The sequence below is a fragment of the Streptomyces sp. NPDC046716 genome (assembly GCF_040645755.1).
In the GTDB taxonomy this organism is placed as follows: Bacteria; Actinomycetota; Actinomycetes; order Streptomycetales; family Streptomycetaceae; genus Streptomyces.
The window spans coordinates 1-55803 of record NZ_JBEYYU010000039.1 but is presented as its reverse complement, the minus strand read 5'-3'; the positions used below and the strand labels follow the sequence as shown (position 1 = coordinate 55803).

At 67.8% G+C, this 55803-nt stretch carries 54 protein-coding genes and 2 pseudogenes (1 of these 56 only partly in view); 27 read left to right on the top strand and 29 right to left on the bottom strand.

Going from position 1 to position 55803, the window contains the following annotated elements; translation table 11 throughout:
* Positions 1-799, top strand: partial view of a hypothetical protein gene (locus ABZ930_RS26720; protein WP_361552656.1) — the 3' portion only. The gene continues 14 nt to the left of window position 1, outside the view; 799 of the gene's 813 nt are visible here — the last part of the coding sequence; the start codon falls outside the window, past its left edge; its stop codon occupies positions 797-799.
* A gap of 438 nt (positions 800-1237) precedes the next feature.
* Here ABZ930_RS26720 and ABZ930_RS26715 read toward each other — a convergent pair whose 3' ends face one another.
* The gene (locus ABZ930_RS26715) at positions 1238-2176 is read right to left on the bottom strand and encodes a LysR family transcriptional regulator (protein ID WP_361552653.1); all 939 of its coding nucleotides are present in this window, start codon (positions 2174-2176) and stop codon (positions 1238-1240) included.
* 118 nt (positions 2177-2294) lie between these two features.
* On the opposite strand from ABZ930_RS26715, the gene ABZ930_RS26710 reads away from it, so the two are divergent.
* Positions 2295-2969: an NAD(P)H-dependent oxidoreductase gene (locus tag ABZ930_RS26710; RefSeq protein ID WP_361552651.1), complete on the top strand. Its 675-nt coding sequence runs from the start codon at positions 2295-2297 to the stop codon at positions 2967-2969.
* 291 nt (positions 2970-3260) lie between these two features.
* Here the strand turns inward: ABZ930_RS26710 and ABZ930_RS26705 are convergent, their stop codons facing one another.
* The gene (locus ABZ930_RS26705; protein ID WP_361552648.1) at positions 3261-4112 is read right to left on the bottom strand and encodes an MBL fold metallo-hydrolase; all 852 of its coding nucleotides are present in this window, start codon (positions 4110-4112) and stop codon (positions 3261-3263) included.
* Between the two features lie 447 nt (positions 4113-4559).
* Here ABZ930_RS26705 and ABZ930_RS26700 point away from each other — a divergent pair, with 447 nt between their 5' ends.
* Positions 4560-4916 (top strand): transposase, encoded by a 357-nt coding sequence (locus tag ABZ930_RS26700; protein ID WP_361552708.1) that lies wholly within the window; start codon positions 4560-4562, stop codon positions 4914-4916.
* A gap of 184 nt (positions 4917-5100) precedes the next feature.
* On the opposite strand, the gene ABZ930_RS26695 is transcribed toward ABZ930_RS26700, so the two are convergent.
* From ABZ930_RS26695 to ABZ930_RS26670, 6 genes are all read right to left on the bottom strand, one after another.
* Positions 5101-6231 carry a HoxN/HupN/NixA family nickel/cobalt transporter gene (locus ABZ930_RS26695; protein ID WP_361552645.1) on the bottom strand — a complete coding sequence of 377 codons (1131 nt, stop codon included), beginning with the start codon at positions 6229-6231 and terminating at the stop codon, positions 5101-5103.
* Complete coding sequence (locus ABZ930_RS26690; protein WP_361552642.1) at positions 6218-6661, bottom strand: hypothetical protein; 444 nt, start codon at positions 6659-6661, stop codon at positions 6218-6220. Before ABZ930_RS26690 ends, ABZ930_RS26695 begins: the two co-directional genes overlap by 14 nt.
* Before the next feature lie 4 nt (positions 6662-6665).
* On the bottom strand, positions 6666-7460 hold the full coding sequence (locus tag ABZ930_RS26685) for an aquaporin (RefSeq protein WP_361552639.1): 795 nt from the start codon (positions 7458-7460) through the stop codon (positions 6666-6668).
* Between the two features lie 107 nt (positions 7461-7567).
* The gene (gene nthA / locus ABZ930_RS26680; protein WP_361552636.1) at positions 7568-8251 is read right to left on the bottom strand and encodes a nitrile hydratase subunit alpha; all 684 of its coding nucleotides are present in this window, start codon (positions 8249-8251) and stop codon (positions 7568-7570) included.
* A complete protein-coding gene (locus ABZ930_RS26675) occupies positions 8248-8559 on the bottom strand; it encodes an SH3-like domain-containing protein (RefSeq protein WP_361552634.1) in 312 nt (103 codons plus the stop codon). Before ABZ930_RS26675 ends, nthA begins: the two co-directional genes overlap by 4 nt.
* Positions 8556-8891 carry a nitrile hydratase gene (locus ABZ930_RS26670; RefSeq protein ID WP_361552631.1) on the bottom strand — a complete coding sequence of 112 codons (336 nt, stop codon included), beginning with the start codon at positions 8889-8891 and terminating at the stop codon, positions 8556-8558. Before ABZ930_RS26670 ends, ABZ930_RS26675 begins: the two co-directional genes overlap by 4 nt.
* A gap of 883 nt (positions 8892-9774) precedes the next feature.
* Between ABZ930_RS26670 and ABZ930_RS26665 the strand changes: the two genes are divergently transcribed.
* Entirely contained in the window at positions 9775-10119 is a 345-nt protein-coding gene (locus tag ABZ930_RS26665; RefSeq protein ID WP_361552628.1) for a WhiB family transcriptional regulator, read from the top strand.
* Positions 10120-10249: 130 nt separating this feature from the next.
* Here ABZ930_RS26665 and ABZ930_RS26660 read toward each other — a convergent pair whose 3' ends face one another.
* Together ABZ930_RS26660 and ABZ930_RS26655 are read right to left on the bottom strand one after the other, a co-directional pair.
* Positions 10250-11200 carry a beta-ketoacyl-ACP synthase III gene (locus ABZ930_RS26660; RefSeq protein ID WP_361552626.1) on the bottom strand — a complete coding sequence of 317 codons (951 nt, stop codon included), beginning with the start codon at positions 11198-11200 and terminating at the stop codon, positions 10250-10252.
* Positions 11201-11504: 304 nt separating this feature from the next.
* Positions 11505-12530, bottom strand: coding sequence for an NADP-dependent oxidoreductase (locus tag ABZ930_RS26655; protein WP_361552623.1), 1026 nt, complete (start codon positions 12528-12530; stop codon positions 11505-11507).
* Here ABZ930_RS26655 and ABZ930_RS26650 point away from each other — a divergent pair.
* Positions 12529-13554, top strand: a complete 1026-nt coding sequence (locus ABZ930_RS26650) for a helix-turn-helix domain-containing protein (RefSeq protein WP_361552620.1) — start codon at positions 12529-12531, stop codon at positions 13552-13554. The genes ABZ930_RS26655 and ABZ930_RS26650 overlap by 2 nt on opposite strands.
* 31 nt (positions 13555-13585) lie before the next feature.
* Here the strand turns inward: ABZ930_RS26650 and ABZ930_RS26645 are convergent, their stop codons facing one another.
* The 5 genes from ABZ930_RS26645 to ABZ930_RS26625 form a co-directional block, all read right to left on the bottom strand.
* Positions 13586-15037: an FAD-dependent monooxygenase gene (locus ABZ930_RS26645; RefSeq protein WP_361552617.1), complete on the bottom strand. Its 1452-nt coding sequence runs from the start codon at positions 15035-15037 to the stop codon at positions 13586-13588.
* Positions 15038-15116: 79 nt separating this feature from the next.
* Complete coding sequence (locus ABZ930_RS26640; RefSeq protein ID WP_361552615.1) at positions 15117-15836, bottom strand: hypothetical protein; 720 nt, start codon at positions 15834-15836, stop codon at positions 15117-15119.
* 378 nt (positions 15837-16214) lie between these two features.
* Entirely contained in the window at positions 16215-17615 is a 1401-nt protein-coding gene (gene lpdA, locus ABZ930_RS26635; protein WP_361552612.1) for a dihydrolipoyl dehydrogenase, read from the bottom strand.
* A 207-nt stretch (positions 17616-17822) separates the two neighbouring features.
* On the bottom strand, positions 17823-18689 hold the full coding sequence (locus ABZ930_RS26630) for an alpha/beta hydrolase (RefSeq protein ID WP_361552609.1): 867 nt from the start codon (positions 18687-18689) through the stop codon (positions 17823-17825).
* A 603-nt stretch (positions 18690-19292) separates the two neighbouring features.
* On the bottom strand, positions 19293-20120 hold the full coding sequence (locus ABZ930_RS26625) for an enoyl-CoA hydratase/isomerase family protein (protein WP_361552606.1): 828 nt from the start codon (positions 20118-20120) through the stop codon (positions 19293-19295).
* Between the two features lie 453 nt (positions 20121-20573).
* On the opposite strand from ABZ930_RS26625, the gene ABZ930_RS26620 reads away from it, so the two are divergent.
* The 5 genes from ABZ930_RS26620 to ykgO all read left to right on the top strand — a co-directional run bounded on the left by ABZ930_RS26620 (position 20574) and on the right by ykgO (position 24507).
* A complete protein-coding gene (locus ABZ930_RS26620) occupies positions 20574-21920 on the top strand; it encodes an FAD-binding oxidoreductase (RefSeq protein ID WP_361552603.1) in 1347 nt (448 codons plus the stop codon).
* A gap of 70 nt (positions 21921-21990) precedes the next feature.
* Positions 21991-23901, top strand: a complete 1911-nt coding sequence (gene nhaA, locus ABZ930_RS26615; RefSeq protein ID WP_361552600.1) for a Na+/H+ antiporter NhaA — start codon at positions 21991-21993, stop codon at positions 23899-23901.
* 49 nt (positions 23902-23950) lie between these two features.
* On the top strand, positions 23951-24115 hold the full coding sequence (gene rpmG, locus ABZ930_RS26610; protein ID WP_361552597.1) for a 50S ribosomal protein L33: 165 nt from the start codon (positions 23951-23953) through the stop codon (positions 24113-24115).
* 21 nt (positions 24116-24136) lie between these two features.
* Positions 24137-24388 carry a type B 50S ribosomal protein L31 gene (locus tag ABZ930_RS26605; RefSeq protein WP_361552594.1) on the top strand — a complete coding sequence of 84 codons (252 nt, stop codon included), beginning with the start codon at positions 24137-24139 and terminating at the stop codon, positions 24386-24388.
* The gene (gene ykgO / locus ABZ930_RS26600) at positions 24385-24507 is read left to right on the top strand and encodes a type B 50S ribosomal protein L36 (RefSeq protein ID WP_361552591.1); all 123 of its coding nucleotides are present in this window, start codon (positions 24385-24387) and stop codon (positions 24505-24507) included. The genes ABZ930_RS26605 and ykgO overlap by 4 nt, the downstream gene beginning before the upstream one ends.
* A gap of 107 nt (positions 24508-24614) precedes the next feature.
* Here ykgO and ABZ930_RS26595 read toward each other — a convergent pair whose 3' ends face one another.
* On the bottom strand, positions 24615-26102 hold the full coding sequence (locus ABZ930_RS26595) for a long-chain fatty acid--CoA ligase (protein WP_361552588.1): 1488 nt from the start codon (positions 26100-26102) through the stop codon (positions 24615-24617).
* Between the two features lie 430 nt (positions 26103-26532).
* Between ABZ930_RS26595 and ABZ930_RS26590 the strand changes: the two genes are divergently transcribed.
* Positions 26533-27438, top strand: coding sequence for a squalene/phytoene synthase family protein (locus tag ABZ930_RS26590; RefSeq protein ID WP_361552585.1), 906 nt, complete (start codon positions 26533-26535; stop codon positions 27436-27438).
* A 221-nt stretch (positions 27439-27659) separates the two neighbouring features.
* Here the strand turns inward: ABZ930_RS26590 and ABZ930_RS26585 are convergent, their stop codons facing one another.
* Entirely contained in the window at positions 27660-28262 is a 603-nt protein-coding gene (locus ABZ930_RS26585; RefSeq protein ID WP_361552582.1) for a DUF308 domain-containing protein, read from the bottom strand.
* Between the two features lie 416 nt (positions 28263-28678).
* Here ABZ930_RS26585 and ABZ930_RS26580 point away from each other — a divergent pair, with 416 nt between their 5' ends.
* Positions 28679-29515 carry a GNAT family N-acetyltransferase gene (locus ABZ930_RS26580; protein ID WP_361552579.1) on the top strand — a complete coding sequence of 279 codons (837 nt, stop codon included), beginning with the start codon at positions 28679-28681 and terminating at the stop codon, positions 29513-29515.
* Between the two features lie 170 nt (positions 29516-29685).
* Entirely contained in the window at positions 29686-30333 is a 648-nt protein-coding gene (locus ABZ930_RS26575) for a GNAT family N-acetyltransferase (RefSeq protein WP_361552576.1), read from the top strand.
* A 38-nt stretch (positions 30334-30371) separates the two neighbouring features.
* Here the strand turns inward: ABZ930_RS26575 and ABZ930_RS26570 are convergent, their stop codons facing one another.
* The 3 genes from ABZ930_RS26570 to ABZ930_RS26560 form a co-directional block, all read right to left on the bottom strand.
* Positions 30372-30572 carry a hypothetical protein gene (locus ABZ930_RS26570; RefSeq protein ID WP_361552573.1) on the bottom strand — a complete coding sequence of 67 codons (201 nt, stop codon included), beginning with the start codon at positions 30570-30572 and terminating at the stop codon, positions 30372-30374.
* Between the two features lie 356 nt (positions 30573-30928).
* Positions 30929-31654 (bottom strand): SDR family oxidoreductase, encoded by a 726-nt coding sequence (locus ABZ930_RS26565; protein WP_361552570.1) that lies wholly within the window; start codon positions 31652-31654, stop codon positions 30929-30931.
* Between the two features lie 160 nt (positions 31655-31814).
* A complete protein-coding gene (locus ABZ930_RS26560) occupies positions 31815-33026 on the bottom strand; it encodes a cytochrome P450 (protein WP_361552567.1) in 1212 nt (403 codons plus the stop codon).
* Positions 33027-33542: 516 nt separating this feature from the next.
* Between ABZ930_RS26560 and ABZ930_RS26555 the strand changes: the two genes are divergently transcribed.
* The 4 genes from ABZ930_RS26555 (at position 33543) to ABZ930_RS26540 (ending at position 37455) form a co-directional block, all read left to right on the top strand.
* Positions 33543-34379, top strand: coding sequence for an alpha/beta hydrolase (locus ABZ930_RS26555; protein WP_361552564.1), 837 nt, complete (start codon positions 33543-33545; stop codon positions 34377-34379).
* Positions 34380-34497: 118 nt separating this feature from the next.
* Positions 34498-34977, top strand: coding sequence for an SsgA family sporulation/cell division regulator (locus ABZ930_RS26550; RefSeq protein WP_361552561.1), 480 nt, complete (start codon positions 34498-34500; stop codon positions 34975-34977).
* A gap of 406 nt (positions 34978-35383) precedes the next feature.
* Complete coding sequence (locus ABZ930_RS26545) at positions 35384-35992, top strand: response regulator transcription factor (protein WP_361552558.1); 609 nt, start codon at positions 35384-35386, stop codon at positions 35990-35992.
* A 260-nt stretch (positions 35993-36252) separates the two neighbouring features.
* On the top strand, positions 36253-37455 hold the full coding sequence (locus ABZ930_RS26540; protein WP_361552705.1) for an IS110 family transposase: 1203 nt from the start codon (positions 36253-36255) through the stop codon (positions 37453-37455).
* Here the strand turns inward: ABZ930_RS26540 and ABZ930_RS26535 are convergent.
* The gene (locus tag ABZ930_RS26535; protein WP_361552556.1) at positions 37448-37933 is read right to left on the bottom strand and encodes a hypothetical protein; all 486 of its coding nucleotides are present in this window, start codon (positions 37931-37933) and stop codon (positions 37448-37450) included. The genes ABZ930_RS26540 and ABZ930_RS26535 overlap by 8 nt on opposite strands.
* Positions 37934-38485: 552 nt before the next feature.
* On the opposite strand from ABZ930_RS26535, the gene ABZ930_RS26530 reads away from it, so the two are divergent.
* From ABZ930_RS26530 to ABZ930_RS26510, 5 genes are all read left to right on the top strand, one after another.
* Complete coding sequence (locus tag ABZ930_RS26530; protein WP_361552553.1) at positions 38486-40168, top strand: FAD-dependent oxidoreductase; 1683 nt, start codon at positions 38486-38488, stop codon at positions 40166-40168.
* 84 nt (positions 40169-40252) lie between these two features.
* On the top strand, positions 40253-41086 hold the full coding sequence (locus tag ABZ930_RS26525; protein ID WP_361552550.1) for an MBL fold metallo-hydrolase: 834 nt from the start codon (positions 40253-40255) through the stop codon (positions 41084-41086).
* 129 nt (positions 41087-41215) lie between these two features.
* A complete protein-coding gene (locus ABZ930_RS26520) occupies positions 41216-42235 on the top strand; it encodes an alcohol dehydrogenase catalytic domain-containing protein (protein ID WP_361552547.1) in 1020 nt (339 codons plus the stop codon).
* Between the two features lie 140 nt (positions 42236-42375).
* Positions 42376-43212, top strand: coding sequence for an alpha/beta hydrolase (locus tag ABZ930_RS26515; protein WP_361552544.1), 837 nt, complete (start codon positions 42376-42378; stop codon positions 43210-43212).
* 333 nt (positions 43213-43545) lie between these two features.
* Positions 43546-44115, top strand: a complete 570-nt coding sequence (locus tag ABZ930_RS26510; protein ID WP_361552542.1) for a TetR/AcrR family transcriptional regulator — start codon at positions 43546-43548, stop codon at positions 44113-44115.
* A gap of 57 nt (positions 44116-44172) precedes the next feature.
* On the opposite strand, the gene ABZ930_RS26505 is transcribed toward ABZ930_RS26510, so the two are convergent.
* On the bottom strand, positions 44173-44442 hold the full coding sequence (locus tag ABZ930_RS26505; protein WP_361552703.1) for a DUF1269 domain-containing protein: 270 nt from the start codon (positions 44440-44442) through the stop codon (positions 44173-44175).
* Between the two features lie 311 nt (positions 44443-44753).
* Between ABZ930_RS26505 and ABZ930_RS26500 the strand changes: the two genes are divergently transcribed.
* The gene (locus ABZ930_RS26500) at positions 44754-45458 is read left to right on the top strand and encodes an SDR family oxidoreductase (protein WP_361552539.1); all 705 of its coding nucleotides are present in this window, start codon (positions 44754-44756) and stop codon (positions 45456-45458) included.
* Between the two features lie 71 nt (positions 45459-45529).
* Here the strand turns inward: ABZ930_RS26500 and ABZ930_RS26495 are convergent, their stop codons facing one another.
* From ABZ930_RS26495 to ABZ930_RS26465, 7 genes and pseudogenes are all read right to left on the bottom strand, one after another.
* A complete protein-coding gene (locus ABZ930_RS26495) occupies positions 45530-46036 on the bottom strand; it encodes a DUF302 domain-containing protein (RefSeq protein WP_361552536.1) in 507 nt (168 codons plus the stop codon).
* A 164-nt stretch (positions 46037-46200) separates the two neighbouring features.
* Entirely contained in the window at positions 46201-48924 is a 2724-nt protein-coding gene (locus tag ABZ930_RS26490; protein ID WP_361552533.1) for an AAA family ATPase, read from the bottom strand.
* 86 nt (positions 48925-49010) lie between these two features.
* Positions 49011-49880, bottom strand: coding sequence for an alpha/beta hydrolase (locus tag ABZ930_RS26485; RefSeq protein ID WP_361552531.1), 870 nt, complete (start codon positions 49878-49880; stop codon positions 49011-49013).
* A gap of 553 nt (positions 49881-50433) precedes the next feature.
* On the bottom strand, positions 50434-50859 hold the full coding sequence (locus ABZ930_RS26480; protein WP_361552528.1) for an SsgA family sporulation/cell division regulator: 426 nt from the start codon (positions 50857-50859) through the stop codon (positions 50434-50436).
* Between the two features lie 154 nt (positions 50860-51013).
* Positions 51014-51241: pseudogene (locus ABZ930_RS26475) on the bottom strand (WhiB family transcriptional regulator); the annotation flags it as partial.
* A 303-nt stretch (positions 51242-51544) separates the two neighbouring features.
* Positions 51545-51976 (bottom strand): universal stress protein, encoded by a 432-nt coding sequence (locus ABZ930_RS26470; protein WP_361552525.1) that lies wholly within the window; start codon positions 51974-51976, stop codon positions 51545-51547.
* A 294-nt stretch (positions 51977-52270) separates the two neighbouring features.
* Positions 52271-52771, bottom strand: coding sequence for a cupin domain-containing protein (locus tag ABZ930_RS26465; protein ID WP_361552522.1), 501 nt, complete (start codon positions 52769-52771; stop codon positions 52271-52273).
* 152 nt (positions 52772-52923) lie between these two features.
* Between ABZ930_RS26465 and ABZ930_RS26460 the strand changes: the two genes are divergently transcribed.
* The 4 genes and pseudogenes from ABZ930_RS26460 to ABZ930_RS26445 form a co-directional block, all read left to right on the top strand.
* Positions 52924-53916, top strand: a complete 993-nt coding sequence (locus tag ABZ930_RS26460) for a LysR family transcriptional regulator (RefSeq protein ID WP_361552519.1) — start codon at positions 52924-52926, stop codon at positions 53914-53916.
* Between the two features lie 302 nt (positions 53917-54218).
* A complete protein-coding gene (locus tag ABZ930_RS26455; protein WP_361552516.1) occupies positions 54219-54692 on the top strand; it encodes a DNA starvation/stationary phase protection protein in 474 nt (157 codons plus the stop codon).
* Positions 54693-54756: 64 nt separating this feature from the next.
* On the top strand, positions 54757-55005 hold the full coding sequence (locus ABZ930_RS26450) for a DUF2630 family protein (RefSeq protein ID WP_361552513.1): 249 nt from the start codon (positions 54757-54759) through the stop codon (positions 55003-55005).
* 157 nt (positions 55006-55162) lie between these two features.
* A pseudogene (locus ABZ930_RS26445) lies at positions 55163-55803 on the top strand (glucose-6-phosphate dehydrogenase); the annotation flags it as partial.

Genomic DNA, 55803 nt, shown 5'->3' with positions numbered 1-55803 from the left:
CAAGAACCCGGACGCGTTCGCTGCTTTCGTCGCGGCCCTCGCCATTGTCGGCGGCCTCCTTGGGAGCTACATCGGCGCCAAGGTCCAGGCGAGCAGTGGGCGTGTCCAGGCAAAGGCCGCCACCGACGCTGCCCGCATCACCGTCGACCATCAGCACCTAGCCGCGTTCCACGTCGACCGCAGGCTGATCCTCGCGACCTTCCTGCACCGTGCCGAGGCCGTCCGGCTGGCGCTGGTCGAGGTCTGGGACGACGAACACCGGGACGCGGATGCAGAGTGGGCCAACCTGTACGCGACGCAGGCCGAGCTGGAACTCATCGCACCCCACGGGGTCGTGGACGCGGCGCTGGATCTGCGCATCGCACTCGACGTGATCGAGGAGTTCGTCGAGGGACACGGGCCGATGAACCGCTTCCTGAACACCGTCACCGGGGCAGCGCCTGTCTTCCAGAGCCCGGAAGCCCAGACGGCTCACCAGGCCGTGCAGATGGTGGCCAGCATGCGCCGAGGTGTCAGGGAGATACCCGACGCGCTGAACCCGGCCGCGCTGGCACGAGCCCGCAACGAGGCATACGACGCTCTGGAAGCGCTCAACGCCGACATCACCCCCGAGGACATCGTGCGCCTGCTGGACGACGTGGAGGAACGTTCCCAGCTCGACCTGGGGCTACCGGAGGGGACCGCGGACCTTGAACGGGCGCGGGCCGCCCTCGTCCGGGCCGGACGCGCCATGCTGGGATCCGACCTGCCGGCACACGGGCAACCCGACCAGCCTAGTGGCGTGGCTCCCCGCCACTAGAGGCAATGCCGTTGCGTTAGGTGCGATCTTGGAGTGCCACCCAGACAGCGAGGCTGAGCCACCGGCTGGCGCCGGTCTCAGCCGTCGCTGGGGCCGCTCGCGGCACGGTGGGCCATGCCCCGTCGAGGTGCCGCGACCAAGATCGCCCGTAACGCAACGGCATTGCCACTAGAGGGTGTCTGAGATGCCCAAGGCCCCACCGAATGCTCCACGGCACTGCCCCGCCGCGCACCGTCCCCAAACCGATCGCGGACCCGAGCCAGCTCACCCACCTAGCCATCCGCCGCCGTGACCGCCTCGAAGGCATCGTCCACGAATACCACCGCTCAGCGGCCTGACCTGGACGGACAGGGTTATCGGCACACAGGACTGATGGTGGTGTTCTTCACTGGGGGCGCAAACATCGCCCGGTCTGGTTCGCCGGGCGGCATCAGATAGTCATCCGGAGCTTTCGGAGTGGCCAGGGTGCGCCAGGTGCCCAGCCGCCTCACGCAGGGACGACAGCAGCGCGGCGGTTGGAGGGCTATTGAGGACACCCTCCCTGACGACAAGCGTGATACGGCGAGTCAGGCGGTGGCCTCGCAGAGCGAGGCGTACGACAGGGTGGTTTGGCCGGTCGGGGACGAGGTCAGGGACGAGTGCGACACCCCAGCCTAGGGAGACAAGACCGAGGACCGCTTGCAAGTCACCGGTATCGCAGACCACCTCGGGTTGAAACCCGGCACCAGCACACAGGTGTAGGCCCAACCTGCCCAGGTCGGTGGCGCGATCCAGCAGCCACTCGGAGTCAGAGAACTCCTCCACAGTGCGAGACTCCCCACTAGCCGCGAACGGATGCCCCGGTGCAACGGCCAGCCGGATGTCGTCGCTGATCAACTCCTCCTCGTGCAGACCGGTTCGGCGTTCTGTGGGAACGTACGTGTAACGGGCGGCGAGTGCGACGTCGAGCCTGCCAAGTCGGACGTCGTCCCGTCCACCGTCTGAGGTCACGCCGTGCAAGGTGATCCGCAGTTTTGGGTACTCGGTGCGCAGCCGGGTCGCTGCTGGGGCGACGAGGGCCGGCCCTTCGTGCAGCGGAACGCCAACCCGCAGGTCACCGGTCACCTCACCTTCCTGTGAGTGCAACTCAACCTCAGCTGTCTCCAGTTGAGCAATGACGCGCTCGGCGTGCCGGACCAGTAGGTGTCCCGCGGCAGTGAGCCCGGCGCGCTGGCCGTCGCGGGTCAGCAGAGTCCTCCCGGTCTCCTCCTCCAGGACGGACAACTGCTGGGAGACGGCGGAGCGGGTGTAATTGAGGGCCTGCGCGGCGGCGGCGATGGAACCCCGCGCCTCCACCTCACGCAGCAGCAAGAGCCTTCGGACGTTCAGCACCGTCACTTTTCCTAACGTGTCAGCCCAAGTATCGTCACGCCAATTTACGTGAAATGTAGCCCGTGCCGTCATTCAATGGATGCAGAACCGCATTGCCGATCAGCCCACCGGAAAGGCGCCAACTATGCCCAACCTTCTGCATCTTGATTCCAGCCCACGCCCTGACTCGGTTTCCCGACGGCTCTCCGCTGAGTTCGCCGCCGCCTGGCGCAAGGCCAACCCCGAGGGGACGTACGTATACCGCGATCTTGCCGCCGTCCATGTGCCACACATCGACGCCGCACAGATCGCCGTCATGCACCGCCTGGAGACAGAGGGCGTCCGAGATCTGGCCATGGCCCGGGAGTCGGCCCTCACTTCCGAGGAGGCGGCGAGCTGGTCAGTGACCTGGCCGCTGGTTGAGGAACTCCTTGCTGCCGACGCCATCGTGCTCGGCGTGCCGATGTACAACTTCTCTGTCCCGTCAACCTTCAAGGCATGGTTCGACCGGATCCTGATAGCACCATTGATCGTAGACCCGGAAACCGGCCGGGGACCTCTGTCCGGCAAGAAGGTCATCGTGGCCTCCGCGCGCGGGGGTGCCTACGGTCCCGGTACTCCACGTCACGACTCCGATCATCAGGAGCGTTACCTGCGGGCCGCTCTCGGCATGGTGGGTCTGACCGACGACCTGACATTCCTGCACGCGGAGATGACGAAGGCGGTCCACGTGCCCCGGCTCGCACAGTTCAAGGACATGGCGGCCGCCTCGTACGAGGCGGCAATGGACGGCGCCCGCACCCTGGCCACTCGCGACTAGCAAAGCACTCGGCGAGGCTGTTGACATCGCGGCATGACGACGACGTGCACAGTCACCGGCGCCCACCCAACGGTTGGGCGGGCGTCGGTGCCGGATGCCCAACCCGGTCGCGCGGCGCCGGCGGGTGCGTCGCGAACCGCGCAGTGCCGGGTCCGTGGCCAGCAGTGTCGGCGGAGTCCCGCCAGTTGTGCACGGTCGGATCACTGAGGCACTCGCCCCCGCTGCTTCCATCCGTGAAGCCCACCGTCCGCCGGAGGTCCAGACAGATGCGGAAAACAGGGGCCGCGTCCGTCACTCTGACCAGCGGCCCACAGCGGTCAGCCACGCGATGCCCGGGTTCAGCCATGCCGGGAACCTTCGCACCATCGTCTCGAAGTACTCCATCCTGCTGGTGGCGACGGCGAGAGCCTCCGCGGCCGCGTGGAGGTAGTCGCGAGTGTCGCCGATGATGGACGCCGGGTCGCCCCGGTCGGGATTCTTGTGTCCGGCCACGACGGTGGTCGGGCCGACCGCGGCCACGGCGTCGATCGCGTGGAGCCAGCTGTCGATGCCGTGCTCGCCGGCTTCGGACAGATATTGGTGCACCTGGTTGTAGATAACGTCGCCGCTGATGACGAGGTCCAACGACGGCACGTGCAGGAACGTCGTGTGCTCGGTATCGGTATGCCCGGCGGCGTGGGGGACGAGTGACTGCCCGTCGATCTCCAGGCCGTCTTCCGGGACCGCCTCAGCAATGACCGGGGTGTCGCCGATCAGACCGGGAAACGCCGCTGTCCAGAACGGATTCGGCTGACCGCCGGGGGTGGTGCGCTCCATCTCCGCGACCGTCTCGGCTGTCGCCCACACCTGAGCGTCCGGGAACTGTTCGCGTACGGGCGCGGTCGCGTACCAGTGGTCGCCGTGCGCATGCGTGACGTAGATGCCAGTAATCGTACGGTTGAAGCCGGCGGCCCACTTCGCGACGGCGGCCCCCTGCTCCGCTGTCAGCCCCGGGTCGACCAGTATGGCCTCGTGGGAGCCGTAAACGAGCGTCGTGGACAGCGGGGACCACAGCATGGGGCCCCCGTCGGGACGCGGGGGCAGGGCGGCCGACGCCAAAGGCTGCATCGGGCTGACGTGTACGGCATAGGCCAAGGACGTCATCGTGATTCCTCTCAACTGGTCAGATGGGGCGAACGACATACCGCCATGCCCGGGTACGCAGCCCGACATGTGCCGAGTTCCTGCCGTACAGCGGTCATGTGCTGTGGGGTTTGGGACAATGGCCAGCACATCTGCTCGCTCCGTCGCGAGTCGTCCACGACTCGTCCGGCTCATCCTGCCGCCCTACGGCCTGCGCCACAGGCCGCAATGACGGGAACGGACCGTTGGGGCAACTCTGCTGCCCTGTCACCCGACATCTCGGCGCGCAGGAAACCCTGCACGTCAGTCATCTGAGAGATGCGACACAAAACCCCCAAAGAGAACATAAGAGCTCTCAACGTGATCTTGCTTATACGGCCTGGTTGGCCGTGACCGGGATGATGAATCGGACGTTCGATTCGTGTGACAACTCGGCCGTGGATGGTAGAGGACGACTCGTGAGCACGGATCGAACCGCTCCTTCCACCGTGGCCAGAGCGGTCGTCGGGGCCGAAGCCGGTGGATGACCGGCTGTGTCTGCAGGGCATCATGTATGTCCTGCACCAGGACACTGCCTGGCAACTCCTGCCTCTGACCATGGGGTTTGGCTCCGGACGGACCTGTTGGCGCCGTCTGGACAGCTGGCAGAAGGCCAGCATCTCCCAGCAATTGCACCGCATCCTGCTCGCCTTGCCGAACGAGGCCGGCGAACTCGACTGGCCCCGTGCGTGCGTGGACGGCTCTCACATCCGCGTGACACAGAGGGAACCGCAACGGGCCCATCGCCGGTCGACCAGCGGAAGACGGGCAGCAAACACCACCTGATCTGCGACGGGGCATCACACGGGTACGTGTGCTGCCCCGCCCATGGCAAGCCGATCAACCTGGCCGACCTCGCCCGCCCTTACTCGACTCTCCCGCAAAGAAGGCTCCCCCACACCCACGTTCGCGGCCTTCGACTCCGCCCCGACGGTGTTGTCTCCCCCTCCGCCGACGGCCCGGTAGCGCGTCACACCTCCGGGTCGGCCGAAGCGGCCATGGTCCGGCTCGTGTTGAAGACGGAGACGTTGCCCGCCGGAACCGCGTGGGCTCGTGGCCGGGCGACGGTCTTCCAGTGAAGGAAGGAGCTGAGCCAGGTCGTGAGGAAGAGACCACCAATGAGGTAGCCGACGGTGTTGAGGTCGATGTTGAGCAGCCATGGCAGCGCCCTGCCCACTGCCGGCACACTGCCGCTCACCAAGGTCACCAGGTTCACAGCCGCCACCAGCAGGGCCGCGGCTGCCGAGAGGCCTGTGGTGGTGAGGTTGTAGTGGATCCGTCGCAGAGGGTGGACGAAGGCCCATCGGTACGCGGCCGACATGAAGGCACCATCGAGGGTGTCGAACAGCGTCATCCCACAGGTGAAGAGCAACGGCAGAAGCATCAGTGCGTACCACGGGGCGCCGGACGTGGCACCCGCGCCGGACAGGACGAGCAGGGACACCTCGGTGGCCGTATCGAAGCCGAGACCGAAAAGCAGGCCCAGGGGGAACAGGTGCCAGGGGCGCGTCGTCGACGAGGTCAGACGGCGCAAGAGACGAGAGAGCAGACCACGGCCGTCCAGCACTTGGTCCAGTCGCTCCGCGTCGTGGACTCCCCTGCGCGCGGACCGGTACAGGGCCGCGATGCGACGCAGGGCCACCAGATTGAGGACGCCCAGCAGCAACAGGAACGCCGCGGAGACAGACGTACCGAGCACCGCCAGGATCCGGTGGGTGGCGGAGGAGTCGTCGGTCAGCCGAGACGCCAGGCGGGCTCCGAGGGCGGTGAGGAGGCTCAGCAACACGACGACCGAGGAGTGTCCCAGAGCGAACCAGAATCCGAGATGGGCCGACGGCCGCCCCTCGGTCAGGAACCGACGAGTGGTGTTGTCGATGGCGGCGATGTGGTCGGCGTCGAAGGCGTGCCGGACGCCGAGCATGTATGCCGTGAGCCCGAGGCCAGTACCGAAGACTTGGGTGCCGACCGAGATGTGGCGTCCGGACACCGCACCGGCCAGCAGCGTGAAGGCGCCGAGAGTGACGGCCACGACGGCCGAGACCAGAAGGATCGTGCGGCGGTTGGCCCGGAGGAAGCCGCCAGCCGTGTCAGCCCGTGGCATGGGGCCCCCACGGCTGAACCTGAATCGAGTAGGACGCACCCAGCCGTTTGGCCCGGAATCCCAGTGCCCGCACGGTGTCCAGCAGCGCACAGGACATGAGTCCCTCGACTTCGGTGACACTTGGGTCCAGTGGGATGTAGGCCGATTCGTGGGGAGCCCAGCTGAGAAGGAGGGAACCCGGCCCGTAATGGTCGGGGCAGGGGCGGATCTCCACTCCCCCGGTCATGGGTCTGCCGGTCGCGGTGGCGGCCTGTATGCCGAAGCCCGCGCGCAGCAGAGCGTGGACGAGTTCGGACGCCAGTTCCACATCGTGGAGGCCCAGCGTGCCGATGACGGATCGTGCCTTTCGGCGCAGGTTCTCGTCGGCATGGTCCGCCGCGCCCGCCGGAGCGGGTGTGGTCGGCACAACGTCGTACGGGGTGTGAGGCATGTGATCACCGAGGGGAAGAGTGGAGGCGGCGCCGCGAGCGCGGCGAGAGCAAGTGGTAGCGGGGGATGTCGTCAGCGCAGCAGACCCTGTGAGTCCACGCTCTGCGGACACCTAGGAGAGCCAGCGCGCCGGCGGCCACCACGGCCGCGGCCAGGGGCGCCAGCATGTACGCCCAGAACAGGTGGTAATCGCCCGACACGACATGGGGACCGAAGTTGCGGGCCGGGTTGAAGCTCGCTCCGGTCCGGGAGCCGGTGAACGTGATCAGTACCGCGATGACGACGGCGAGTACCCAAGGTGTCGACCGTGGCCGGGGCCGGTTCGTCATGGCGGCCAGGACCCACAGGAGGGCGGCAGTGCTGAGGAGTTCGCCGAGTACGACCACCCCGGGGCTGTCCCAGCCGGCGCCGGGCTGGATCAGCCCGTCGTTCACCACGGTTTCCCGGTCGCCCAACAGCGCTCTGGCGAGCAGGACTCCGAGGACGGAGCCGGCCAGCTGGAAGGCGACATAGGCGATCAGGTCGGTGACGCTGAGTACTCCTCGGAGGGTCATGAAGAGGCTGATCGCCGGGTTGAGGTGGGCGCCTGACTCCTTGCCGGGCGAGGTGAGGGAGAAGATCGCCACGGCGCCGCCGACCGAGGCGCCCACGACGGCCAGGCGCGCGAGGAGCGGCCACGACGACAGATAGACGCCGTCGGCCCGCATCGTGAAGGCGACCGCGGTAAGGGCGGCGAGGACGAGCCAGGCCGCGCCCAGCGCTTCCGCGAGATATGAGGACAGCGGCCGGCCGCGGACCACCCACCGCGCGGTGCCGGCCGACGGCTCGGGCCGTCCGGCGACAGGCGCGATGGGCGGATCCGGTCTCCCTGCCGCCGAGGGGCCGTCCGGCTGTCGGCGGAACCCGGTCACGGCAAGCGAGGCGTGGTCACGCCGATCATGGTGTCCCGGGTGACGAGGGCGGCGAGTTCCGGCTCACTCATGCCGTCGGTTCCGGCGGGACGCATGGGAAGGACCAGATAGCGCATGTTCGCGTTGCTGTCGTGGACGCGGATGGTTACGTCCTGCGGTACCTCGGTGCCGAACTCGGCTAGCAGCGCGCGTGGTTCGCGCACGGCCCGGGCCCGGTAGGGGCGGCTCTTGTACCAGTCCGGCGGGAGTCCCAGTACGGGGCGCGGGTAACACGAGCAGAGTGTGCACACCACGAGGTTGTGCACCTCGGGTGTCTGTTCCAGCACGATCAGCTTGGTGCCGTCGTAGTTGTCGATGCCGAACTCCTCTATGGCGGCCGTACCGTCGGCCAGCAGGCGCTTTTTGAAGTCCGGATTGGTCCAGGCCCGGGCGACCAGCGCCGAACCGAGCGCGGGCCGGTGCGCGTCGAGTGTCTCGACCATGGCGCGCACCTCGTCCGCGGTGATCAGGCCCTTGTCCACGAGGAGTTCGCGGATGGCCTGTTGCAGGACGTCGAAGTAGTCGGGTGCCTCGGTGCCCGTCTCTATGGGGGCATGCGGGTCCGGCGTGCCGGTGCCACCGTGGGTGTGGTCGCCGTGGTCGACGACGGTGTTCTCGCGGGCGTTCGTCACGAACGTCACCGTCCTTCCGTGTCGCTGTGGTCTCCGACCTGTTCCAGCCAGTGCTCGTAGATCTCGAGTTCCAGGACGTCGTCCGCCTGCCCGTCGTAGTCGGGCCAGAGCGCCGACTGCTTGATGCGCACCCGGTACAGGCGGGTCTCACTGCCTTCGTTGACGCCGTAGGCCTCCCGCTCGGGGTCGAGGAAGCGGGGCAGGACGCGCTCGATCCGGCCTTCCTTGCCACGGGCGTAGACCGGGGTTCGGACATGGCCGGGGGCGTCGCGGTCGGCGATGCGGACTTTCTGGTTCAGGACGAAGCGGGTGCTCATACGGCGGCCTCCGTCAGCCGGGCCCGGATCTCGTTCATCTTGGTGCCGAGTTCCTCCGAGGTGATGACACCCTTCTCGATCAGCACCTTGGACGCCGATACGGCCCACCTTTCGTAGTAGGTGAGTTCGCCGATGATCTCCGCTCCGAGGTCCTCCACTCCGCGCCGCTTCTCCTCAGTGTTGACAAGCTTGTGCGCGGCCAGAACATTGAGCAGCGCGTGGCAGCTCTTCTCGAAGGGCGTCATCTCGTGGTCCGACGGGACCACCGGTCCGGCCGGCAGTCCGCCGAGGTCGTGCGCGGGGCGCACGATCATGTCGCGTTTGGTGGCCACTACTCCTCCTGGGCTGAGCTGTTGAGGATTCCGTGCGGGGCACGCGTATTCCGTCGCGTATCCCCGCAAATAGCCTGCGCCAGAGCCTGAAAGAGGGCATCGGTCAAACGACCACCTGTTGCCGCGACGCTGTCTTGAGACACATGCAGGGGAGAAAAGTGCGCTCTCCGACATCCCCTCTCCCGCCCTGCTCTTCGGGCGTGCCAGGCGTCACGAGTCGCCGCTGAGGTGGTGCAGACAACGGCCGTCGGGCCAGTACGTCAGATGACGGATGATCCCGTCACCGCCCCGCGCGGGGTTGACACAGACACCGGCGAACTTCGGCGAATCGGCGACCCATGGCAAGGGATCGGATAACCGACCGGCGCATCGTCGCCGATCTGGAGCGGCTGGCTCTGGACATGTGGCTCGGCCCCGGAGACCGATGATCATCATCACCCTCGAGAGCGGACATCTGGTGGCTAACGGCCGCAGGTGACTGCGGACATAGGCACCGAGGAGATCCGGCGCGCGCGGCGCCCTCATGTCGCCTGCCCGGGCGCCGTCCTCGAGGACTGGCCACGAATGCCCTTCGTGCAGGTGGGCGCAGCGGCCCCGGCGCTGGTTCCTCCAGCTGTGGCTACTGTCCGGCGACCTGGTGAGTGGACCGGGCGACAGGCTCCATGCCGGCGACTGGCAAGACGAGCACGGTGTGGCCCCTCGGCTGCGTCGACGACCACGCGACCACCGCATTGCCGCCACGGATCTCGGCGGGAGCGGAACACCGGGAGGTACCGCAACGTCGTAGGTGGCCACGGTCTTCAGACGGCGAACGGGCCAATGACAGCGACTGCACCAGAAGGCGTGCTTGTCCGCTTCGTCGCGGATGTTGGTCATCTGACTGATGTCTCGCGGAGCAGCCCAAACGGAGCATTACGGCAATGAAGCCCCGCAAGCTCTGAGGTGCGGGGGAGGAAGGAGACGGGAAATGCGTACTCAGCTCAGGCCTTTGTTGAGCGACTGGAGTTGGCAGGAACGAGCCTCGTGCCGCGGTATGAACAGCGCTGCCTTCTACTCCCCGCCCGGGGAGCGGGGCCGCAAGCGACGAGAGCGGGAGGAGGCGGCCCGCTCGATCTGCCGGGGATGCAAGGTCATCGAGCAGTGCGCGGCCATGGCTCTGGGGTGCGAAGACCGTTTCGGCGTGTGGGGTGGCATGTCACCACGCGAACGCATCGCCTCTCGGGACTGAAGGGCTCCGGCACGCAGCAGGGGGACACGCGAACGAAGACACCGATGAAGGTTCCGTGGACGTCGTCCCCTCTCGGTCCCCGCGGATAGGAAAGCGCTCGAAGCCGGGGCCCTGACACTCTCTGCCGCACTCAAGGGCATGTGACGACTTGCCCTGCCCAGGAAAGGCCGCCACCGAAGGCGAAGAGGAGTACCGGTGCGCCGGAGGGCAGTTCGCCGCGCTCGACCAGCTTCGAAAGTGCGAGGGGAACGGATACCGAAGAGGTGTTGCCCGATTCGACGACGTCACGGGCGAGTACGACGTCGTCCCGGAGGTTCAGGTGACGGGCAAGCGACTCGATGATGCGGAGGTTGGCCTGATGGGTGACCACACCGGCGAGATCCGCGGTGGCGATCCCGGCTCGCTCGCAGGCTTGCCGGGCGATGGCGGGCAGTTCGCTGGTGGCCCAGCGGAACACGGTCTGCCCTTCCTGTTCGAACCGGGGCTTCCAGGAGCCCATCAGCCGCACCGCGTTTCCGCGTGACGGGTCGGAGCCCCAGGCCACGGGGCCGATTCCTGCGCCGGCCTCGTCCGTCCGGCTGAGCACGGCGGCGCCGGCCGCGTCACCGAGCAGGATGCAGGTGCTGCGGTCGGTCCAGTCCACGAGGTCCGACATCTTCTCGGCACCGATGACAAGTGCGTGCCGAGCGGCCCCGGCGCGCAAGGTGTGGTCGGCGCAGGCGAGCGCGGTACAGAAACCCGCACAGGCATTGTTGAGGTCGAAACAGACAGGGGACGGCACACCCAGGCCGGCTGCCACCTGGGCCGCGATCGAGGGGCTGCGGTCGATGGCGGAGCAGGTCGCGACGGTGACCATGCCGATATCAGCCGGGTCCACCCCGGAGTCGGCCAGCGCCTTGCGCGCTGCGGCGGTCGCCATGTCGGCGACGGACTCGTCCTCCGCGGCGACGCGCCTGGTGACGATCCCGGTGCGCTGCCGTATCCAGGCATCGCTCGTCTCCACGATGCTTTCGAGTTCGGTGTTGGTCAGCACGCGGGTCGGCTGATAGTGCCCCAGAGCAACAACACGGGATCCATACATGAGCTCTCTCTTCGGTCGGGTCGCGCGACGGTGGACGGCGGGTTGGGCGCCGACGCGGCCATATCTGCCTGAACGGCTCCGTGTTCAGCGACGGCCGTCGCGTCGTGGTGTCGTGGGACAGGTGCGCAGTAGCGCTCAAGAACCGCCTGTTCCCGGCATTTGGTCGGCGCGGTCACAGCGCCTGCGGCCGGCCGACCACCCGTCGGTTCGACCGGCGCGATCACACACCAGTGTGCGCGGGCCGCACCGCCCTCCCGCACTGCGGGGCGGTGCGGGGCGGGTTGGGCTGCGAGCTTGCGCCGGGTCAGGCCACCACGATGACGTTCTTGCCATGTCCAGGCTTGGTCGCATGGGCCTTGGCGACTTCCTCCAGAGGGAACGTGGCATCGACGACGGGGTTCAAGCGACCGTCAGCGGCGAGGGCGGCCAGTTCGTTCATGCTCCAGCGATCGGCCTCGACGAACAGCCCGGCGAGCCGGACTCCGCGCTCGCCCGCCGCGGCCGCGGCGGGCGCGAGGGAAGGCGGCAAGGTGGACACCAGGACACCACGGGGCTTCAGGACCTGGACGGCCTGGACGGGATAGTCACCGCCGATGGTCTCCAGGACGGCGTCCAGGTCTCCCGTGGCTTCGGTGATGCCGGTCGTGGTGTAGTCGATGACTTCGTCCGCACCCAGTTCGCGAACGAAATCAGCGTGGGAGCCCGCGGCCACCGCGACGACGTGTGCGCCTCGAGCCTTGGCGATCTGGATGGCCAGATGACCCACGCCGCCGGCCGCACCGTTGATCAGGACACGGCTGCCCTTGCCGATGCCGGCGGTCTCCACCAGGGCCTGCCAGGCGGTGAGACCGGCCATGGGCAACGCTGCGGCCTGCACGTGGTCGAGCCGCGCCGGCTTACGGACGAACGGGCGGGCAGGCGCGACAACGTACTCGGCGTAGGAGCCATGTCCGTGCGGGAACGGCAGCATGCCGAAAACCTCGTCGCCGGTCTTGTGCACCGTCACGCCCGGGCCGACGGCCTCGACGGTGCCCGACACGTCGTAGCCGAGGACGAACGGCGCCTTGCCGACGAAGACACCCGACGTCCGGTTCATGACGTCGACCGGGTTCACGCTTGTGGCGTGCACGCGTACGAGGATCTCGCCCAGGCCGGGCACGGGGCGGGCGGTGGTGACGGGCTTGAGGACCTCGGGACCGCCGTGAGTGTCCTGACTGACGGCTCGCATGGTCGGGGTGTCCTGCGTGATGTCGTTCATGACCACCATGGTGCTCGCCCGCGCCGAATTCGACCATGGCAGAAAAGCCAATAGGCGATAGAATCGTGCCATGTTTCACCCACAGGATCTTCGGGCCACCTCCACGGCGCCCCATCGGGTCGTGGTCCTCGCCCTCGACGGGGTCTACCCCTTCGAGCTGGGCATCCCCAGCCGTATCCTCGGGGCGGCCGATGATCGCTACGACGTTGTTGTCACCTCTGCGGACGGCCGCCCGGTGCGGACCAACGGCGGATTCACCGTGACGCCGGACCGCGGTCCCGAAGTGCTGGAATCCGCGGGAACGGTGATCGTCGCGCCGGTCGACCCCGGCGGACTGACCCAGCAAGCGCCGCCCGAAGCACTGGCCGCTCTGGCGCGGATCGCCCCGGGCACCCGCATCGCCTCCATCTGCACAGGCGGCTTCGTCCTCGCCGCCGCGGGGCTGCTGGACCACCGTCCGGCCACCACGCACTGGGAGTGCGCTCCCCTGTTCCGGAAGTGGTATCCGCACATCCGTCTCGACGAGAGCGTGCTGTTCGTGGACGACGGCGACGTACTGACATCGGCGGGAGCGGCTTCCGGCATCGATCTGTGTCTGCACCTGATCCGCACCGACCACGGCATCCGCCTGGCCAACAGCGCCGCACGCCGCTGTGTGGTGCCGCCCTTCCGCGAGGGTGGGCAGGCCCAATACATCGAACGCCCGATACCGCAGGCCGACACCACGTCGACCTCCGCCACCCGCCAGTGGGCACTGGAGCGTCTCGGCGAGCCGCTGCCCCTGCCACAGCTGGCCCGACACGCCCACATGAGCATGCGGACCTTCAGCCGCCGGTTCCGGGACGAGACCGGGGTGACACCACGTCAGTGGCTGATCAGACAGCGTCTCGACCGCGCCCTGCACCTACTGGAGACTAGCGAGCTGACCGTCGATCAAATCGCGGCCGAGATCGGTTTCGCCACCGCCGCCAGCCTGCGTCAGCTCATGAACGCCGAGCTGGGCGTCTCTCCGGGCGCGTACCGCCGGACCTTCCAGGCATCACAGTCCTCCGCCCGGATACAGGAGGACGTCGAGGCCCCGTCGGCGGTCGGCTGAGGGGGCGGCCCCGCAGCCATCGGACCGGGTCTCAGTGCGCCTCTCCGAGCGGCCCGTACTCGCGGTCGAACTCCGCGTCCGTGACACCGTTCGCCCGCGCCGCACGTCGTACCAGGCCCGCTTCGAGGAGAGTGGCCGGATGCGTGAGCATGAAGCTCACGTCGCGGAAGGCGGTGGCCACCTCGCGGTCGTGGACCGCGGCCGCCAACACGTTCCGTGTCGCCCACACGATGCGGCGCTGTGCAGGCGTGGCGGCGTGCCCGACCGGGCCCAGGCGCGCCGCGTCTGCGGCCGTCGACGTCTGCCACGCGGCGGCGGTGACCACGTATTGGAGGTCGAAGAAGTGCCGTGCGGGAGTGTCGAGGTCCGGATCGCCGCGCAGGTACTCCGACAGGCACGAGGCGTGCAGCATTGCGGAACTCATGCCCTGGCCGTAGACCGGGTTGAACGACGCCACGGCCTCCCCGGTCACCGCCAGCCGGGCGGGAAGGTTTTCGAGCTCCTCGAGGTGCCGCCACCGGCTCTCGGGGTGCCGGAACGACACAAGCGGGCCCATCGGCCGGCCCCTCACGGCTTCTCGGTAGACAGGCGGCAGCTCCTCGCACCGGGCCCGAAAGGTGTCCGCGTCCCATCCGACCGGGGCGTCACCGTACGACGCCAGCATGACGGCCCACCGCCCGCCCTCGATGGCGTTCACGGCGGCCCCGGCGAACCCCGGCTGCGCGTTGAGGCGCGCGATGCCGCTGAGCGGTCCGTCCCAGTCGGGCGCACGCCGGAAGTAAGCCGTCGTGTAGCGGACGCCCACGGGCAGCCGCTCCAGTGTCGGCCGTGGCCAGCCCCCGGCCCCCAGCCAGTGGGCGATCCGGCTGCCGCGGCCGGTGGCGTCCACGACGAAGTCGGTGGCCTGCGTGGTCTCACCGGCGACGGTCTCGTACCTGACCGCGGTCACGCGTTGACGATCGTAGGTGAGGCCCGTGGCCCGGCCGACAGCCGTCTCCACGTTCGGCAGTCCCAGGGTCCGTTCGCGTATCAGTCCTTCGAGCAGGGGCCGACTGCAGACAAGGGGGTTCACGTTGGGGGTATCGACCTGGCGGATCCCGTCCACGTACGACACGCTTCGCTCCGCTCCCGGCAGCACGGCCCCCCGGGCCTCGGCTTGCCGTGCGGCCCCCGGATACCAGCACTCCAACTGCCGCAAGCCGCCAGGCAGCAGAGTGTGGAGCTGGGCCCCCTGCGGCACGCCGGGACGAGGCGCGCCGGTGATGTCGGCCGTCGCCGCGTCAGAGTCGACCACGACGACGCGTTCGGCGTGGTCGGAGAGGACCCGAGCGGCGAACAGCCCACCGATTCCAGCACCCAGCACGTGTACGGTGCCGAGGATGACCCGGGTGTCGTGGGGCGCCCGCGAAACGCCGAGGCGGCGGAACGCGACTATCGGTGCGGCTGACACTTTTCTCCTGTTTGTCTGGGGTCCGTGAGACATGCGTCACGGAGGGTATGTGGGGGGAACGCATGAGTCACGGACACCCGGACGACCTGTCAGCGCCGGAGGCGGGCCGACATCACTCGAAGCGGTAGTCGGACAGATCCACGGAGACGATCAGCGGCTCCGGGGCAGGGGTGTTGTCGGGTTGGCGCGGGTAGATGCGCAGCTTGGACGGCAGCGTGATCCCCTGGACCTCCACGGGGTCGATGAGGTACCGGGCCGCGGGGTTGCTTCCCTGGATATCCACCTCGTAGTCGTGCCGGACGAGGAGGCCGTCGGCGTTGAAGTAGTAGGTCTGCACCGTGCTGTGCGTGGCGATGGTGTCCGGGAACTCGACGCGCAGACGTCGCCATTCCTCACCGCTCTCCTGCCACGGATCGATCTCCTCGGCCTTCACGCCCGGCTGCTTGAGGATGAACGGCGACGTGAGATAGGTCCACATGGTGTAGCCGGCGAAGTACGCGACCTGCGTGTCGCTCCAGGGCGTCTCCATCTCGTAGCCCTCGAACGACCCCCGAGGAGCGTCCAGTTGCTCGACCACCTCGTCGTCCGGGGTCTCGATCGTGACCCGGTTCGGGGTGAAGACGGAGTGGTTACGGGTCGGAGAGAACGGTCCGTGGGAGACCCACTCGCGCTTGAGGTCGACCCGCACCTCGCAGTCCTCCAAGACAGTGGGCTTGCCCTTGAGGCCCCACAGGACGCCACCCTGGTGGAGCTTGGCGGTCAGGAACGAGTAGCGGTTGAAGCGCTCCAACCCGCCGTGCGCCTCGATCGCCAGCTCGACAAGATCACTCATGGTCGTACTCCTCTTCTTGGTGCGTTGTTCGGGTAGGCGGCGGGATCTTTGCTCTGCACAAGGTGTGAGTCCGGGACACACTCCCCGGACTCCGCCGCCCAGCCATGTGGTTCAGTGTGTGCGCGCTTTGGCTCACGGCCATCTGCCAATCGACCTAGCAAAGCGTGCGGTTTTGTTCCGAGGTGTCGGCGAGGAGGAGTCAGGCTCCTGACCGGACGCTGCATCGTCTGGCGCCGCTCCTGCTGATGTCACCGTCACTCCGCAAACGCGAGGACACCGTGCACGGCGTGCGGGCACGCGGATGCCCACCCCCTGGGGCCGCCCTGTGGCGGCCCCAGCAACCGACTTCGGCCGTCCGCCCCCGGACGACGAGCGGCGTCACATGTTGATCATGTGGCCGACCAGGCCGTGGACGGCTTCCTTGACGGACTCGCCGAGAGTCGGGTGGGCGTGCACGTTGCGGGCCACCTCGTGGACGGTCAGGTCCCACTGCTGGGCAAGCGTCAACTCCGGCAGAAGTTCCGCCACTTCGGCACCGATGAGGTGGGCACCCAGGAGTTCGCCGTGGGTGCCGTCGCTGATGATCTTCACGAAGCCGGTGGAATCGCCGAGCCCCTGGGCCTTGCCGTTCGCGGTGAACGGGAACCTCGCCACTCGGACGTCGAAGCCGCGCTCCCGTGCCTGGGCCTCCGTCCAGCCGAAACTCGCGATCTGGGGCTTGCAGAACGTGACACGCGGAATCATGACGTAGTCGAGTTCCATCGTCTCCGCTCCGCCGATGGTCTCCGCCGCCACGATGCCCATCGACTCGGCGGCGTGCGCCAGCATCAGCTTGGCCGTGACATCGCCGATGGCGAAGATGTGGGGGACGCTGGTCCGCAGACGGCCGTCGACATCGATGGCGCCCCGCTCGGTGAGCCGCACCCCGGTGTTCTCCAGCCCGTAGCCGGTCACGTTCGGCTGGAACCCGAGTGCCTGCAGCACCTTGTCGGTCTCCAGAACCTGCCGCTGCCCGTCACGGATGACACTCACCCGTACCCTGCCGTCCTCCTCGGAGATCGACTCGACCCGGGTCGAGGTCAGCACCTCGATGCCGAGCCGACGGTACCGGCGCGCCAGTTCCGCGGAGACCTCCTCGTCCTCCAGGGGCATCGGCCGGTCCGCGAACTCGACGACGGTCACCTGGACGCCGTAGTTGTGCAGCACGTACGCGAACTCGACACCGATCGCGCCCGCACCCGCGATGACGACGCTGTCCGGCAGTTCCTCGGCGAGAATCTGTTCCTCGAAGGTCACCACCCGCTCACTGAGCCGCGTGCCGGGCAGCAGCCTGGCGGTGGCACCCGTGGCGATGATGCAGTTCTCGAACGTCACCGTCTGCGTGGTGCCGTCCGTGCCCGTCACCGTGAGCGTGTGGGCGTCCGTGAAGTGACCGCGCCCGTCGTACTGCGTGATCTTGTTCTTCCGCATGAGGAAGTTGACGCCCTTGGCCCGGCCGTCGGCGACCCGGCGACTGCGCCGGAATGCCTCGCCGTAGTCGAAACGCACCTCGCCGTCGACCTCGATGCCGAAGGTCTTGGCCTCGTGGGTGAAGGTGTGCACCAGTTCGGCGTTGCGCAGCAGCGCCTTGGCCGGGATGCAGCCCACGTTCAGGCAGATCCCGCCCCAGTACCGCTCCTCGATCACGGCGGCGCGCAGGCCCAGTTGGGCCGCGCGCACGGCGGCCGTGTATCCGCCCGGCCCGGCGCCCAGGACCACGACGTCGTAGTGTCCGCTCACGGTCAGCTGCCCTTCCTGCTCGCGACCGCACGGAGTACGGACGACCCATGGGGTGCTGGCGGAACGGGGCGCACGCCGTCGAGGCGGGCATGAAGCTGAATGTGCATGGGAAATCCCTGCTTCTGATACGTGGAGTTCGGGCGGCAGCGAAACCGGCCCGGCTCCGGGCCTGCCGGCGTGTGGGTACGGGTCGCGAGCCAGGGCCTGTCAGCTGCCGAGGAAAGCGTTCACCTCGTGGCCGAACTGCGCCGGGTACTGGAAGAGGAAGCCGTGTCCGGCATCCGGGTAGATGCTCACCCTGGCGTTCAGCAGGTGCTCGGCGAGCAGATGCGTGTTCTGGGTGGGGACCATCTCGTCGTTGTCACCGTTGGCGACGAGAACGGGCTGCCGGATGGATTCCAGGCGCTGAAGACGGGATTCGTCGCGCACGCCCCACGCCGAGATCGCCGTCAGTTGCGCGTCCCGGACGGCCAGGCCGGTCGGGGTGTCCCGCTCCGCGGTGCGCAGGGCGAGGCGCTTGAGGAACTCCACGCCCTTGGCCTGGCTGGAGGGGGTCTTCTCGAAGAAGAGGGTGAGCAGGTCCGTGGGTGCGGGCTCGTCACCGAAGGCGGTGTCACGGATGGCACCTGCCGTGTAGAGGTGGATGTCCCGCCCGCCCCGGGGGGCGGTGCCGGCCAGGACCAGGCGGCGCACCTGCCAAGGGCGGAAGAGGGCGATCTCCTGGGCGATGAAACCGCCGAGAGAGAAGCCGAGCAGGTCGTAGCGGTCGAGTTCGATGGCGTCGAGGAAGGCGATCGCGTTGTATGCCATCTCCTCCACGGTGTTCGGAGTGGTTCCGGTGGAGCCGCCGACACCGGCGAGGTCCACCAGGACCACCTCGCGCTCGGCTGCGAGGGTGTCCACGAACTCGGGGTCCCAGTTGTCGAGGTTGGCGCGGAAGTGCACCAGGCAGACCAGGGGCAGCCCGCTCTCGGCAGGGCGCCCGAAGCGGCGATAGCGATACGTGACCCCGTCCGCTGCCTCCACGTGGAGGTTGGGCGTCGTGATCTGGCTGTGGATGGACTCAGTGGTCATGGCAGGTACCTGTCGGTCGGGACGAGTGGGTTCGGCGGAAGGGCGGGGGCGCCGTTGCGCACCGCGCCGACGGTCCTCAGCGGGTCACTTCGAGGGTGTGTCACCACGCGGCCCGATAAGGCCGCGGCGTCGGCTGTCGGCTGTCCGCTGTCGGCCCCAGAACCGGCGGGCCGATAAGGACACATGAAGGCGGCGGCCACTGCTGGCCGCTGACGAGCGAGGCTCGGTGCGTAAGTGGCCAGAGCGAGGGCCGTGGCGTCGCGGACCACGGTGATGACGGACGCCGCCGATATGCGCTCTGGGCCCGTGGCTGTGCGCACCGATCCGCCGAGGGCCCTTGAGCCAGCCTGGCCGACGGGTCAGGGCATCCAGGCAACCCGCGGCTCTGTGCCGGGGGCCGCGTCCGCGACGCGATCCACCGGGCGGTCCCGGCAGGCGTCCGCACAGTCCTTCCCCCAGCTTTCGCTCTGAGGCGTCCCCGGCCCCGCGGCGCCCGGAACGCCGGGAGCACACTTCTGCGCGCGGTCCATTTCGTTCGGCTGGAAAACCTCACCGCGCCGCGGGCCCGCCTCCGGGCGGACGACGAGACCTCACGGACGCGACCTAGCTGCGGGCGCCCAGGCGCTCGCCCATGTTGAGCTCAAGGTCGCGAACGGCTTCGGGACTCGCCTTCGCCGACTGGCGCAGACGCGTTTGCACGGACTCCCGCGCAAGCAGCGCGGCGAAGCGCTCGTGGGTGGCCGCCAGCTCTGCGGGAGTGTGCAGGGGGGCCTCCTCGTTGACGATCTCCTTGACCGCGCGGAGGGCCTCGGTGTCGAAGGAGGCGACACGCCGGGCGAAACGGTCGACGACAGCGTCGAGTTCGGCGTCGGGGACGGCCCGGTTGATCCAGCCGTACAGCGCCGCGGTGTCGGCGTCGTAGTCCTCACCGGAGGTGATGATCTCCAGCGCCCGGGACCGTCCGGTGAGCCGCAGCAGACGCTCAATGCCGCCACAGCCGGGAATGATGCCGGTGCCGATCTCCAACTGGCTCAGGACGGCCTTCTCCCTGCTCGCGAAGCGCACGTCCAGGGTGAGCAGGAATTCGTTGCCGATACCGCGGGCGCGACCCCGGAGGGAGCCGACGGTGATGAAACGGGCGGTGGCGAGCCGGCCGACGAGGTCGAACCAGGTCGGCATGCCCTTCCCGAACTCGGCGGCCCTGCCCAGGTTCAGGTGCGCCATGAAGAAGTCCGGGAGGGCGCTGTCGAAGACCACGACCTTGACCTCGGAGTCGTTCTCCAACCGGTCGACGACCTCCGCGAGAGCGGTCTCCACTTCGGGGTCGTAGAGATTGAACGGGGGGTTGTCGAAGGTGACCCGCCAATAGCCGGGGCTTTGCTGTTCGGCGCGCACAAGAGAGTGCGCGCCCGCCGTCGTACTGTTCGACATGAGGAGATTCCTGCTTCGTGAGGACGCAACGGGTGGCGCACCGGACCGTTACGGAATGCCGGTCGCCTTCACTCACACATTACGAGCCGCTTACCTGCATCGCTCGACGGCAGACGAAGACGTGCCCTAAAAGGCACATTCAGACAGCACATCGCTACCGTCCCCACGAAAACGTTCTTCTGGAGGCGTCCGCGTGTTACAAGAGATGGCTTTCGTTTCCGGCGCATTAAGTCATTAATCCAGCGCCCTAAGTCATTCGACCGTACCCTTTCGCCCTGCCTCTGAGCGAGCATACGAAAAGGCATCCCGCGTGCCCGAGCGGGCGCGTGTTTCTCGCGCTCCCAGCACGTGCGCCGGTGTGCCGAGCCCGGACTGCCGCGCCGACGCCGCCGAGCACCGGTCTCCGTCCGCCCTCTCTTCCATACCCTCCGAATCCTCCGAAAGTACGTGCCGATGCCTGCCCTCCCCGGCCCCTCCCCCGCCTCCGAGCACGCTCTTCCGGAACGCCTCGCCGCCCTCGCGATACGGCCGGGCGATCCCGGCTACGGCGCCGTGCGCCACACCTACACCCGTGCGGGCCACCCGGCCGCCGTCCTCCCGGTGCGTGACACGCGGGACATCGCGGCGGCCCTCGCGCACGCGAGGGACGAACACCTGCCGTTCACCGTACGCAGCGGAGGCCACGGCATCAGCGGGCGGTCCACGAACGACGGAGGCCTGGTCGTCGATCTCGCCCGGTTCGCCGCGGTGACCGTACTCGACGCCGACACCGGGCTCGTGCGCGTCGGGGCCGGGGCCCGGTGGGGAGACGTCGCCGCAGCGCTCGCCCCGTACGGGCTGGCGCTGTCCTCCGGTGACACGGGGGACGTCGGCGTCGGCGGGCTGGCCACCGCCGGCGGTATCGGTCTCATGGCGCGGGCGCACGGACTCACGATCGACCGCATGCGGGCGGCCGAGCTGGTCCTCGCCGACGGCTCCACGGTGCGTACGGACGCCGGGCACGACCCGGACCTGTTCTGGGCCGTTCGTGGTGCCGGCGCCAACTTCGGGATCGCCACCGCCTTCGAGTTCCAGGCCTCACGAGTCAACGGGGTCTGCGTCGACATCAGCGTCTTCGACGCCGCGGACACCGTCGGCCTGCTGACTCGCTGGGGGCAGTGGACGGAGTCCTCCCCGCGCACGGTCACCAGTTTCCTGACCCTTGCCGGCGGGCCGGGCAGCCGCCCCCTCGCGCAGGTGATGACGGTGTACGCAGGGGAGGACCTGGACGCCGCTCGCACGGCACTGCGGCCGCTGGCCGCCGTGGGGCCGGTGCTGGGCAACCAGCTTCTCCCGGTCCCCTACCACCAGTTGCTGCCGACCAGTCACCAGCCGCAGCACGCACAGCAGCCGATGAGCGTGTCGCGTTCCGGGTTGCTGCACCACATCGACGACCAGGTGGCCCGTGCCGTCACAGCGGTGGCGACGGCGGCCGGCATCGTCCAGCTGCGGTCGGTCGGCGGAGCGGTCAACGACACTCCGGCCGCGGCCATGGCCTACGCGCACCGGACCCAGAACTTCTCGCTCATGGCGGCGACCGTACCGGCCCTGCGCGACGACCTCGACCGCCAGTGGGACAGGCTCGCTCCCCTCATCGACGGGCTGTACCTGAGCTTCGAGACCCGCACGGGCCCGCGGCAGCTCCAGAACGCCTTCCCGCCACCCGTGCTGGACCGGCTCATCACGCTGAAGAGGCACTACGACCCCGGCCATCTCTTCGACAACAACTTCGCGTTGCCCTCGACCCCCCGTCCGGTCTGAACCGGGATGCGGCACGGAGCGGCAGCGGGGCGGCGGAGCGACACCAGGATGCGCCGGAAGGAGACGCCCTGTGGCCTTCCCACTCGATGACTACACAGGTCGGAGCGGGGGCAGCCGTCGCTCGCCGCTGCGCGACTTCCTGCGTACCGAGACGGGCAGCGCCGCCGTCCTGGTGGCGGCGGCGCTCGCCGCGCTGCTGTGGGCCAACACGGCTCCCGCGGCCTACGCCTCGTTCTGGCGGACCCATCTCTCGGTCGAAGCAGGCACCCGTGGTCTGTCCCTCTCGCTGCGAGAGTGGATCAACAGCGGGCTGATGGCTCTGTTCTTCTTCGTCGTCGGGCTGGAGGCGCGGCGCGAGTTCGACGTGGGCGAGCTGCGCGACCGGCGGCGGCTGGTCCTGCCGCTCGTCGCCGGGCTCAGCGGCATGGTGGTCCCCGTCGTCCTCTTCCTCGCGGTCAACGCGGGACAGCCGTCCGCGTACGGCTGGGGAGCGGCCATGTCCACCGACACGGCTTTCGCGCTGGGCATGCTCGCGGTCGTCGGACGCCGTCTGCCGAGTGGACTGAGAGTGTTCCTCCTGACGATCACCGTGGTCGACGACTTCCTCTCCCTGGGCGTCATCGCGGTCGCCTACAGCGCCGATGTGGACATACCGGCCCTGCTTCTCGCGATCGCTGTGTTCGGCGGGGTCCTTCTGGCCCGCGCGCTCAGGGTGCGCCGCGGCGCGGTCTACGCGCTGTTGGCCGTCGTCGTATGGGGTGCGCTGGTGAAGTCGGGCGTCGATCCTGTGGTCGTCGGCCTGGCCATGGGACTGCTCACCTACGCCCACCCGGCGGCCCGCGAGGACCTTGAGCACGCCACCGGCCTGTTCCGGATGTTCCGTGAGCAGCCGACACCCGAACGGGAACGCTCGGCGCGGGCCGGCCTTGCCTACGCCCTTTCACCGAACGACCGCCTGCAGGGCCTGTTCCACCCGTGGACGAGCTATCTCGTCGTCCCGCTCTTCGCCCTGGCCAACACCGGGATTCCGCTCGACGCCGCGGGGTTGGGACGCGCGTTCACCTCGCCGGTCACCATCGGCATCCTGCTCGCGTTCGTCGTCGGCAAGCCGTTGGGCATCCTCGGGGCGTCCGTACTGACGTACAGGCTCAGCAGCGGAAGAATCCGCCCGCCGGTCGGCTGGGGCGCCGTCGCCGCGGGCGGCACTCTGGCGGGCACCGGTTTCACCGTCTCCCTGCTCATCGCGACCCTGGCCTTCGACGGAACACAGCTGCAGGACGCCAAGATCGGCATCCTCAGCGCCCTGGTCGCTTCCTTTCTCACCAGCCAGCTCGTGACGGCGGCGATCAGCACGCTGCCGAACGGGCCGCGGCAGCGGTTGCTGTTCGGCCGAGCGGAGACGATCACCGACCTGGTGGTTCCGGTCGACCCCGACCGGGACCACGTCCGAGGGCCCGAGGACGCGACGGTGACCGTCGTGGAGTACGGCGATTACGAGTGCCCGTACTGCGGGCAGGCGGAAGGCGTCGTCAGGGAGCTGCTCGGAGACTTCGACGACGTGCGGTACGTGTGGCGCCATCTGCCCCTTACTGATGTTCACACGCACGCACAACCGGCCGCCGAGGCCGCCGAGGCGGCGGCCTCGCAGGGACGCTTCTGGGACATGCACGATCTGCTGTTCAGCCACCAGGGGGCGCTGCGGCTTGACCACCTGCGGCGCTATGCCGCGGAGCTCGGGCTGGACATGAGTCGCTTCGACCGGGACCTGCGCGCCCACCGGGGCTCGGCGCGGATCGCCGAGGACGTGGAGTCGGCGGATCTCAGCGGCGTGGCCGGCACGCCCACTTTCTTCGTCAACGGACACAGGCATGACGGCGCGTACGACATCTCCGGTCTCTCGGCGGCGGTGCGTGCGGCCGGGGAGCGCGCGGCCACGTCCGGGAATGCGCCGCGGGGTGCGAGCGTTGCAAGGAACGTCTGACATGACCGAGTCAATCGGCTCGGAGGGTGGCGGACGAAAGGAGAGCCTCATGGCACGCAGCACCACGCGGCCCGTCGTCAAGCTGCGGTCGACAGCCGGCACCGGAGTCACCTACGTGACCCGAAAGAACCGCCTGAGCGACCCCGACCGGCTTGTTCTGCGCAAGTACGACCCGGTGGCCCGCGCGCACGTCCAGTTCCGTGAAGAACGCTGATCCGAGCAGGAGGAACATTCCATGAGGTCCGGCATCCACCCCGTGTCTCGTCCCGTCGTTTTCCGCGACCGCGCGGCAGGTTTCCAGATGCTCGCCCACTCCACACTCGACTCGCCCAGCACGGTCGAGTGGGAGGACGGCGCCACGTACCCCGTCGTCGACGTGGAGGTCTCGTCGGCGACCCACCCCTTCTACACCGGCACCTCGCGCGTCATGGACACCGCGGGCCGGGTCGAACGATATGAACGGCGCTACGGAAGGACCGCGCGATGAAGGTACGCAAGTCACTGCGCTCATTGAAGAACAGGCCCGGTGCGCAGGTGGTGCGCCGGCGTGGCGTGACCTTCGTGCTCAACAAGAAGGAGCCTCGCTTCAAGGCCCGCCAGGGCTGACGCCTTGGGTCGGGACACCGGGGCGGCCCGGCACCGCGTCGGCGGTGCCGGGCCGCCCCGTTGCTCAAGGCACTTCATTCAGCCCGTCCGCAGACGCCGCCGACAGGTCATCGGGGCAGCTGGATCTCCCGCTTGAGGATCTTCCCTGTGGACCCCTTGGGCAGGGAGGGAACGATCCGGACCTCCCGCGGGTACTTGTAGGGAGCGACCCGGTCCTTGACGTAGGCGCGCAGTTCGTCCTCAGTGGCGCGCCCCACCGGAGTGAGGACGACGACCGCGGCGACCTCCTCACCGAAATGCTTGTCCGGGACGCCTATCACCGCGGCCTCCAGGACGTCCGGGTGCTCGTAGAGCACCTCCTCGATCTCCCGCGGGTAGACGTTGTACCCACCTCGGACGATCATGTCCTTCTTGCGGTCGATGATGAAGTAATAGCCGTCCTCGTCCCGCCGGGCCATGTCTCCGCTGCGGAACCAGCCGTCCGGGATCGCCTGTGCGGTCTCTTCGGGTCGGTTCCAGTAGCCGGTCATGACGTTGGCGCCTCGGATGGCGATCTCCCCGACCTGGCCAGACGCCACATCGCTGCCCGCGTCGTCCACGAGCCGGACCTCGACCCCGCGGATCGGCGTGCCGATGGAACCGGCCTTGCGGGGCCGGTCGAGGTGATTGAAGCAGGCCACCGGTGACGTCTCGGACAGCCCGTAGCCTTCCGCCACCGAACAGCCGAAGCGCTTCTCGAAGCCGTACAACACTTCGGTCGGCAAAGAGGATCCACCCGAAACGCACACCCGCAGTGTGTCCGCTTCCGGGCCGTCGACGACCGGTGGATGGTGCAGCAGCGCGTTGTACATGGTGGGCACCGCGATGAAGATCGTGACCCTCAAATCGGTGAACATGCGCAGCACCCCGGCCGGGTCGAAGCGGGGCACGAGCACCAGGCAGGCGCCCCGGCGGACCGACGCGTTCATGCTGCCCGTCTGGCCGAAGGCGTGAAAGAGCGGAAGGCAGGCCATCATCACGTCGTCGGCGGTGATGTCAACGACGTCCTCAGCCAGGACCCTGGCGTTGCTGCCGAGGTTGCCGTGGGTGAGCGCCGCGCCCTTGGGCGCGCCGGTCGTGCCGGAGGTGTAGAGGAGGGCGGCGAGGTCGCCGTCGTCCCGGGGGCAGGGCTCGGCCGGACCGGTCCGATCGTCGACCGGTGTCAGGGCCGCACCGACAGCGTCGACCGACGTGCCCGTCCCGGCCGCGCCCACCGCCGCCTGCCGCGCGACGTCCTCGTACGCGAAGAGGCGGGCCGCACCCGAGTCGGTGAGACAATGCCTGATCTCCCTCTCCTTGAGCAGAGGGTTCATGGGCACGACGACTCCGCCCGCGCGCAGCACTCCGTAGTAGAGGGAGACGAACGCGGGGACGTTCGGCAGCATCAGCGCCACCCGGTCTCCCGGCACCAGTCCATCCGCCCGGAGCACCCTCGCGACGCGGGAGACGGCCTCGTCCAACTCCGCGTACGTCGTCACGACGTCACCGAACCGCAGGGCTGGGCGATCGGGATGAAGCCGAGCCGTCCTCGACAGGTTCTCCGCGATGTTCGGCATGAATCCTCCTGCTTGACGGCCCGTCAACGACTGCGCACCCGGCAGGAATCTGCTGCGGATGAGCGAGTCGGCGGCCACTGATCGGCGGACGTGCGTCTCCAGCCACGGCACCTGCCGTACGACTATCACACGTGTGTAGGCGTGCAACGTAACAGCCGACGTGGACCACGAGGAAAAGAGGAAACGGGCCGGACGGCCAGGCGAGCTCAGAGAGAACGTGGCTGGTGGGCAGGTGAGTTGGTGCCATGGCGTTCGTCTCCGCTGGTGGAGCCCGCTCGGTGATCGCCGCTACCCGAAAGGGACGACATGTTTCCCCTCGGGACCTTCACGGCCGAGTACGCCGCTCGCGGTCACTAGCCTGACGTGATCGCGCCCGGCGCCTTCCGTCATGAGTGGCCGGGCCCTCCCCCCAGCCAGAAAGTTGATGAGTGTGGCTGCAATCGGTGACCACGTCCCCGCACACCCGGATGATGTCCGCGCCGCATACCGCTATTGCGAGGAAGTGACGCGCGCGGAAGCACAGAACTTCAGCTACGGCGTACGGCTGCTGCCAGGTCCCGAACGGCGGGCCCTGTCCGCGATCTACGCCTTGGCACGCAGGGTGGACGACATAGGCGACGGCACCCTGGACAGACAGCGCAAGACGGAGCTGCTGGCACGGGTCGGCTCGATGGTCGACGGTCTGGCCGAGGGCAGCGCGGGTGAGGACGCGAACGACCCCGTCCGTGTGGCGCTCGCGGACGCTGCTCAGCGCTTCCCCCTTCCGTTGACGGCGTTTCACGAACTGATCGCCGGCGTCACGATGGACGTCGAACAGGCGGAGTACAAGAGCTTCGACGACCTGCTCGTCTACTGCCGCTGCGTGGCGGGTTCCATCGGGCGGCTGTCACTCGGCGTGTTCGGCTGCACGGACACCCATCGGGGCCAGGAGTACGCCGACACACTGGGGCTGGCCCTGCAGATCACCAATATTCTCCGGGACATCCGCGAGGACGCCGCGATGGGCCGGCGCTACCTCCCCGCCGAGGACCTCGCACGTTTCCACTGCGACGAGGCATGGTTCGCCGACGGCAGGATCCCGTCCGGCGCGGACTTCAACGGTCTGGTCAAACACGAGGCGAGCAGAGCACGCGCGCTGTTCGATGAGGGCTTCCGGCTGCTGCCACTGCTCGACGGTCGCAGCCGGGCCTGCGTCGGCGCGATGGCGGGGATCTACCGCGGCTTGCTCGACAGCATCGAGGCCGACCCCGACGCGGTGATGGCCGGCCGGGTCTCCCTGTCCGCGGGAGCGAAGACCCGGGTGGCTCTCTCGGCTCTGCTGGGGCGCGTGCGCTGACGAAGTCCGTCGCAGTCGCCCACGCCCCAGCCGTGATACGTCGGCCTGCTGACGTCAGAGGATTCCGCACCCGCGCGGCTCGTCCTCACCGACCGGCCGGCGAACAGCACGCCACGGGGTCCGGGACGCGCAACGCGGCACCGCTACAGGGCCGTTCGAGCCGGTGGCGACCCGACCCACGCCAGACCGCTCTGGTCGGAGCCCAGTTCCGACGAGGAATGTCAGAGCACCGGCGTGGTCGTCCGGCGGCGCACCTGGACGCCGTGGACGACCTCGGTCACCCCGATCACGACCAGCCAGATACCGGCGACGATCGTCAGACTGGCGATGGAGGAGAACGGCCAGATGACAACCGTCAGTCCGGCGAGGAGAGTGACGACGCCCAGGAGTCCACTCCACGCCCGCAGCGGACGCTCGGACCCCGAGACCGCCGCTGTGATCATCGAGATGCCGCTCAGCAGCCAGCCGAAGCCGATCCAGATCGCGAGCAGGAAAAGTGACTGGGCCACGCTGCGGAAGGACATCAGCCCGAGCAGCACGCTCAGAGTCCCGCTGAGTACCAGAAGGGCCCGGTAGGAACCGGGAACATGGGGTCCGAACGCGCCCACGAGCTGCGTCACGCCGTAGGCGAGCAGGTAGACGCCGAAGAGCACACCCACGACGGTCAGGGTGGCGCCCGGCCAGACCAGAGCCACGACTCCGACGGCGGCGGCGACCACACCACCGCCGACCATGACCTTCCACGCCGCGGATCCCAGAAGATCTGCGATCCTCGACTCGTTCCAGCGGCCGGGTCCACTCGGTGCTTCGTTCGCGATGACCATGATGTCCGCGACTCCTTTCGTGTTGGGGACTCCAGCTTCGCGGCGCTGGTGTCCCCCGTGATCGGTCATCCGACCTACGTGTGCGACTCTCAGGTATCCGGCCCTGAGCGGTCGGCGGGTAGGTCGACGGACGAGATACATTTGAATCTCTCTCGGGGACCGGAGCTGTCCCCTCGGTCTGCGCGCCCCGTCACCGCTTGGCTGAGTCGCCCGGTGAGCCTCGCTTCGCTTCATGCGCTTACGGCCCGCCGCTCACCATCCGCGCCGTTCACGGCACGCAGGACACATCCGACCCCACGGTGAGGGTGACCTCCTGACGTGGCTTGTGCTGACCGGTGCGCGCATCGAGCCGCTCCAACCCGCAGGCATGTTCATCACCCGCGTAGGCGTCGGGTACCAGAAGAGGAGAAACGCACATGAGGACCACCCTGCCGACCGGCTTGGGCGAGCGGGCCGAGATCGAGGCGTACACGGACTTCGCCGCCGGGGCGGAGCCATCCATCAGGGAGGAGCTGGGTGCCGGTGCGCGACGATTCGGTTCGGTGCTCGCGGTAGCTGTCCGTGCGGACCCCAGCAAGTTCTTCAACCGGGCCGGCGGGTTCGGTGACGAGCCGGTCACGGCGGAACTCATCACACGCGTCATCGACTTCTACCGTGAACAGGGCGTGACCAAGGGCTCGTTCATGATCGCACCGAGCTCCTTGCCGCGGGACTGGACCGCGATCACCACCAGGCTCGGCCTCAAGGAGGGGCCGCGATTCGTCAAACTGGGGTGCGACATCGAAACCGCCCTCACCGCTCCTGCCGGCGTGACCGCGCTCGACCCTTCGCTGCGCGTCGGCCCGGTCGAGTCCGACCATGCGCGCGAGTGGGCGACAGGCATGATGACGACCTTCGGGTTCACCGAGTCTGCGGCCATGATCGACATGGCTGCCTCGTGCGTTGGAAGGCCGAACTGGCGGCAGTACGCCGTCCGGGAGGGCGAGCGGATCGTCGCGGTCGGCAGCCTTTTCCTCCATGGTGACTGCGCCGACATGTTCGGAGGGGCGACCCTTCCCGAAGCGCGGGGCCGGGGCGCTCAGACGGCCCTGCTCGCCGCTCGCGCCCAGGCTGCGCGGGCCGCAGGCTGTCGCTGGCTCGTCGCCGAAACCGGCGCGGAGGGTCCCGGAGAACACAACACGTCCCTGCACAACATGCTGCGCGGCGGCTTCGAGCGGCTTTACGAGAGGGCGACCTGGGTCTGGCGCGGCTGAGCCGCGGACCACGCGGTCGAACCGCCCGTACCCCTGCCCGCGTACACGGGTCTGCGGCACCAGCACGCCCTCGCCGTCCATCGACTCCATGCACATGAGGGTCCGAAGCCAAGGACCCAGCGCCCATCCGTCGAACCCATCCCACCAACAGGCCATGAAGGGTACTTTCGATGCCTCTGCCACCTCTTTCCCACGTCCTGGCCAGCCGCCTGATCGTGACTCGGTCGGGCCGAGCGACCGTGACTCGGCCCGCATTGGCGGCGGACCTGGCAGCCGTGAACGCCATGCACGGCCGGTGCTCATCGGACACGATCTACAGCCGGTACCAGACGGTCCGCTCCGCGTTGCGGGAACGGGAGTGGGCGCAGTTGACCCGTGCCGGACACAGTGTCAGCTGGGTGACCACTGCCGCGGGCGCTCCCGACGCGGTGGTCGCCGTCACCCATCTGCTGCGCGGTGACGACGAGCGGTGCGGCGAGCTGGCCCTCCTCGTGGAGGACGACTGGCAGAACGCGGGCCTGGGAACAGGGCTGACACGCTGGGCTCTCGCCCAGGCCGCGGGCCTGGGCATGAGCACCGTGCGAGTGCTCACCTCTCCTTCCAACCGACGCATGAACGCCATCTGCCGCGCTCTGGGGGCACGGCCGGCCCCGCGCGGTGGACCGGACACCGCGGAGTCGCGCGGCCACGACCTCCTCCAGCTCGAACTACCGGTTCCCGGCGCGAGCAAAGAAGACGGAAGGGAGGCGGTGGCCGCCTCACACCTGGCGTCGTCGTGCCGAACCGACCGAAACGGCGATGTACGCGGAACGAACTGAGTGGGTTTCGTGCCAGGGCTCGCGGGGGCGACGAAGAGTCAGGACTCATGACCTTCGACCCGCATCGGCCGGGCTTTCGCGTTCTGCACCACCACGACGTTGGGCTCCGTGACCACGTCGGTGACGGGCCAAGTGGCCGGACTCACCGAAGCGTTGCCAGTGACCACGACGAGCGTGAAGAGGGTGATCGCTGCGGCGGTGACGATCTGGGGGTTGACGCGGACTCGTTGGGAACTCATACGGCCTTCTGGGGATCCGGACCTCGGATGTCACCACCGCATCGCGCACGGACGACAGCTCGGCGCCGGCCCGCACGAGAGGAGAGGGTGCGATCTCAGCATGGTGCGGCGGCCCGCGGTGATATTCCGTCAGACGACTGCCGTATGAAGGGTGCGTCCGCGGTGCAGTGTCCGGCGGCAGCGGTCAGGTGACCGACTGTCCGCCGGGGAGGGCACCGAGAGAGCCGGATGAGAACCTCGGTCAGATCTCGGGACCGCGCTCAACGAGGCTCGACGTCAAAGGTGTGGTTCGAGTTCACATCAGGCAGCCGCGCATCGGCGCCGTACCGCCCGGCGGCAGCATCCAGGAGCCGCGGTCACTGGAGCGGCGTCGTCCGTACGCCCTGATCGCGGGTGAGCAGATACTGCAAGGGAGCCTCGGCGAGTGGACTCTCGCCGGAGATCAGCAGGCCCGCGTGCCGTCCCAGGTCGTCGGCGCTGAACCAGTGCGGGCTGTCGGCGCCGATGGCAGCCCGCGGGCGCGTACGGATGGGGCCGATCACCAACTCGTAAACCTTCGGCCCCGCTCCGTCCAGCTCGGCGGTGAGGGATCGCACCAGGGACTTCTTCGCCGCGTTGGTGGCACCGACCAGCGCGGCGAACGGGTAGGGGATCTCGGCGCTGAACCCGCTGAGGTGCACCAGCGCGCCGTTCTTGGAGAGCAACGGAGTCAGTGTGCGCAGCGCATGGAAGTGACTGGTCAGATTGGCCGCGATCATGCGCTGCCATTCCTCGGACGACGTGTCCAGGATGGCTGTGCGCTCCGGGCTTCCCCAGTCGCCGATCGTGATGACGACGCCGTCCAGGTCACCGAGGGCCGCAAGCCGTTCCCGCACGGCCGCGCTGTCGGGGTCGCCGACGTCGACCACCTGCGTGTCCAGAGTGCCGGGCCCCACCCCGTCCACGTATGCGGCGAGACGGGCCAGCCGATCCTCGGCACGACCGGTGGCCACCACTCTCGCCCCCTGTCGCAACAGGGCGCGGGTCACTCCTTCCCCGATCCCGCCCGTGGCGCCCGCCACCAGTACGGTCCGTCCGGACAAGCCGCTCTCAGTACGGATGCCGTTCACAGCCGAAACCTCCACACTCGCTATTGGCCGATGGGTCATCAGCGAAGTTAGCGCTCCGGGTGATGGAAGGGCCTGAAAGTGCCCCATAGGGCCGTGATCGGTCCCATCGGCGCATATTCAGGCATCGTGTGGTTCACACGTGCTTCGTGCGCACCGGCAGCGCGATCAACCCCCGTGACCGCATCGACGGGCGCCGGCGCAGGTCCTGCGCGGAAACGGCGAGCGAGAGGTCGGGGAAGCGGTCGAACAGGGCAGTGAGCGCGATGCCGGTCTCCATCCTGGCCAGCGGAGCGCCGAGACAGTAGTGAATGCCGTGCCCCAGGGCCAGGTGCCCGGCGGCGTCCCGGCCGAGGTCCAGCCGGTCGGCGTCCGGAAAGCGGCGCGGGTCACGGTGCGCGGCGGCGAGCGACAGCAGAACCGTCTCGCCGGCGGGCACGGTGACGCCACCGATGGCGATGTCCTCGGTGGGGAACCGGCGGATGGCGAGAGGTACCGGACCGTCGTAGCGTGCCAGTTCCTCCACCGCCCCATCCAGCAGACCCGGATCGGCTCGCAGGGCCGCCAACTGGTCGGGGGCCGCGAGCAGGGCCGCGACCGCGTTTCCGATCAGGTGCACCGTGTTCTCGTACCCCGCGACCAGGATGAGGAAGGCCAGCGACATCAGCTCGTCCTCGCTGAGCCGGTCTTCCTGGTCCCGTACGGCGATCAGGGCAGACAGCAGGTCGTCGGCGGGGGTGGCGCGCTTGTCGGCGATCAGCCGGGTGAAGAAGGACAGCAGTTGGCCCACGGCGTCCCGTGCTCGTTCCGGCCGCGCCGGGTCGGGTGCCACCAGGGCGTCGGTCCAGGCGCGGAAGTCGGGCCGCCGGGAAAGGGGCACACCCAGGAGGTCACAGATGACGGTGATCGGCAGCGGGGCGGCGTAGGCGGAAATCAGGTCGGCGCGTTCCTCGTCGGCCAGTGCGTCCAGCAGCTGGTCGGCGGCGCGCCGGACCGGCACCCGCAACCGCTCGACGTGCCGGGGAGTGAAGGCCTTGGAGACCATGCGCCGGATACGTGTGTGGTCCGGCGGGTCCATGTTGAGAAGGTTGGCGTCCAGCGCGGGCGGCAGCGCCATTCCGCGGTAGCCGCCCGGGGCCGCGTGGCGCTTGTCCAGGGACAGCCGGGGATCGGCGAACGCCTGACGGACGTCTTCGTAGCGTGTGACCAACCAGGCGGGGAGGCCGTCCGTACCGGTGACCTGGTGAACCGGCCCCTCTTCGCGGAGCCTGCCATAGACCGCGTACGGGTCCTGGAAAAGCCGTTCGGGATCAACGTCTTTACCTGATTGGGTAGTTGGCTTGTTCATCGCGTCAGCTAAGCAGATCACCCGACGCGCTATGCCACCGCCTACGCGCCCCGCCGGCTTTCTACTGCGAGCGAGGCATCGAACTGGTGCGGCCTGGTCGGGAGCAGCGCGCGGCAGGCCTGGGACGAGCTGGGACAGCCTCCAGCTCGTCCCTTTCCTCGGCAGCATGAGTCATTTGACTACGTAGGCTTTCGAGGCTCCCCGGGCCGGGCCGCCATCAAGGCCTCGGGCCCCCCGCCCTGCGCTGTCCTACCGCTGCGTACCCGGTCATGCCATACATCGTTGCAGGTCAACGGGTGGTATCCGATGAAGGTCCAGAAATTCAAAAGTTAAGTCGATAGACAGATTCGTTGGTGTGGGACGCCGGGCGATGGTGAGGTCGTCGCCCGGCAGAGCGGAAGCCGGACGATATCCGCTCGCGACTTCGGCACTGTCCTCCGTGCCGAACCCGCGGGATCCACGATCCACTTCCGTCGGCGTGTCCACGCAGGCGCAGCATTTCCGAAGGGGAAAGCCATGTCGTTCATCACGGTTGGTCAGGAAAACTCCACCAACATCGACCTGTACTACGAGGACCACGGCACCGGCAGGCCCGTCGTCCTGATCCACGGCTACCCCCTCGACGGCCGTTCCTGGGAGAAGCAGGCCGCGGCCCTGCTCGCCGACGGCTACCGCGTCATCACCTACGACCGCCGCGGGTTCGGCCAGTCCAGTCAGCCGACCACCGGCTACGACTACGACACCTTCGCCGCCGACCTCAACACCGTCATGGAGACGCTCGACCTGCACGGCGCGGTCCTGGTCGGATTCTCCATGGGTACCGGCGAGGTCGCCCGCTACATCTCCACCTACGGCTCAGCCCGGGTCGCCAAGGTCGCCTTCCTCGCCTCTCTGGAGCCCTTCCTCCTGAAGACGGACGAGAACCCCACCGGCGCCGGGACAGCCGACTTCTTCCAGGGCGTGTCCGACACGGCCAAGAACGACCGCTACGCCTACTTCACGTCCTTCTACAACGACTTCTACAACCTCGACGAGAACCTGGGCACCCGCATCAGCGAGGAGGCCGTGCGCAACAGCTGGAACGTCGCGGCGAGCGGCGGCGCCCACGCCGCGTGGGCGGCGCCCCTCACCTGGCCCACCGACTTCCGGGACGACATCCCGAAGATCGACGTCCCGGCCCTGATCCTGCACGGTACCGCCGACAACGTCCTGCCCATTGAGTCCACCGGTCGCCCCTTCCATAAGGCGCTCCCCCAGGCCGACTACGTCGAGGTCGACGGTGCCCCGCACGGCCTGCTGTGGACCCACGCCGAGGAAGTCAACTCCGCCCTCCTCTCCTTCCTGGCCAAGTAGTCACGAAAGTTCCGCGGCGGCCCGTACCCCCGAGGAAGCAGTGCGGGCCGCCGCGCGGCAGATACGCAAGGACGTCCGACGGACCAGGACGTGTCCACGCACGAAGGAGAAGAACTGCATGAACGGGCCCGGAGGCGACAGCAGCCAGAACTGCCCTACGAGCACAGGCTTCCAACCCGTTCTTCTTCTGCCGGTACGCCTGGTGTCGGGCGCTTTCGGAAACACCGCGACCCCCGCTCGGCTGCGGGTACGGATGCGCTACACCGTGAGCGAGCCGTTCTCGGTCGGCGTCGAAATCCGCACCGGGGCCCCTGAAGCACTCCAGTGGACAGTGTCCCGAGACCTGCTGGACGCCGGCACCTCGATGCCTCAAGGGATGGGCGCCCACCGGATCTGGCCCTCCCGACGGTACTTGCTCTCCTGCCGGAGGCTGTATCTCGGTCTTGGCGGGCCGAGCACACCCGTCACTCTGGAGTTGGACCACTGTGAGGTCAGGGCCTGGCTGGACGCCACCTATGACTTGGTGCCTCGGGGCAGCGAGCCGGAACTGCTCGACTGGGACGCGCTGGAGCGGGAACTGCTGCAGCGACGCGACTGAAGACGGGAGAGCGCCGGCCGAGCGCACCGGTGCGCGACACGACAGACGTCGGCATGCGCAGACACGTCAAGTTTGGAAATGCCTTGCTGCCCGATACCACTCCCCCATCCGCCCATGCGACACAGCATCGCTCGAGGCCTGTCCAACGAGGCGGGCACGCAACTGCTGGTCTCCCGCCCCGCGGGGCCCCTTCATCCGTACAAGGCTTCCCGCCACGGGGTGTCACCTCCCCGCGGACGACTCGACCGCGCACTCCAGAACTCGGTGATCGCACATGACAAACAACGCCGTCGAAGCGCCCGTGCGGGGCCACGTGAGTCCAATCAGCCGCTCCCATCTGGCATCCGTGCCGGGCATATCGGCGATGGGGGCTCCGGGGCGGGGACCCGATCCGGACACGCTCCCGGTGACACTCGCCCTGACGGCGAGCGACACGCTCACCGAGGAGGGCGCTCGGGCTTGCCTTGGTGGGGCGACTGGCGTACGAGTGGTGTCCTGGGGCGAGCGGCAGAGTGCCGACATCGCGGTGGTGCTGGACCGCACGGTCACCCTGGCGACGCTCCGTCTCGTCGAGGAGGTCGCTGGTTTCGGCCAGGGGCCCGGCCTCCCGGTGTTACTCGTCGTGGACGCCATCAGCGAGCGACACCTGATGTACGCGATCCAACGCGGAGTAGTGGGTGTGATGCTGCGCGGCGAGATCGGTTACGCCGACATCGTGCGGGCCAGTCGCAGGGCGCTCTGCGGAGAGTCTCCGTTGCCCCCCACGCTGGTGCGCGCACTCGTCGAGCGCCTGCGCTCCCTGTCCGGGCAGCAGACGGGCTCCGGCGGCCTGTCAGCCCGGGAGTTGGACGTACTGCGGCTGCTGGCCGAAGGACTGAGCACAGCTGAGGTCGCGGGACGACTCAACTACTCGGAACGCACGATCAAAAACGTGCTGCACGATGTGATCACGCGGCTGCGGCTACGCAACCGGACACACGCAGTGGCCTATGCCATCCGCAGCGGCGCCCTGTGAGACCGGCACAGCCCCCCCCCGTTACCTTCTTCGTGGCTCCGCAATGGGGCCTCCGGCCTTCGGGTCCGGCATGACTTCCCCCTCCTATTGTTCATGATCCGGGGGGGTGGTGTCACCGGGTCCGGAGGCATCGACGGACCGCTGATGAGGGGCTTGAGCACCGGCTTCACCCGGGCCGGAAGAGCTCTCCGTAACGTGGATGTGGCAGATCGGTGCCGAGGCAAGGCCGTACGAAAGCGTGATGGAGGGGCCTGCACGTGATCGACACCGGCGACATCGACGTCTTCCTCGGCCTGGACGTCGGCAAGGGCGAACACCAGGCCACCGCCGTCACCCCGGCCGGCAAGAAGGCGTTCGACAAGCGCCTGCCCAACACCGAGCCCAAGCTCCGCGAGCTGTTCGCGAAACTCCAGGCCCAGCACGGAACGGTGCTGGTCGTGGTCGATCAGCCGGCCTCGATCGGCACCCTGCCGCTGGCGGTCGCGAGGGACATGGGCTGCCCGGTCGCCTATCTGCCGGGTCTGACGATGCGGCGGATCGCCGACCTCTACCCCGGCGAGGCCAAGACGGACGCGAGGGACGCGTTCATCATCGCGGACGCGGCCCGGGCGATGCCGCACACGCTGCGGGCGATCGACGGCGAGGACGAGACGATCGCCGAGCTGGAGATGATCGTCGGGTTCGACGACGACCTGGCCGGCGAGGCAACGAGGGTCGCGAACCGGCTGCACGGCCTGCTGACGCAGATCCACCCGTCGCTGGAACGGGTCCTGGGACCGCGGTTGCAGCACCCTGCCGTCCTGGCCTTGCTGGAGCCGTTCGGCTCACCGGCCCAGATCCGCAAGGCGGGCCGCCGGCGGCTGGTCACGCTGCTGCGGCCGAAGGCGCCGAGGATGGCCGAGCGGCTGGTCGAGGAGATCTTCGCCGCGCTGGACGAGCAGACCGTCACCGTTCAGGGCACGGAGGCGACCGCGTTGATCGTCCCGAGCCTGGCCGGATCGCTCACCGCCGTGCTTGACCAGCGGAAACTGCTGGCCGGGCGGATCGAGGAACTGCTGGAGGACCACCCTCTTTCGGAGGTCCTGACGTCCATGCCGGGCATCGGCGTCAGGACCGGAGCCCGCATCCTGATCGAGGTCGGCGACGGCAGCACGTTCCCGACTGCCGGACACCTCGCCGCCTACGCAGGACTCGCACCCGCGACCCGCAGTTCCGGGTCGTCGATCCGTGGTGAACAGCCCTCCAGGAGAGGTAACAAGCAGCTCAAACGGGCCTTCTTCCTCTCCGCGTTCGCGGCCCTGGGTGACCCGGCATCGCGGGCCTACTACGACAAGAAGATCGCCCAGGGAAAGCACCACACCCAGGCCCTGCTCTGCCTCGCCCGCCGCAGGGCCGACGTCCTGTTCGCGATGCTCCGCGATGGAACCTTCTATGAATCGCAGCCGTCGGCCGCAGTCACCTGACCTGCGGGTCTGCGAGGAGGACGATTCGATCGGCCTCGACATCGAAGCCGATCACCGGATGGCCATCGTCGCCCTCCGGATCCATCAGCACCGGCTTGCCCAGCCGTCGACCGATCTCCCGGAGGAAGTCGCAGAACACATCCAGTCGTTCCTGGCCCTGCAACTCCCGCAGGTCGACGTCGAAGTCGACTTCATCGGCAGCATGGAAGCGGAAGATCGCCAACACATCTGCAGTCGGCCAGACCCGCAGGTCCGGGCACTCGGCATCCGCCGGGCGCGACAGCACGGCCTCCGCCCGGGGCACTGGAAGCACCGTCTCTCCCTCGGAGTACTGGCACTTCCAGCCCTTCTCCGCGACAAGATCAAGGACCGTTTGCCAGTCCTCCACCGAGGCGTCCGGGACACGCACGTCCGGCAGCGACCCCATCAAGTCCGGGTCGAAGAAGCACTTCACGTCATCCCACAGCAGATCAGCCACCCCGCCATGCTGCCCCGGCTAACCGACTCGACGCACCCCCGTTTCCCTTGACCAAAGACATAGGGGCACCCCCCCCGAGACTGTGAGCGCACGGCCCCTGACGCTTGGTCGGCCACTCCATGGGCGGTCAGATAGCCCAGGGCGCCGCGCCCGCCAACCCTTGCAGTCGCTTCACTGACGGCACTGTCCTCGGTGACCACGGACGTGGGCGAGGCGCGCAGGCGTCAAGTGCGGCTGCTCGCGGGGCATTGGCTGAGCGCCCGTCAGAGCGTCTTGGCGGATACCGAGGCACTCGTCGCTCGTGGAGCGTCCGCGGGAGACCGCTGACGCGATGACGTGTTTCTGGGAAAACGTGCCGGTGACACATTGGCCCCCGGTGTGACAAGGGCAAACAGCTGATGGTTGAAAACTCCGGAGGCTGGTACCGCGTCGCGAGGCTTCCACGCTCGTAAAAGTATCCGTTCGTGCATGGGGATTGTCCTGGCGTGCAGGTGTGCGCCGCGCAGCCACACCTGACAGGCAATTCGTGACCCGGCGCCGCATTCTTTCTGCATGGCAACCTCTTTCCCCGAGATCGGTGACCGTCCGGACGATCTCGCCCTCGCCGCCGAAGTGCGGCTTAACGACGGACAATTGGCCCGGGCCGCTCAATACGCGAGTTGCGAAGAGGTCCGAACGGGCGAAGTCCTCTACCGAGTCGAGGACGACTCGGTAGATCTCTTCCTGTGTGGGACAGCGACGCTGGAAGCAACCATCCCGTCGTCCGACAATGGCGACGACCACCTGTTCATGACCCACAGTCCCGGTCAGTTTGCCGGCGAACTCAATCTGCTCACCGGGCAGCGACGCGGACTGACCGTGCGGGTCGCGGCAGGCGGCACAGTTCATCGGGTGGGCCCTGAAGCCTTTCGCAGGCTCATGGCTCAAGAGACCGAGCTCTCGGACCTCATCCTGCGCGCCGTCCTCGCCAGGCGAAGACTGCTGCGCCAGGCGACGGAGCAGAACTTGCGGATCGTAGGCACCGCCGGGTCGGCTGCGGGCATGGCCATGCGCACGTTCCTGGACCGCCAGGGAGTGCCACACCAGTGGCTCGACGGCGGCTCCCCCCAGGGGGCGGAAGCGCTCCGCGTGGCCGGGCTGACCGAGGACGATCTACCCGCAGCACTGACCTCCCACCAGGCAACTCCCCTGGTGACACCCGGCGTGCTGAGCCAGCAGCTCAACCTGACCTATCGCCGTCCCGGACGCGGCTCGGCCGACCTCACGGTCGTGGGCGCCGGTCCGGCGGGACTGGCGGCAGCGGTGTACGGCGCCTCCGAGGGACTGGAGACGGTCCTGCTGGACGGGGTGGCCGTGGGCGGCCAGGCCGCCACGAGTACACGTATCGAGAACTATCTCGGTTTCCCCTTCGGCCTCAGCGGGGCAGACCTGACCGCGCGTGCCGCTGTGCAGGCGCTGAAGTTCGGCGTGCACCTCGCCAGCCCGTGCGGCGTCACCGGGCTCGACACGCAGGGCGGGGACCACATCGTGACCCTGATGGACGGGACCCGCATCAGCACCCGTGCGGTGATCGTCGCCACTGGCGCGGAGTATCGAGCGCTCCCCCTTGACGGCTGGACAGAACTGACCGGATGCGGCATCTACTACGCGGCCACCGACCTGGAGACCCAGGCGGTGGCGGGACGGCCGGTTGTCGTGGTCGGCGGCGCCAACTCGGCGGGACAGGCAGCACTGCACCTCGCCCGATATGCCTCCGAGGTCACGCTAGTGGTACGGGGAGCCGATCTCGGCGCGCGTATGTCCGCGTACCTCGTGGAACGCATCAAGAACGATCCGCGGATCACCGTTCTCACCGGCACTCAGGTGACCGCACTGCACGGTCGACCTCACCTCGATGGGGTGTCTTTGGCCACCCGCGCCGAGACCACCAAGGATCAACGCATCGACTGCGCGGGCCTGTTCTGCTTCATCGGGGCGCGTCCGGCGACGTCCTGGCTGAACGGAGTTCTCCTGAACTCGGACGGGTTCGTGCCGACGGACCGCCAGTTGTCGCCGGAGGATCTCGGACCGGCATGGAAGGAACTGGGGCGCGAACCCCTGCCGTACGAAACCAGTGCCCCCGGCGTGTTCGCCGCCGGCGACGTGCGGCTGGAGTCCATGAAGCGTGTCGCCGCCGCAGTCGGCGACGGTGCAAGCGCGGTGCGTTCGGTCCACCAGTACCTCGCCACGCTCTGAGCCCAGTGGGGCCCGGATGACAGATGTGTGTGGGCGTTCCCGACGACAGACAGCGTCGAGAACGCCGCGATGAAATGAGTCTGAATGAGAAAGCAACTGCGCGACGAGGACATCCTCCACATCGGCGACGACGTGTATCTGGTGTCGGGCAGCAACACCAACTGGGTGATCGTCAAAGACGGCGACGACGCCACTCTGGTGGACAGCGGATACCCAGCTGACCACGGCCTGCTACTGGCCTCGCTCGATGCGGTGGGGTTGAAGCCGGAAGGCGTGCGTGCCCTTCTCGTGACGCACGCCCACAACGACCACATCGGTGCCGCGGAACGCCTGCGGGCCGCCTATGGCACGCCGGTCATGATGCACGAGCAGGAGATTCCGCATGCCCGGCGGGACTACCTCCACCAGGTTTCCGCCGGTCAGGTGCTGTCACAGTCCTGGCGACCGGGGGTCCTGCCGTGGGCCGTGCACGCTATCCGGGCCGGCGGCACCGCACACGTGCCAGTCACCGAGCCCTCGCCCTTTCCCGGGCCGGGCCCGCTGGACCTGCCGGGTGCGCCGGAGCCCGTACACACGCCCGGGCATACGAAGGGGCACTGCGCCTACGTTCTGGCCGGCACCGGAACTCTGATCAGCGGTGACGCTCTGGTCACCGCGCATCCGACGTCCCGGATCAACGGTCCCCAGATCCTTCCGGCCATGTTCCACAACGACCGGTCCAGGGCTCTGCAGTCCCTGGAGTTGCTGGAGGCCGTTGAGGCCGACGTCATCCTGCCCGGGCACGGTCCAGTGCACAGGGGCAACGTCAAACAGGCCGCCATGAGGGCTCACGAGTTCGCTGTGCGGAAGAGCGGTCGAGTCCGTGGTTCAACAAAGATTCCACAGGGGCTGACGACACTAGAGGCACATGCCCGGTGAGGTGGACGGCATCACCTCCACACGAGCCGGACGGCATCCGGTGCGTCGGCCGCCTTGGCCCCGGCCTCCCTGGACAAGCCCGGGACGGGCCGTGTCGCTGAAAACACTCTTCCCACAACGGAGTTGCTCATGGCCACATACCGCGCAGTCGAGGTCGCCCCGGACGGTGGCCTGCGCCTCACCGAGCGAGGATTGGTCCCGCCGGGGCCGGGACAGGTCCGCATCCGAGTCGAGGCCTGCGGCATCTGCCACAGCGACTCGATCGTCGTCCACCCGCACGACACCCAGGAGGCTGGCCGGGTACCCGGCCACGAGGCCGTCGGCCGTATCGACGCTCTCGGCGAAGGCGTCCTGGGATGGAACGTCGGCGACCGCGTGGGGGTCGGTTTCCTGGGCGGGCACTGCGGAGTGTGCGCGGCCTGTCGGCTGGGTGACTTCGTCGGCTGCACCGATCAGCCCCGCACCGGCGTGCACGTCGACGGTGGATACGCCGAGTACATGTATGCCCGGCAGACAGGGCTGGTGGCCGTGCCGGAGGACATGGACGCCGCACGGGTGGCACCGCTGCTGTGCGCGGGCTTCACGGTACACAACGCGCTGGTGACCAACATGCGGGACCAGGGAGGCCTGGTGGCCGGCGACCTGGTTGCTGTGCAGGGCATCGGCGGTCTGGGACACCTGGCGCTGCAGTACGCGCGTGCTCTCGCCCTGCGGGTGGCCGCGGTCGCGCGTGGGACCGGCAAAGAGGAACTGGCGCTCGGTTTGGGCGCGCACCACTACATCGACAGCAAGGCCTCCGACGCCGCCGAGCGGCTGACCGAACTGGGCGGCGCCCGGATGGTGCTGGCAACGGCAGCGGCCGGGGACGTGAGCCCCCTGCTCGGCGGCCTCACCCGCGGAGGCCGGCTCGTCCTGGTGGGGGTGTCGTCGGAGCAGGTCCGTGTCTCACCGCGGCAGCTGATCTTCGACGCGGTGCAGATATCCGGCTCACTGACCGGCACCCCCGCACAGAACGAGCAGAACCTGGCCTTCGCCCAGGCGCACAACGTGGCTCCGATGGTGGAACCGACGTCCCTGACGGACGTCCAGACGTCCTACGACCGAATGATGCGCGGTGACGCCCGGTTCCGAATGGTCATCACCGTCTGAGGTGTTCGCTGTCGTCCCCTCCTCTCCCCCGCCACTGCGGGACGAAACGACGAGCATCACCCCTGGCACACCTCCCCCCCCGGCACAGAAGCACCGGTTCCTCGAAACGGGGAGCCGTCTTTCGCAACAGGAGTTCTCACATGCCCACTTACCTGGCCGATTCAGTCGAGACCCAGTACGTCAACAGCGCGGAGGGCCAGCGTTTTGCCTATCGCAGATTCGGCCGGGCGGGCGATCGTCCACTGGTGATGCACATGCGGCTGCGCGGAACCATCGACCACTGGGACCCCGCTTTCCTCGACCTGCTGGCCGCGGAGCGCGAGATCATCATCTTCGACAACCGGGGCGTCAACCTCTCCACCGGCAACCCGCCCGCCAGCATCGAAGACATGGTGGAAGGCTCGCTGGAATTCATACGTGCATTGAGGCTGACCGACATCGACGTGCTGGGGTGGTCGATGGGCGGCATCGTCGCCCAGGGGGTGGCTCTGGCTGCGCCCGACGTCGTGCGCCACCTGGTGGTCGCGGGCAGCTCCGCCGGCGGGGTGCCCGACCTGCCGACGCCCACGGCGCACACTCAGCAGGTCATGAGCAAGCCGGTCAACGTCGACGAGGACTTCCTTCACCTGTTCTTCCCGGAGACGGAGGATGCCGTCGCCACGGGCCGGGCCTCCTTGCAGCGACTGGAGAAGCGCCTGGCAGAGTCCCACGCCGTAGTGGGGCCGGAGGCGGTGCGCGGGCAGCTGGGTGCCATCAGCTCCTTCAAGGGATACTGGCACCGGCAGGAGGAGCTGACGCTTCCGGTTCTGGTGGCCAACGGCGCGCACGACGTGATGATCCACGCGTACGCCACGTACGCCATGTCGCAGAAGCTGCCCAATGCCAAGGTGATCCTCTACAGCGACGCGGGGCACGGCTTCCTGTTCCAGCACCCCGAGGACTTCGCCCATGAGGTGCACCGCTTCCTGTCCGCCTGACCCAGAAGCCGCCTCGTAGGGTCAACCCGCTCAGCTTCCCTCCTTGCGCAGCCGCTTCCGGACCGGGTGATCGGTGCACGAGTGGCGGGCAGTCGGTTCGGCTGCCCGCCACTCGTGTTCTCGATCACGGTCGGACAGCCGTGTTTGGCACCGGCCGAGTGGGCGTCGGCGCTGCACGACAACGCAGGGTGTACAGCGCGTAGTGGCGACGGGACCTGGACGGACAAGAGCTTCCTGCACGATGCCCGCGTCCAGTCTGACCACGGACGACGTCGCTTCGCGGTGGAAACCGAGCGGTTTCCCTCGGGGCGGAGGCGGCGTTACTCTCACTTCATGAGGAAAGACGCGAAGGCGAGCTCCCGTGAGCGGCTCCTGGAGGCGACGGCGGAGCTCACCTATCGGGAGGGCGTCAACGTAGGGGTCGAGGCCCTCTGCAATGCAGCCGGGGTGTCCAAGCGCTCGCTGTACCAGTTCTTCGACACCAAGGACGAACTACTGGCGGCCAGTCTGGAACGCCGGGCGTCCGCCTACGCGGCCCGCCTACTACCGCCGCCCGAGGCGAAGCTCTCGCCGCGCGAACGCCTCTTCTACCCGTTCACGTATCTGGAGTCCGCGGCCGCCGGACCCGAGTACCGGGGATGCCCCTACCTCTCCGTCCAGGTGGAGCTGAAGGACAGCGACCACCCTGCCAGGCGCGTGGCACACCGGGTGAAGGGTGAGCTGACGAAGTACCTGCGCGCCGCCGCCGCCGACGGGGGCGCGGTGGAACCGGAGCTGCTCGCCCGACAGTTGATGATCATCCTCGACGGGGCAAGCGCTCGCGCCGGCGTCAAAGCCGACGACCTCTCGAGCGTGCTGCTTCCCGCCGTCACCGCCGTGGTTGATGCCGCGGGCGTGCGCTGACGCGCATCCCGCGAGAAGGAGGCCGGGGGGGGCTGATTCCTCAGCCTTGTCCGCATTTTAAAGGCCCGTCCTACGCCGCGAACACCTCTCGGAGCTTGGCCTCACCCTGTGGGACAGGTTGCCGCGGCTCAGCTCGGCCGCGCCATCGGGAAAGGCCTGGTGGACGGGGCCCAGGACGGCATCGAAGGTGAGCAGGAACAGGGCCGAGGCACCCGGCTCAACCTCGCCACGGACCCAGGCGATGAAAACTACGTCGATGCCGACGTCAACCAACGAGCCGCCAAGAGCGCCACCGAATGCGCCTACGGCCGCACCGAGCAGCGGCACGAAGAAGATCACTCCAGACGGCGAGAGTGGTCACGAACGCATCCTTTCGGCAGGGAATCACCGCGGGCAATGACGGCGCGGGTTCCGAAGTCCGTGAACGCCGCACTCATGGCGCATTCGAGCGAGAAATGTATGGGTTGCGCAGTCACCACCGCCACACGTAGTGACATGTGGCAGAAACATGCGCTTCAACAGAACCGGCGTCCGGTCGACCAGATATCGATCGAGGAACTCTGCCATCTCCGGTTGAGGAATGAAACCGATCGGTTTACAGTTACTGAAACCGATCGGTTTATTCACGAGGAGGAATTATGACGTCGCTCAACGGCGCAGTGGTGCTCATCACCGGCGGCAGCCGCGGCTTGGGAAACGCGCTGGTGGAAGAGTCCTTTGCGCGCGGTGCCGCCAAGGTGTACGCCACGGCGCGCGACCCGCGTACGGTGAAGCACCCGGACGCCGTGCCGCTGGCACTCGAGGTAACCGACCCCGCCTCTGTCGCCGCAGCCGCCGAACAGGCAGGTGACGTGACTGTATTGATCAACAATGCCGGCGTCTCCATCAACGCCTCCCTCCTTGATGCCCCTTTGGACGACGTCCGACGGGAGTTCGAAACGAACTTCTACGGCCCGCTCCAGGTGACGCGTGCCTTCTTCCCTGCCATCGAGCGCAACGGGGGCGGCCACATTCTGAACGTCCACTCCGTCCTGTCCTGGATCGGCAGGGCCGGCTCATACAGCGCCTCGAAGGCCGCCCTGTGGTCGGCGACCAACTCCTTGCGACTGGAGCTGAAGCCTCGCGGAATCGATGTGACTGGGCTGCATGTGGGCTATGTAGACACCGACATGACGGCGAATGTGGAGGCCCCCAAGTCCACTCCTCAGGATGTCGCCACACAGGCACTGGACGGTGTCGAGAGCGGAGCGCACGAGGTGCTCGCCGACGAGATGTCGCGCAAGGTGAAGGCGAACCTCGCCGCGGACATCGCCACCATGTACCCCCAGCTTTTGGAGAGGTGACGCCCTCAGCGATGCACTGAACGACGACAGGCGACCCGCCGGACCGCGCCGCGGTCCGGCGGGTCGTCGAATCAGCTGTGCAGCAGTTCGTCCGGCACGTCCGCATCAAGGAATTCGAGGAGGGCCGCGAGCTTACGGTCGAGTTCGACGCCGACTCTTGCCACTTCTGGACTGCCCAACCCGGCGAAGTGGGTGCTGGGCTGGTCAACGCTGAACCAGGACGCTCCGGTCCCGTTCTGCCAGATCACGGTGCGCAGCGGCGCATACAGCATGGCCCGCGGGTCATGCCTGTACATCCGCTCGGCAATGGTGTGATTGCCCATCAGATACCAGAAGCAGACCGCGCGGTCCCCAGCACGCCGGAATATGGGGTGCGCCTCATTTTCCATGAAGAGCATGAAGCCGTGAGGAGTCGACGAGTCGATCAGCTGGGTTATCTCCTTCCACGAGGCCTCCCGGCGGATAAGGTCCTTCAGCTCCTCTCCCGGTACCCGTGGTACGGCGGCCTCGTAGCGCTGCCGAAAGTCGGACACTGACGGTACGGCCACATCCAGACGCCGTACCGAGTAGGTACTCACATCTCCTCCTGGGCTGGCATTCAGACTGAAATAAGTGAATTCTCCACGTATCAGCCTATGCCGCACACGTATTCACCGTGCCCCGCGTCTGTGCCGTCTGCCCTTCCGGGCAGTAACCTCACATGTGGAGGCCAAGCCCATCTCGGCCGGTACTCGGCCCGTCGTCACACGCTGTTGGCCTCGTCGAATGCGCCGAGCGCATCGCGCAGTCCGGCGCGGGAGGTGATACCCAGCTTGGGGAACACCCGATAGAGGTGTGCGCCGGCTGTACGGGGTGAGATGTTGAGCTGCCTGCCGATCTCCTTGTTGGACAGTCCACTCGCCGCGAGCTCCGCGATCCGTCGTTCCTGCGCGCTGAACCTGACTCCCGCCCTGGTGTCCGGCACCCCGACACCAACGCCGGCCGCACGCAGTTCGTCGCGGGCGCGCTGCGCCCACAGCGGAGCTTTCAACTGCTGCTCAAAAAGTTCCAACGCCGCGCTCAACTGGACACGAGCGGCCTTGTACTCCCGACGCCGCCGCAGCCACTCGCCGTACCACAGACGGATGCGCGCGTATTCGTACTTCCACAGCGAGGCGTCCGGGACGGCGAGGGCCGCCTCGTAGAGTTCTCCTGCCCGTTCGTCGGGCGCGGTGAGCGCGACAGCCCCGGCGAGAATGATCGCGAGGTGCGGCGAGATGGTGTCGAGGCGGGCCTGCCGACCCGCCTCGACGTGCGCATGGGCCTCCTCCGTACGGCCCGTCCGCATGGCGGATTCCACGAGGTCCAGGAAGACCCGCGAGAAGTGGGGGTAATGCGGGGGCAGTTCTCCCGGCGGGGTCAACGCGGAGGCCAGCAGGTACGCCTCTTCGAAGTCTCCCCGCCCGACCGCAGCCCGCGCCCAGGTCTCGTTCAGCGTCGTCATCAACAGCTGCATGCGTCGCGGCTGGGCCCACGCGACGATCGTGTCGCAGTACTTGCGCAGGGCTTCTTCGTCCCCGCGGCCGGATGCGACCATGGCCAGCCCATACGTGAAGATGATGTGGACCAGGTTGTAGTCGTGCTCGGTGGCATCCGCGATACCTTGCGACGCGATCGCCTGGATCCTGTCCCACTCACCCCGCATGAAGGCCTCGTGTGCCCGGGCCACCACACCGAAGCGCAGGCTGTCGTACGCGCCGTGCCCGACGGCGTCTCGCCAGACGCCGTCGTAGTAGGTGAAGCAGTCGAGGTACATGGCCGTGTAGATGAGCCAGTTCATCCGCCACAAGGGTGTGTCGGGCGACAAGGTGGCTGTTGCGCGGTCCAGTCGCTCCCGCACGTCGTGCGCGGTCCGCGCCGGATCGGCGACGCTGTCGAAACACATGCGGGCGAGTTCGGAGACCCGGTCCAGCTCGTGATACACGGCTGTCCACAGCTCTGGACGGCCGCCCCACACCGCCGTGTTGAGGAGCACGTAGAAGGCGTCGTCAAAGGCGTCCACGTCTTTCGGCTCGGTGCTGGGGGGCGCGGCCGCCATCGCCGGAGGCAGGATGCGGTACACCGCGTCGATGTCTCCCTCCCGGTGGAACTGCACGTAGGCGGCGGCCGCAGCGCCTCGCAACGTCTCCGTGGGCTGGGCACTGGCCAGTTCGTGGGCTGTGTCCAGCAGGCCGGCGACCCCGGCGGCGAAGGCGGCTTCGTCCAGACGGCGGGTGCGTTCGGAAGGATCCTCGCTCAGGTCGGCCGCGCGACGGTACGCCGTGGCGGCCTCCGCGGCGCCACCACGAGCCATGGCACGCTCTGCGGCATTGGTGAGTTCGATGGCGACCCCTTCGTCGGGGTCGTCTGCGGCATTGGCGAGATGCCAGGCTCGTCGCTCCGGCTCTGCTCTCAGGATCTCGGCGAGGGCACGATGCGCTGCCCGACGTCGTCCCCCCGGGGACATGTGGACGACACAGGACCGGACCAGGGGGTGCCGGAAGGTGATCTGCTCGCCCAGGTGGTCGACGCGCACCAGCCCCATGCGCTCGGTCGTCTCCAGCTGCCCCTCGTTCAACTCCTCCCCCACTGCGGCCTGAGCCGCGCGGACGTCTGCCAGGTTGCCAGGGCGCTCGCCGTCAAGTGCCGTCAGCAACAGGGTGAAGCGCGTCGCGGAGTCGAGCTGGCGAATACGGTCGGCGAACACGCTCTCCAGGCGGCTGCCGAGGGGCAGCGTCGCGGGAAGCGCCTCGGCGCCTTCCCGCTGCGCGTCGGAGAGCTGGCCCGGCAACTCGACCAGGGCGAGCGGGTTGCCTTCCGACTCGTGCAGCAGCCGCCGCCGCGTCAGTTCGGCCAGCCCCGGGTGGCTGCTGTCCAGCAGCAGCAGAGCGTCGGGGGCCGCCAGCGGTCCGATGTGCAGGACGGGAAGCCCTGTCGGGTCCACAAAGCCGTGTCCTCCGCTTCGGGCGGCCATGAGGAAGGCTGCCCGGCAGCTGCTGAGCCTGCGGGTGACGAAAGTCAGCACCTCGGCACTCGAGCGATCGATCCAGTGAACATCGTCCACCACCACGCACAGAGGCTGACGCGTGGCTGCGGCCTGGAGCAGGGCCAGGGCCGCAGCCGAGATCGCGAAGCGGCTGGGTGTCGAACCCTCACGGATGGAGAGAACCTGTTCCAGCACACCGCTCTGGAAAGCAGGCAGTTCCGTCAAGTGATCGAAGAGTGGATAGAGAAGCTGGTGCAGTGCGGAGAACGCGAGTTCCTGTTCGCTCTCGACACCGACGACCTGCAGCACGCGCAGACCGCCCGCTCTGGCGTGAGTGGCCGTGGCGTCCAGCAGCGCGGTCTTCCCGACCCCGGGGTCGCCCAGCAGCAACACAGCTGCTCCCGCGTTCTCCGCCTCCGCCAACAGCGCTTCGAGTGACTGCAGCTCAGATGTACGGCCCACCAACGACAACGTTCCTCCCCGGTCCGAGGGCGGTTGCCCGTGCCAGTACCCCTATGTTGTGTGGGCGGAGCGGGTCGGCACATCCGTCAGTTGACTGGCGTCGGACGATTCCGTGATTTATCGGACAAAAAGGTCAGCACCTCTCGAGCGAATGTCTCATAATGCTGGAACATGAAACCGTGACCCGAATCGGGATAGGTGCGCACACTCGCATCGGGCAGCAGACTTGCCAACAGGTACGACGCGCGGGGCGGCGTGATCAGGTCCTGCTCCCCGAGGGCCACAAGCGTCGGCTGCCTGATCGCCGTGAGCCTGTTCAGCGCCTCATGGTCGGGGGCACCCCACTCGACCATCGCTTCGTACTGCGCTTCCCTGGCCGCTCGGTCGACGGGCAGGTCCCGATCCTGCTCGCGTTCGATGTACCGGCCCAGGAACTCCAGCCCACTGCGCTGACTGGACTCAGTGTGGTTGAAGAAGGTGTAGAGGTAGTCCTCGAGTCTGGGCTCGTCGGCCTCGGATCGGGCGAGGATGTCGTCCGTCCAGCCGTGGATACCTGGCCCCCCACGCGGGGCGGTGGCGGCCAGGACCATGCAGCGCACCGCTGCGGGACGGAGAAGTGCCAGCTCCTGGGCGGTGTAGCCGCCCATCGAGAAGCCCAGCACATCCACCTCGCGCACACCGATGGCGGCCGTGAAGGCGAGGGTGTCGAGGGCTGTGTCCCTGATGGTGCGCGGCGTGGTTCCTGAACTTAGGCCGACACCGGCATGGTCGAAGGCAATGACATCGCGTTCCGTCGCCAGCGCGTTGATCAGCGCCGGATCCCAGCTGTCGAGTGTGCCACGAAGATGCGGCAGCAGGAGCAACGGCGGCTCGGAGCCGGAAGTACCGCAACGCCGGTAGGCGTACCTGAGGCCGCTGGCAGTGTGGGCGGTCTGGTTCGGTGCGTCGACGTACATCTCGTTCCTTCAGTGGGGGGGCATGCTCCCCCACTGAGCAGAGCGGGAGCACGGGACGTCATCGAGTCTGTCGACACGGCCGGGCCCAGCCATCGGGCATTTGACCATAGGTTCCATGCCGTCCGCTCATGTGTACGCAGCGTAAGAACTCCGGAACCCCACGACTGCGCCCGGACCTGTGCCGAAGCCCGAAAGTCGTTGCTGGCGAGCGTTTCACCGACGGTGACGACCGCTTACTCACGGTCGCCGCGACGGCCTCTCGGTGCAAGGTGAAGAGATTCCCACTCCCTTGGCGACAAGCCCTTCCAACGCCTTGCGTACGACCTGCGGAGGAGGCGTCCGGCCGCCCGCCATGCGTGGGAGTAGGGGGCGAGCATCTGCTCGCCCCCTACTGTGCAGGCCATCCAAAGCCCCAGAGGTTGATTCTGCCGCGCCGGGAACGAAGGGGTGCTGTGGACAGTCACATGTGCGTGTTGGGGCACTTGCGATGCCCCAACACGCATTTGTCCCCACACTCCGAACCTCCAACCGATGAAGGTTCGTTGCGCTGTGTTCAGACGGGCGGGAGGAGGCTCTCGGTCAGGGCGTCCCAGTCCAGATACGTCCCCTCGGAGCCAGAAGGAACCATCGCATAGGTGCTGTCCAGCCACCGGCGCACAACGGTCAGGTCGGCCGCGAACGTGGCACTTCCCCCTGGCCCCTCCAGTCTCAGATACAACAAGGGCCTGTCGTGCGGCCCTCGTGAGGGCCACACTTTGAAGTCGCCTTCTCCATTGGGACGCTCGGCGCCGGCGTACAGCAGGTCCCGACCGACCACCCAGGTGACACCTCTGTCCGCGGTCACAAAGAGTCTTATGCACACCGCGAACGGATCGTCCGTGCTGTAGGTGAGCTTGCAGTCGATGCTGTCAATCTCCGGGGGAGCCGACAGGAAGTGGAGCTTGGTGAGAAGCTCGATCTGGTGTCCGTACTCGGTCATCTGGTCAACGTCCTTGCTGTCGAGTGGCGGGCCGCGCAGCACACCGGACCTCGGTGTTCCGGGAACCTGGCGCTAGTCGGTGAACTACTGCGGTGGTGGTTGTCCCCGCCCAGCACGGCTTGGCAGGTGGGGACAGCACTTCCTGCGGGTCTGCACGGGCTGCTCGGTGCCGGATGACCCACCGCTCCCGTTCAGTGAGGCCGTCCCGTACGCCCTCCTCGTAGCGCTCGAGCGCCCAAGCCCGGCACGCCTCGATGACAAGACATCGCCTGCATACAGCCTTGGCCTCGGCGATCCGGCCGAGAGCCGGCCCCACTTCGGCCACCGGGAAGAACAACTCCGGGCCCTCGGACCGGCAGAGCGAACCGCGCTGCCAGATCAGACACGACCGGGCCGCCCATCCGCCCCTGGAGACCGATTCCATCGGCGGGAGTGCCGCAAAAGCATGGGACGACCGTTCGCCGTCGAACGTCTTCATCGCAACCTCCGTAGCGTGCCGGGGGCCCCAACCCTGGCGAACTCAGGCGCACTGGTTATTGGTCGTCTGACTGCCCCTTTGGTCACGAGAGGAGCGACACACCCCCACCACTACGTGTCAACGCACTGACGCCGACGTCCGGAACGTGAGGCGGGCGAGGTGCCCGCCGTTCCGAACGCCGGCGTCAGCGGCGGTGGGGAAGGGAGGTTACGGCTTGGCCGCCTCCTCCGGTACCAGGAGTACGGCGATCCGGCTGCTGTGAGCGACGGCATCGCTCACCCGGGGGGTGAAGAACGCGGCGACCGAACTCCTGTGATGGGGAGTGACGATGATCAGGTCGGCCTTGAAGTCCTCGGCCGCGGCGGAGATGAGGGCCGGCACTTCGGGGCTCAATCCGTGGACCAGCTGTCCGTCGGCCTGTACACCGAGCTCGCGGAGCGCCGCGAGCGACTCTTCGAGCAACGTTTTTCCTTCGTCCTCCTCCTCCAGAACCATCACGGCTCCCGCAGCCACAGTTGCCGCAACGACATGAAGCACGTGAACTCTGGCCCCTGTCAGTTTTGCCATCTCACCGGCCGTCGACAGGGCTCTCGGGCGAGCCTCGCTCGGATCGATGGCGACCAGGATGCGTTCGAACATGGGACGTCGTCCTTTCTCCACCAGTGCGGCGAGCAGCTCCGCAGCCGCATCGGCGGGTGGGTTCATTCGTTCGGAAGGCGCTCACGTCGTCCGGTGTACTCGCTCACGCGTGTGGGTCTGCCTTCACCACAGCCGGACGACACTTCCCCTGAGCGTCCAAAACAAAATATAACCGGTCATCTTTATCTGCCAATGTGACTTCCCGGCCGGCGAAGCAAGCGACGTCCCCCGCGGCGTGGACCACAGTCATACGACTGATGCCCTGCCACACGGGCGCTCCTAGCCTCAGCTGTGTCAGGGAAGCAACGGAGGCCCGACGATCTGAATACCGTGCGCCGCTGCCACCCGCGTCAGCTCCTCCGGGTCGAGTCCCGGGCCTACCGCTGGCGGCACGAGGCCGTCGAACGGCACACCTGCTTCCTCCACGAAGGCGTCGAAACCCCCGCCCGGCGTGTGCAGTGTCAGGAAACGCGCCGTCGGAGAGGTCACGACGAAGCCGTGCGCCAGCCCACGAGGCAGAAGAGCGAGCGCGCCCGCGCCCACACTCCGCACCTCGTTTCCGACCTCGACCCGAAGGGTGCCGTCGAGAATGAAGAACGTCTCCTCGTCGGCCTCATGCAGGTGCAACGGTGACATGTATCCGCGTTCACCGGTGTGCTCCAGCAATGCGTAGGCGCCACCGGTGTCGGCTGCCTCCGCCCGCATCCGCACCAGGCCGCCGAGGAACATCACCGCTTTCTGCGTGTCGGAGTCCGTGATGACAGGGGTCGAGATGTTGCCAGACAGGGATGTCACTGCTCTCCTCGCTTCAAATTCGTTCTGCTCACATTCGAGCAGAACGAAGTGCGCCCGGTCCAAGACAGATTCGTCATCGGCTGATGCCGAAACGGGATATGGGCACCAGCGGCTTCACGTCCTTCCGTAAAAGAGACCAAGGCAGGTTCGAAATGGCAGACCACTCCCCCGATGCCCTGGCGGATCACCAGGCCACACGTCCGGAACCCGATATCGACCCGCGGCTTCTGAGAGCGTTCCTTGCGGTCGCCCAGGAAGGTCACTTCGGCCGCGGCGCGGACAGCCTCAGGGTCGCGCAGTCGGCCCTGAGCAGACAGGTACAGCAACTCGAACGCCTGCTGGGGGTAGCACTGCTCACGCGTACGTCGCGGGGAGCGCATCTGACCCCCGCGGGACGGCTCGTGGTGCCGCACGCCGAGAACGCTGTCGCCCAGAACCGGCGGCTCGTCCGCATCGCAAGGTCGGCAGCGAAGGGGCGGTACGAAATGACGACGTTGAGAATCTCGGCACCGCTGCCCAGTCCTCCTGGCGGGCTGCTGGCCGAAGCGGTACGTCACTTCCGCTCCACGCACCCGGACGTGCAGGTGTCGGTGGCAGGGCTGGACGACCGCGAGATAGCCGCCGCACTGCGCGACGGCCGCGTCGACGCGGCCCTTACTTGGGGTGGCGACCTCGGCGCCGATCACTCTCAGGTTCTGCTCGATGAGAGCGCCAGTGCCCTCTTGGGGCAGCACCATGTCTGGGTCGGAGCACTGGAGATGCCCCTGAGCGCGCTCGCCGACGAGCCGATTCTCTTCCCGGTCCGCGAACGGGGTCACTGCTGGGAGGCACTGCACGAGATGGCCGCCGCCGCTCAGGTCCGACTGACGCCCCTGCCAACCGCACCCTCAGCAGTGCCCGACCTTGTTGCCGCCGGTCTGGGGGTGTCCGTCGTGCCGATGTCCTTCCGCTTCGGGGGCTACTCGGACGTGGCCTTCGTACCGTTGCCCGGTCTGCACCACCGGATGAGCGTTGTGTGGCACGGCGAAGACCAGCCTGCCGTCGTGGCGGATTTCGTCGCCTCGTGCCGAGCCGCGGCGAGGGGGTTGAGTACTTCACACCCCGACATCTGGCAGTTGCCCGTGCCGTCCGCCGCGGGCCGGTGAGGTATCAGTGTGTTCGTTACCGACGACCGCTCCGTGAGGCCCGAGCGGGCCTCACCTTTCCATCTTTTCCAGGTGCTCCCGAAGCTGGGTGTCAGCCGCCGTACGCAACTCCGTGACGTGCTGGGAAAGCGGCCATGTTGCAAGGACGCACGCAACTAAGTCATGCGCGCGCAGACACATGCGCACGTCGTAAGTCAAACAACGGATCGCCCCGGACGGTGCCCGCTGAAGGATGGGCCAAAGCCCTCTGTCGACCGTCAGCCCCGGCCGAAAGAGCTACCCGACACAAAAAGAGAGTAGAAATGACCATTATTGAGAGTCCGCTGGCCGAGCAGGAGCGCGATGCCACCGGAGTCCTGCTGCAGAACACCCTTGTGGATCTGCTGGACTTGTCCTTGTTGGCCAAGCAGGCGCACTGGAACGTCTACGGCCCGCGCTTCCGCGCCATCCACCTGCAACTCGACGAGGTCGTGACCACGGCCCGGGACTACGCCGACCAGGTCGCCGAACGAGCGGCTGCGGTCGGGATCAGTCCTGACGGCCGGGCCAGCACAGTCGCCGAACACAGCGGTCTGCCCGCCTTTGTATCCGGCTGGATCAACGACGGAAAAGTGGTCGAGGCCCTCGTTCAGGTCTTCTCCACTCTCATCGGCCGGATGCGTACCCGCATCGATGAGGCGGGCCCGTCGGACGCCGTGACTCAGGATCTCTTCATCTCGCTGACGGCGGCGCTGGAGAAGCAGAGCTGGATGTTCCAGGCAGAGAATCGCGGCTGACAGATCGCTGCCACGCAGTGGCGGCGCCAACTATGCCGCCGATCGTGGGGACAAGGAGTGCGCTATGGAAACCGACCAGCGGATCCTGCATCAGATCACGGAGATGGCCGACGAGGAACGCCGCCTGCGGGACAGCCTGACCCGGAATCCGGCGGGGGCCGCCGCGAACCGCGGCAGGCTCGGAGAGCTCGAACGCGAGCTGGACCAGTGCTGGGATCTGCTGCGACAGCGGCGGGCCAGGGTCGAGTTCGGGGAGAACCCTGACGAGGCACACGCACGCCCGCAGTCCCAGGTGGAGAACTACTGGTCCTGACAGGCCCAGTCCGGGCGGGCGGAGGCCGTTGGCCCCGCCTGCCCGTCAACGTTTAACGAATACCCGAGGGAGCCATTGTGTTCGCGCGTCCGACAGGAGCAGCCGCTCCTCCAATTGAGGTTCTGCCAAGGCCGTCTGACAGAAAAGGACCTCTGTGATGAGACGGCCGAACGGCAACCCGTTGCGCGACCCCATAGACCGACGGCTTCCGCGTGTCGCCGGGCCATCGGGCCTGGTCATTTTCGGCGTCACCGGCGATCTGTCCCGCAAGAAACTGATGCCTGCTGTGTACGACCTCGCCAACCGGGGCCTGCTGCCCCCGGGTTTCTCCCTCGTCGGCTTCGCCCGCCGAGACTGGGAGCACGAGGACTTTGTCCAAGTGGTGCACGACGCCGTCAAAGAGCATGCTCGTACCCCGTTCCGCGAGGAGGTCTGGCAGCAGCTCATCCAGGGCATGCGCTTCGTCCAAGGCAACTTCGACGACGACCAATCCTTCGAACGACTCCGCGACACCGTTCAGGAGCTGGACACGGCACAGGGCACGGCCGGCAACTTCGCTTTCTACCTGTCTGTGCCGCCGAAGTCTTTCCCCGTCGTCATCCAGCAGCTCAAGAAGCACGGTCTCGCGGACGCGCCCGAGGGCTCGTGGCGGCGGGCCGTCATCGAGAAGCCGTTCGGCCACGATCTCGCCTCCGCCAAGGAGCTGAACGCGATCGTGCACGAGGTGTTCGACCCGGACCAGGTGTTCCGGATCGACCACTACCTCGGCAAGGAGACCGTCCAGAACATCCTGGCGCT

Bases quoted from the DNA above. Each gene is read 5' to 3' on its own strand.
- ABZ930_RS26710 (WP_361552651.1), top strand. From the start codon at position 2,295: ATGCCCAACCTTCTGCATCTTGATTCCAGCCCACGCCCTGACTCGGTT.
- ABZ930_RS26705 (WP_361552648.1), bottom strand. From the start codon at position 4,112: ATGACGTCCTTGGCCTATGCCGTACACGTCAGCCCGATGCAGCCTTTG.
- ABZ930_RS26695 (WP_361552645.1), bottom strand. From the start codon at position 6,231: ATGCCACGGGCTGACACGGCTGGCGGCTTCCTCCGGGCCAACCGCCGC.
- ABZ930_RS26690 (WP_361552642.1), bottom strand. From the start codon at position 6,661: ATGCCTCACACCCCGTACGACGTTGTGCCGACCACACCCGCTCCGGCG.
- ABZ930_RS26675 (WP_361552634.1), bottom strand. From the start codon at position 8,559: ATGAGCACCCGCTTCGTCCTGAACCAGAAAGTCCGCATCGCCGACCGC.
- ABZ930_RS26665 (WP_361552628.1), top strand. From the start codon at position 9,775: ATGTCTCGCGGAGCAGCCCAAACGGAGCATTACGGCAATGAAGCCCCG.
- ABZ930_RS26660 (WP_361552626.1), bottom strand. From the start codon at position 11,200: ATGTATGGATCCCGTGTTGTTGCTCTGGGGCACTATCAGCCGACCCGC.
- ABZ930_RS26650 (WP_361552620.1), top strand. From the start codon at position 12,529: ATGTTTCACCCACAGGATCTTCGGGCCACCTCCACGGCGCCCCATCGG.
- ABZ930_RS26655 (WP_361552623.1), bottom strand. From the start codon at position 12,530: ATGGCACGATTCTATCGCCTATTGGCTTTTCTGCCATGGTCGAATTCG.
- ABZ930_RS26645 (WP_361552617.1), bottom strand. From the start codon at position 15,037: ATGTCTCACGGACCCCAGACAAACAGGAGAAAAGTGTCAGCCGCACCG.
- ABZ930_RS26640 (WP_361552615.1), bottom strand. From the start codon at position 15,836: ATGAGTGATCTTGTCGAGCTGGCGATCGAGGCGCACGGCGGGTTGGAG.
- ABZ930_RS26630 (WP_361552609.1), bottom strand. From the start codon at position 18,689: ATGACCACTGAGTCCATCCACAGCCAGATCACGACGCCCAACCTCCAC.
- ABZ930_RS26625 (WP_361552606.1), bottom strand. From the start codon at position 20,120: ATGTCGAACAGTACGACGGCGGGCGCGCACTCTCTTGTGCGCGCCGAA.
- ABZ930_RS26620 (WP_361552603.1), top strand. From the start codon at position 20,574: ATGCCTGCCCTCCCCGGCCCCTCCCCCGCCTCCGAGCACGCTCTTCCG.
- rpmG (WP_361552597.1), top strand. From the start codon at position 23,951: ATGGCACGCAGCACCACGCGGCCCGTCGTCAAGCTGCGGTCGACAGCC.
- ABZ930_RS26605 (WP_361552594.1), top strand. From the start codon at position 24,137: ATGAGGTCCGGCATCCACCCCGTGTCTCGTCCCGTCGTTTTCCGCGAC.
- ykgO (WP_361552591.1), top strand. From the start codon at position 24,385: ATGAAGGTACGCAAGTCACTGCGCTCATTGAAGAACAGGCCCGGTGCG.
- ABZ930_RS26595 (WP_361552588.1), bottom strand. From the start codon at position 26,102: ATGCCGAACATCGCGGAGAACCTGTCGAGGACGGCTCGGCTTCATCCC.
- ABZ930_RS26585 (WP_361552582.1), bottom strand. From the start codon at position 28,262: ATGGTCATCGCGAACGAAGCACCGAGTGGACCCGGCCGCTGGAACGAG.
- ABZ930_RS26580 (WP_361552579.1), top strand. From the start codon at position 28,679: ATGAGGACCACCCTGCCGACCGGCTTGGGCGAGCGGGCCGAGATCGAG.
- ABZ930_RS26575 (WP_361552576.1), top strand. From the start codon at position 29,686: ATGCCTCTGCCACCTCTTTCCCACGTCCTGGCCAGCCGCCTGATCGTG.
- ABZ930_RS26570 (WP_361552573.1), bottom strand. From the start codon at position 30,572: ATGAGTTCCCAACGAGTCCGCGTCAACCCCCAGATCGTCACCGCCGCA.
- ABZ930_RS26560 (WP_361552567.1), bottom strand. From the start codon at position 33,026: ATGAACAAGCCAACTACCCAATCAGGTAAAGACGTTGATCCCGAACGG.
- ABZ930_RS26555 (WP_361552564.1), top strand. From the start codon at position 33,543: ATGTCGTTCATCACGGTTGGTCAGGAAAACTCCACCAACATCGACCTG.
- ABZ930_RS26550 (WP_361552561.1), top strand. From the start codon at position 34,498: ATGAACGGGCCCGGAGGCGACAGCAGCCAGAACTGCCCTACGAGCACA.
- ABZ930_RS26530 (WP_361552553.1), top strand. From the start codon at position 38,486: ATGGCAACCTCTTTCCCCGAGATCGGTGACCGTCCGGACGATCTCGCC.
- ABZ930_RS26525 (WP_361552550.1), top strand. From the start codon at position 40,253: ATGAGAAAGCAACTGCGCGACGAGGACATCCTCCACATCGGCGACGAC.
- ABZ930_RS26520 (WP_361552547.1), top strand. From the start codon at position 41,216: ATGGCCACATACCGCGCAGTCGAGGTCGCCCCGGACGGTGGCCTGCGC.
- ABZ930_RS26515 (WP_361552544.1), top strand. From the start codon at position 42,376: ATGCCCACTTACCTGGCCGATTCAGTCGAGACCCAGTACGTCAACAGC.
- ABZ930_RS26510 (WP_361552542.1), top strand. From the start codon at position 43,546: ATGAGGAAAGACGCGAAGGCGAGCTCCCGTGAGCGGCTCCTGGAGGCG.
- ABZ930_RS26500 (WP_361552539.1), top strand. From the start codon at position 44,754: ATGACGTCGCTCAACGGCGCAGTGGTGCTCATCACCGGCGGCAGCCGC.
- ABZ930_RS26485 (WP_361552531.1), bottom strand. From the start codon at position 49,880: ATGTACGTCGACGCACCGAACCAGACCGCCCACACTGCCAGCGGCCTC.
- ABZ930_RS26480 (WP_361552528.1), bottom strand. From the start codon at position 50,859: ATGACCGAGTACGGACACCAGATCGAGCTTCTCACCAAGCTCCACTTC.
- ABZ930_RS26470 (WP_361552525.1), bottom strand. From the start codon at position 51,976: ATGTTCGAACGCATCCTGGTCGCCATCGATCCGAGCGAGGCTCGCCCG.
- ABZ930_RS26460 (WP_361552519.1), top strand. From the start codon at position 52,924: ATGGCAGACCACTCCCCCGATGCCCTGGCGGATCACCAGGCCACACGT.
- ABZ930_RS26455 (WP_361552516.1), top strand. From the start codon at position 54,219: ATGACCATTATTGAGAGTCCGCTGGCCGAGCAGGAGCGCGATGCCACC.
- ABZ930_RS26450 (WP_361552513.1), top strand. From the start codon at position 54,757: ATGGAAACCGACCAGCGGATCCTGCATCAGATCACGGAGATGGCCGAC.